At 73.5% G+C, this 56,711-nt stretch carries 51 protein-coding genes and 1 tRNA gene (2 of these 52 only partly in view); 23 read left to right on the top strand and 29 right to left on the bottom strand.

What is annotated here, in order from left to right:
- Positions 1-726 carry the 5' portion of a DUF6801 domain-containing protein gene (locus tag B0I33_RS30100; RefSeq protein WP_181193484.1) on the bottom strand. The gene continues 240 nt to the left of window position 1, outside the view, so 726 of the gene's 966 nt are visible here — the first part of the coding sequence; it begins with the start codon at positions 724-726; its stop codon lies beyond the left edge, outside the window.
- Positions 727-1,268: 542 nt separating this feature from the next.
- Between B0I33_RS30100 and B0I33_RS28400 the strand changes: the two genes are divergently transcribed.
- Entirely contained in the window at positions 1,269-2,660 is a 1,392-nt protein-coding gene (locus B0I33_RS28400) for a PucR family transcriptional regulator (RefSeq protein ID WP_106182233.1), read from the top strand.
- A gap of 32 nt (positions 2,661-2,692) precedes the next feature.
- On the opposite strand, the gene B0I33_RS28395 is transcribed toward B0I33_RS28400, so the two are convergent.
- Positions 2,693-8,203 (bottom strand): ATP-binding protein, encoded by a 5,511-nt coding sequence (locus tag B0I33_RS28395; protein ID WP_106182231.1) that lies wholly within the window; start codon positions 8,201-8,203, stop codon positions 2,693-2,695.
- A 247-nt stretch (positions 8,204-8,450) separates the two neighbouring features.
- Positions 8,451-8,891, bottom strand: coding sequence for an SRPBCC family protein (locus B0I33_RS28390; RefSeq protein ID WP_106182229.1), 441 nt, complete (start codon positions 8,889-8,891; stop codon positions 8,451-8,453).
- A 168-nt stretch (positions 8,892-9,059) separates the two neighbouring features.
- On the opposite strand from B0I33_RS28390, the gene B0I33_RS28385 reads away from it, so the two are divergent.
- Positions 9,060-10,394: a cellulose binding domain-containing protein gene (locus tag B0I33_RS28385; RefSeq protein ID WP_106182228.1), complete on the top strand. Its 1,335-nt coding sequence runs from the start codon at positions 9,060-9,062 to the stop codon at positions 10,392-10,394.
- Here B0I33_RS28385 and B0I33_RS28380 read toward each other — a convergent pair.
- Complete coding sequence (locus B0I33_RS28380) at positions 10,378-11,844, bottom strand: MFS transporter (protein WP_106182226.1); 1,467 nt, start codon at positions 11,842-11,844, stop codon at positions 10,378-10,380. The two genes, B0I33_RS28385 and B0I33_RS28380, sit on opposite strands and share 17 nt — an antisense overlap.
- Before the next feature lie 83 nt (positions 11,845-11,927).
- Here B0I33_RS28380 and B0I33_RS28375 point away from each other — a divergent pair, with 83 nt between their 5' ends.
- Positions 11,928-12,554, top strand: a complete 627-nt coding sequence (locus B0I33_RS28375; protein ID WP_106182225.1) for a TetR/AcrR family transcriptional regulator — start codon at positions 11,928-11,930, stop codon at positions 12,552-12,554.
- Positions 12,555-12,581: 27 nt separating this feature from the next.
- Complete coding sequence (locus B0I33_RS28370; RefSeq protein WP_106182223.1) at positions 12,582-13,607, top strand: saccharopine dehydrogenase family protein; 1,026 nt, start codon at positions 12,582-12,584, stop codon at positions 13,605-13,607.
- Here the strand turns inward: B0I33_RS28370 and B0I33_RS28365 are convergent.
- From B0I33_RS28365 to B0I33_RS28350, 4 genes are all read right to left on the bottom strand, one after another.
- Complete coding sequence (locus B0I33_RS28365; RefSeq protein ID WP_106182221.1) at positions 13,594-14,460, bottom strand: HTD2 family dehydratase; 867 nt, start codon at positions 14,458-14,460, stop codon at positions 13,594-13,596. The genes B0I33_RS28370 and B0I33_RS28365 overlap by 14 nt on opposite strands.
- A 2-nt stretch (positions 14,461-14,462) precedes the next feature.
- Positions 14,463-15,437, bottom strand: coding sequence for a bile acid:sodium symporter family protein (locus tag B0I33_RS28360; RefSeq protein ID WP_106182219.1), 975 nt, complete (start codon positions 15,435-15,437; stop codon positions 14,463-14,465).
- An 85-nt stretch (positions 15,438-15,522) separates the two neighbouring features.
- Positions 15,523-15,825 carry a hypothetical protein gene (locus tag B0I33_RS28355; RefSeq protein ID WP_106182218.1) on the bottom strand — a complete coding sequence of 101 codons (303 nt, stop codon included), beginning with the start codon at positions 15,823-15,825 and terminating at the stop codon, positions 15,523-15,525.
- A 265-nt stretch (positions 15,826-16,090) separates the two neighbouring features.
- Positions 16,091-17,365 carry an MFS transporter gene (locus B0I33_RS28350; RefSeq protein WP_219927277.1) on the bottom strand — a complete coding sequence of 425 codons (1,275 nt, stop codon included), beginning with the start codon at positions 17,363-17,365 and terminating at the stop codon, positions 16,091-16,093.
- An 87-nt stretch (positions 17,366-17,452) separates the two neighbouring features.
- Here B0I33_RS28350 and B0I33_RS28345 point away from each other — a divergent pair, with 87 nt between their 5' ends.
- The 3 genes from B0I33_RS28345 to B0I33_RS28335 all read left to right on the top strand — a co-directional run bounded on the left by B0I33_RS28345 (position 17,453) and on the right by B0I33_RS28335 (position 19,763).
- Entirely contained in the window at positions 17,453-18,037 is a 585-nt protein-coding gene (locus B0I33_RS28345; RefSeq protein ID WP_106182216.1) for a TetR/AcrR family transcriptional regulator, read from the top strand.
- Between the two features lie 189 nt (positions 18,038-18,226).
- On the top strand, positions 18,227-19,057 hold the full coding sequence (locus tag B0I33_RS28340; protein ID WP_106182214.1) for an SAM-dependent methyltransferase: 831 nt from the start codon (positions 18,227-18,229) through the stop codon (positions 19,055-19,057).
- 85 nt (positions 19,058-19,142) lie between these two features.
- Positions 19,143-19,763 carry an L-threonylcarbamoyladenylate synthase gene (locus tag B0I33_RS28335; protein WP_106182213.1) on the top strand — a complete coding sequence of 207 codons (621 nt, stop codon included), beginning with the start codon at positions 19,143-19,145 and terminating at the stop codon, positions 19,761-19,763.
- Here the strand turns inward: B0I33_RS28335 and B0I33_RS28330 are convergent.
- The 3 genes from B0I33_RS28330 to B0I33_RS28320 form a co-directional block, all read right to left on the bottom strand.
- On the bottom strand, positions 19,723-21,036 hold the full coding sequence (locus B0I33_RS28330; RefSeq protein ID WP_106182211.1) for an MFS transporter: 1,314 nt from the start codon (positions 21,034-21,036) through the stop codon (positions 19,723-19,725). The two genes, B0I33_RS28335 and B0I33_RS28330, sit on opposite strands and share 41 nt — an antisense overlap.
- The gene (locus tag B0I33_RS28325; protein ID WP_106182210.1) at positions 21,011-22,051 is read right to left on the bottom strand and encodes a YihY/virulence factor BrkB family protein; all 1,041 of its coding nucleotides are present in this window, start codon (positions 22,049-22,051) and stop codon (positions 21,011-21,013) included. The genes B0I33_RS28330 and B0I33_RS28325 overlap by 26 nt, the downstream gene beginning before the upstream one ends.
- A gap of 403 nt (positions 22,052-22,454) precedes the next feature.
- Positions 22,455-25,457, bottom strand: a complete 3,003-nt coding sequence (locus B0I33_RS28320) for an ATP-binding protein (RefSeq protein ID WP_106182208.1) — start codon at positions 25,455-25,457, stop codon at positions 22,455-22,457.
- Between the two features lie 190 nt (positions 25,458-25,647).
- Between B0I33_RS28320 and B0I33_RS28315 the strand changes: the two genes are divergently transcribed.
- Together B0I33_RS28315 and B0I33_RS28310 are read left to right on the top strand one after the other, a co-directional pair.
- Positions 25,648-25,998: a hypothetical protein gene (locus B0I33_RS28315; RefSeq protein ID WP_106182206.1), complete on the top strand. Its 351-nt coding sequence runs from the start codon at positions 25,648-25,650 to the stop codon at positions 25,996-25,998.
- Positions 25,999-26,118: 120 nt separating this feature from the next.
- Positions 26,119-28,257: a tetratricopeptide repeat protein gene (locus tag B0I33_RS28310; protein ID WP_106182204.1), complete on the top strand. Its 2,139-nt coding sequence runs from the start codon at positions 26,119-26,121 to the stop codon at positions 28,255-28,257.
- On the opposite strand, the gene B0I33_RS28305 is transcribed toward B0I33_RS28310, so the two are convergent.
- Together B0I33_RS28305 and B0I33_RS28300 are read right to left on the bottom strand one after the other, a co-directional pair.
- Positions 28,170-28,574, bottom strand: coding sequence for a hypothetical protein (locus B0I33_RS28305; RefSeq protein ID WP_106182203.1), 405 nt, complete (start codon positions 28,572-28,574; stop codon positions 28,170-28,172). The two genes, B0I33_RS28310 and B0I33_RS28305, sit on opposite strands and share 88 nt — an antisense overlap.
- The gene (locus tag B0I33_RS28300; protein ID WP_106182201.1) at positions 28,564-29,772 is read right to left on the bottom strand and encodes a UDP-N-acetyl glucosamine 2-epimerase; all 1,209 of its coding nucleotides are present in this window, start codon (positions 29,770-29,772) and stop codon (positions 28,564-28,566) included. Before B0I33_RS28300 ends, B0I33_RS28305 begins: the two co-directional genes overlap by 11 nt.
- A gap of 195 nt (positions 29,773-29,967) precedes the next feature.
- Between B0I33_RS28300 and B0I33_RS28295 the strand changes: the two genes are divergently transcribed.
- Positions 29,968-30,801 carry an SAM-dependent methyltransferase gene (locus B0I33_RS28295; protein WP_106182199.1) on the top strand — a complete coding sequence of 278 codons (834 nt, stop codon included), beginning with the start codon at positions 29,968-29,970 and terminating at the stop codon, positions 30,799-30,801.
- A gap of 75 nt (positions 30,802-30,876) precedes the next feature.
- Here B0I33_RS28295 and B0I33_RS28290 read toward each other — a convergent pair whose 3' ends face one another.
- The gene (locus tag B0I33_RS28290) at positions 30,877-32,082 is read right to left on the bottom strand and encodes an endo-1,4-beta-xylanase (protein ID WP_245901152.1); all 1,206 of its coding nucleotides are present in this window, start codon (positions 32,080-32,082) and stop codon (positions 30,877-30,879) included.
- A gap of 113 nt (positions 32,083-32,195) precedes the next feature.
- Here B0I33_RS28290 and B0I33_RS28285 point away from each other — a divergent pair, with 113 nt between their 5' ends.
- The 3 genes from B0I33_RS28285 (at position 32,196) to B0I33_RS28275 (ending at position 34,791) form a co-directional block, all read left to right on the top strand.
- Positions 32,196-33,221 carry a LacI family DNA-binding transcriptional regulator gene (locus tag B0I33_RS28285; protein WP_106182198.1) on the top strand — a complete coding sequence of 342 codons (1,026 nt, stop codon included), beginning with the start codon at positions 32,196-32,198 and terminating at the stop codon, positions 33,219-33,221.
- Positions 33,222-33,284: 63 nt separating this feature from the next.
- Positions 33,285-33,989, top strand: a complete 705-nt coding sequence (locus B0I33_RS28280) for a polysaccharide deacetylase family protein (protein ID WP_106182196.1) — start codon at positions 33,285-33,287, stop codon at positions 33,987-33,989.
- A 64-nt stretch (positions 33,990-34,053) separates the two neighbouring features.
- Entirely contained in the window at positions 34,054-34,791 is a 738-nt protein-coding gene (locus B0I33_RS28275) for an acetate uptake transporter family protein (RefSeq protein ID WP_106182195.1), read from the top strand.
- A gap of 8 nt (positions 34,792-34,799) precedes the next feature.
- On the opposite strand, the gene B0I33_RS28270 is transcribed toward B0I33_RS28275, so the two are convergent.
- Complete coding sequence (locus B0I33_RS28270) at positions 34,800-35,072, bottom strand: GlsB/YeaQ/YmgE family stress response membrane protein (protein WP_106182193.1); 273 nt, start codon at positions 35,070-35,072, stop codon at positions 34,800-34,802.
- Positions 35,073-35,087: 15 nt separating this feature from the next.
- Positions 35,088-37,070, bottom strand: coding sequence for a serine/threonine-protein kinase (locus tag B0I33_RS30615; protein WP_146147575.1), 1,983 nt, complete (start codon positions 37,068-37,070; stop codon positions 35,088-35,090).
- A gap of 170 nt (positions 37,071-37,240) precedes the next feature.
- Here B0I33_RS30615 and B0I33_RS28260 point away from each other — a divergent pair, with 170 nt between their 5' ends.
- From B0I33_RS28260 to B0I33_RS28235, 6 genes are all read left to right on the top strand, one after another.
- Positions 37,241-37,591 carry a PadR family transcriptional regulator gene (locus tag B0I33_RS28260; RefSeq protein ID WP_106182360.1) on the top strand — a complete coding sequence of 117 codons (351 nt, stop codon included), beginning with the start codon at positions 37,241-37,243 and terminating at the stop codon, positions 37,589-37,591.
- Positions 37,588-38,202, top strand: coding sequence for a hypothetical protein (locus B0I33_RS28255; protein WP_106182190.1), 615 nt, complete (start codon positions 37,588-37,590; stop codon positions 38,200-38,202). Before B0I33_RS28260 ends, B0I33_RS28255 begins: the two co-directional genes overlap by 4 nt.
- Positions 38,203-38,253: 51 nt before the next feature.
- A complete protein-coding gene (locus tag B0I33_RS28250) occupies positions 38,254-39,387 on the top strand; it encodes a sensor histidine kinase (RefSeq protein ID WP_106182188.1) in 1,134 nt (377 codons plus the stop codon).
- The gene (locus B0I33_RS28245) at positions 39,384-40,046 is read left to right on the top strand and encodes a response regulator (RefSeq protein WP_106182187.1); all 663 of its coding nucleotides are present in this window, start codon (positions 39,384-39,386) and stop codon (positions 40,044-40,046) included. The genes B0I33_RS28250 and B0I33_RS28245 overlap by 4 nt, the downstream gene beginning before the upstream one ends.
- A 206-nt stretch (positions 40,047-40,252) precedes the next feature.
- Positions 40,253-40,900, top strand: a complete 648-nt coding sequence (locus B0I33_RS28240; protein WP_106182185.1) for a DUF2306 domain-containing protein — start codon at positions 40,253-40,255, stop codon at positions 40,898-40,900.
- The gene (locus B0I33_RS28235) at positions 40,897-41,883 is read left to right on the top strand and encodes an NAD(P)-dependent alcohol dehydrogenase (protein ID WP_106182183.1); all 987 of its coding nucleotides are present in this window, start codon (positions 40,897-40,899) and stop codon (positions 41,881-41,883) included. The genes B0I33_RS28240 and B0I33_RS28235 overlap by 4 nt, the downstream gene beginning before the upstream one ends.
- Before the next feature lie 2 nt (positions 41,884-41,885).
- Here B0I33_RS28235 and B0I33_RS28230 read toward each other — a convergent pair whose 3' ends face one another.
- The 9 genes from B0I33_RS28230 to B0I33_RS28190 all read right to left on the bottom strand — a co-directional run bounded on the left by B0I33_RS28230 (position 41,886) and on the right by B0I33_RS28190 (position 47,164).
- Entirely contained in the window at positions 41,886-42,509 is a 624-nt protein-coding gene (locus B0I33_RS28230) for a GyrI-like domain-containing protein (protein WP_106182182.1), read from the bottom strand.
- Complete coding sequence (locus B0I33_RS28225; protein ID WP_106182180.1) at positions 42,506-43,027, bottom strand: PadR family transcriptional regulator; 522 nt, start codon at positions 43,025-43,027, stop codon at positions 42,506-42,508. The genes B0I33_RS28230 and B0I33_RS28225 overlap by 4 nt, the downstream gene beginning before the upstream one ends.
- Positions 43,028-43,258: 231 nt before the next feature.
- Positions 43,259-43,334, bottom strand: a tRNA-Ala gene (locus B0I33_RS28220).
- A gap of 70 nt (positions 43,335-43,404) precedes the next feature.
- The gene (locus tag B0I33_RS28215; RefSeq protein ID WP_106182178.1) at positions 43,405-43,914 is read right to left on the bottom strand and encodes a YbaB/EbfC family nucleoid-associated protein; all 510 of its coding nucleotides are present in this window, start codon (positions 43,912-43,914) and stop codon (positions 43,405-43,407) included.
- A 2-nt stretch (positions 43,915-43,916) separates the two neighbouring features.
- Positions 43,917-44,312 (bottom strand): YbaB/EbfC family nucleoid-associated protein, encoded by a 396-nt coding sequence (locus B0I33_RS28210; protein ID WP_106182177.1) that lies wholly within the window; start codon positions 44,310-44,312, stop codon positions 43,917-43,919.
- 10 nt (positions 44,313-44,322) lie between these two features.
- Positions 44,323-45,441, bottom strand: a complete 1,119-nt coding sequence (locus B0I33_RS28205; RefSeq protein ID WP_245901150.1) for a C40 family peptidase — start codon at positions 45,439-45,441, stop codon at positions 44,323-44,325.
- Positions 45,438-45,779 carry a hypothetical protein gene (locus tag B0I33_RS28200; protein ID WP_106182175.1) on the bottom strand — a complete coding sequence of 114 codons (342 nt, stop codon included), beginning with the start codon at positions 45,777-45,779 and terminating at the stop codon, positions 45,438-45,440. The genes B0I33_RS28205 and B0I33_RS28200 overlap by 4 nt, the downstream gene beginning before the upstream one ends.
- Before the next feature lie 70 nt (positions 45,780-45,849).
- Positions 45,850-46,656, bottom strand: coding sequence for a DsbA family protein (locus B0I33_RS28195; protein WP_106182173.1), 807 nt, complete (start codon positions 46,654-46,656; stop codon positions 45,850-45,852).
- Complete coding sequence (locus B0I33_RS28190; RefSeq protein WP_106182172.1) at positions 46,628-47,164, bottom strand: MauE/DoxX family redox-associated membrane protein; 537 nt, start codon at positions 47,162-47,164, stop codon at positions 46,628-46,630. Before B0I33_RS28190 ends, B0I33_RS28195 begins: the two co-directional genes overlap by 29 nt.
- A gap of 47 nt (positions 47,165-47,211) precedes the next feature.
- Between B0I33_RS28190 and B0I33_RS28185 the strand changes: the two genes are divergently transcribed.
- Both B0I33_RS28185 and hrpB read left to right on the top strand, forming a co-directional pair.
- Positions 47,212-48,048, top strand: coding sequence for a glutamate ABC transporter substrate-binding protein (locus tag B0I33_RS28185; RefSeq protein WP_181193483.1), 837 nt, complete (start codon positions 47,212-47,214; stop codon positions 48,046-48,048).
- Positions 48,045-50,471, top strand: a complete 2,427-nt coding sequence (gene hrpB, locus B0I33_RS28180) for an ATP-dependent helicase HrpB (RefSeq protein ID WP_106182170.1) — start codon at positions 48,045-48,047, stop codon at positions 50,469-50,471. The genes B0I33_RS28185 and hrpB overlap by 4 nt, the downstream gene beginning before the upstream one ends.
- Positions 50,472-50,548: 77 nt before the next feature.
- On the opposite strand, the gene B0I33_RS28175 is transcribed toward hrpB, so the two are convergent.
- Positions 50,549-51,355 (bottom strand): hypothetical protein, encoded by an 807-nt coding sequence (locus tag B0I33_RS28175; protein ID WP_106182168.1) that lies wholly within the window; start codon positions 51,353-51,355, stop codon positions 50,549-50,551.
- Positions 51,356-51,468: 113 nt separating this feature from the next.
- On the opposite strand from B0I33_RS28175, the gene B0I33_RS28170 reads away from it, so the two are divergent.
- Positions 51,469-52,398, top strand: a complete 930-nt coding sequence (locus B0I33_RS28170; protein WP_106182167.1) for an ATP-binding cassette domain-containing protein — start codon at positions 51,469-51,471, stop codon at positions 52,396-52,398.
- Positions 52,395-53,207, top strand: coding sequence for an ABC transporter permease subunit (locus tag B0I33_RS28165; protein ID WP_106182165.1), 813 nt, complete (start codon positions 52,395-52,397; stop codon positions 53,205-53,207). The genes B0I33_RS28170 and B0I33_RS28165 overlap by 4 nt, the downstream gene beginning before the upstream one ends.
- Before the next feature lie 50 nt (positions 53,208-53,257).
- Here B0I33_RS28165 and B0I33_RS28160 read toward each other — a convergent pair whose 3' ends face one another.
- The 3 genes from B0I33_RS28160 to B0I33_RS28150 form a co-directional block, all read right to left on the bottom strand.
- The gene (locus tag B0I33_RS28160) at positions 53,258-54,442 is read right to left on the bottom strand and encodes a Cmx/CmrA family chloramphenicol efflux MFS transporter (protein ID WP_106182163.1); all 1,185 of its coding nucleotides are present in this window, start codon (positions 54,440-54,442) and stop codon (positions 53,258-53,260) included.
- Positions 54,443-54,661: 219 nt separating this feature from the next.
- A complete protein-coding gene (locus tag B0I33_RS28155) occupies positions 54,662-55,327 on the bottom strand; it encodes a response regulator (RefSeq protein WP_106182161.1) in 666 nt (221 codons plus the stop codon).
- Positions 55,324-56,711 carry the 3' portion of a sensor histidine kinase gene (locus B0I33_RS28150; RefSeq protein WP_106182160.1) on the bottom strand. The gene runs 178 nt beyond the window's last position, so 1,388 of the gene's 1,566 nt are visible here — the last part of the coding sequence; the start codon falls outside the window, past its right edge; its stop codon occupies positions 55,324-55,326. Before B0I33_RS28150 ends, B0I33_RS28155 begins: the two co-directional genes overlap by 4 nt.

Below are 56,711 nucleotides of genomic sequence, written 5' to 3'. Positions count from 1 at the left end.
GCCGGTCGGGTCGGTGGACTGCGTCGGCTCGGTCGGCTCCGTGGGCTCCGTCGGCTCGGTCGGCTCGGTGGGGTCCGTGGGGTCCGTCGGCTCGGTGGGCTCGGTCGGCTCGGTGGTGCTGCCCTCCCCGACGATCTCGAACGTCGCCAGCGTGTTGTCCTGCCCCGGGTCCTGCACGCACTGCGAGTCGAACGTGCCCAGCCCGGTCTCGCCGCCGTCGGCCGTCCGCGGCGTGAGGGTCAGGAGGATGTCCCCCACGCTGATCGTGCCCTGGCCCGGCTGCGTGAACGTCAGCGCGGGCGCGTTGCCGGTCGCCGTCACGTCGAACGAACCCGATGCGGGCACGGGGGTCGACGGGATCGACGCCGGAACCTCGACCGTCAGATCCCCCTGCGGCACGGACACCGTCGACTCCGCCAGTGCCGATCCCTCGACGGTGGTGGCGCCCACCAGCGTGAGCCCCTGGGTGGCCGTCGGTGGCACCGTGGACACCGCGGTCACTTCGAACTCCGGCGTCGGCTCGCCGACCTCGACGGTCGACGGGACGTCCGTGGAGATCACCACGGTGATCGGCTGCGTCCCGATCAGCGGAAACGGGCACTGGTAGGACAGGGTCAGCGATGCCGGCTCGGCCGCGACCGGCCCGGCTCCGAGCACCATGGCGCCGGTCACCAGGCTCGTCGCCCCGGCCGCGGCCACCGCCGCGATCAGCTTCTGCGGTCTCATACGTCCCCTTCGTCTTCGGTTCCCCGACCCTGAAATACACGTTCCGAAATTGCGGCCAGGTCCGCGGGGCGACCGGCCGGAATCAACACGAGAATTGCCTCCACCAATAGGGCGAGGCGAACGTACCGACCGGTAACGACGGTGGCAAGATGCCGCCCGGGGCCAATCCGGAAATCGCGCGACAGGACGAAGAGCCGGGCAGCGGACTAGCGGGAATCGACAAAGTCCGGCGGACGGACGGGCGGGCGCGGGAAGCGGCGCGGGCCGGCACGATGCCGGGAAACGACGGCACGTGCCGCCGCGCGCGGGCTGGTCACCGCGCCGATGGCGGGCGGTTTTGTCGATCGGTGATGAAGTGCCGCCGAGAATTTGACAGCATCGGACAACGAACAAGTTCGCCGCTCTAACGAAAAGAATGGGACCCGGAGCGCCCTGGTTCCGACGTTTGACATGCCGTGGTGGGCGAAATTATCGTTCGTCGATCGAAATCGACCGGGACCGGTAGTTACAAGGGCCGCTTTTTTGTCACATCGAGGTGGCGGATGACTGCAGATTTCCACGGCTCGGTGGCCGTGAACGCATCGGCGCGGGCCTCCTGCCCGCCGCCGCGAACGGGCGGGCAGAACGCCGCGGAGGGCGCCGCCGTCCGGCCGGGAGCGCCGCGGCCACGGCAGGCCGCGGGAACCGGACCACGTCCGGCCGCGGGCGACACCGCGCGACAACTGTGGGCGGCGATACCCGCCGAACTGGCCGAGAAGCTGCGGCCGCTGGCCGGCCTCCTGGTGGCCGACGCCATCCGCGAGGTGCAGCGCGCGGTGCCCACCTACAACCGGCCGCTGACCGGCAAGTTCCGCGAGGTCCTCGTCGGCGCGATCGAGGCCGCCGTCTACAAGTGCTTCGACAACATCTGCAACCCCGGCACGCCGCAGACCGACTGGAAGCGCGTGTTCCGGTACGCCGGCAAGGTCGAGTACCTGGAGGGCCGGACGCTGGACGCGCTCCAGACCGCGGTGCGGGTCGGGGCCAGGGTGGTGTGGCGGCACATCAGCGTGAAGGGGCGGGAGATCGGCATTCCCGCCGACACCCTGTTCGCCACCGCCGACGCGATCTTCGCCTGGGTGGACGAGCTGTGCACCGTGGCGATCGAGGGCTACACCGAGGCGCAGCTGCACGCGATGGGCGCGCTGGAACGGCGGCGCAGGCAGCTGCTGAAGCTCGTGCTCTCCGAGAAGCCGGTGTCCCAGCAGTCGCTCACCGACCTGGCGAGCACCACGGACTGGCCGCTGCCCGCGACTGTCGCGGTGGTCGCGCTGGAGTACCGGGACGACCAGCACCAGCTGCCCGGCATCTCCCTCGGCCCGGAGGCCCTGATCGACCTGGAGAGCAGCAAGCCCTGCATCGTCGTCGCCGACCCCGCGCGGCACCTGCGGGCCCTGCAGCGTGAGCTGGGCGACCGCAGGGCCGCGGTCGGGCCCGCCGTGCCGCTGGCGGACGCCCACCGCTCACTGGCCTGCGCCCGCAGCGCCCTCACCCTCGTCCGGCGTGGCATCCTGCCGCCGGAGCAGGTGACCTGGTGCGCCGACCACCTGCCGACACTCGTCCTGCTCGCGGACGAGTTCCTCGTCGGCCAGCTGGCCGAACGGGCCCTGCGGCCGTTCGCCGACCTCACCACCAAGCAGCGCGAGCGGCTCACCGCGACGCTGCTGGCGTGGCTGGAGACGCCGGGGAGCATCAACGACGTCGCCGCCCGCCTCGACGTGCACCCGCAGACCGTCCGCTACCGGATGCACCAGCTGCAGGAGCTGCTCGGCGACCAGCTACGCGACCCGGACAGCAGGCTGGCACTGGAGATCGCGCTGCGCACCCGCACGCTGCTGGCGGGCGAGGCACTAGCGAACCGAAGACGCACCCGCCGCCAGCAGCCCGCCTCGTGAGTGGGGAACGTTGTTCTTACCACGTTCTTCACTCACGAGTCGTGCGCTGCGGCGACGCCCCTTTCCACGGCCGCGATCAGCTCCGGGCGCAGTTCCTCCGGCCGGATGATCGCGTCCACCGAGCCGACCTGCACGGCGCGCTGGACGCTGTGCACACCGTCGAACTCGGCGGCCACCTCACCGAGCTTCTCCGCGCGCACGGCCGCGCGGACGTCCGTGAGCTGAGTGCTCAGCGCGGCCCGTTCGGCGCCGGTCGTCTCGGCGATCCGCGCCTCCAGCTCGCGCACCCTCGGGTCCCGCGCCGTCCGCGCGTCCACGTCCCCGGCGAACACCACCGCCGCCGCGGGCGCCCCGCCGATCACCGACGCGAACGACCCGTCCACGGCGAGCACGGTCAGGTTCGGGTTGAGCGCCTTGGAGAACACCACGAACGCGCCGCCGTGGTACCGCGACACGACGCAGAACACGATGGGGCCCGCGAAGTTGACGATCGCCCTGCCGATCTCGGCACCGTACTCCAGCTGCAGCTTCCGCATCGACTCCGGGGAGCCGTCGAAGCCGGAGAGGTTCGCCAGCACCACCAGCGGGCGGTTGCCGCTGGCCGCGTTGATGGCCCGCGCCACCTTCTTCGACGAGCGGGGGAACAGCGTGCCCGCGGTGTAGGTGTCCGGCCCGTCGGTGGGCGGGAACCCGCGCCGCGGCACCGAGCGCGACTCGATGCCGACGAGGCACACCGGCCTGCCGCCGAGATGCACGTCCTGGACCACGGCGGTGTCGGCGTCCGCCATGCCCGCCCAGCGCTCCAGGATCGGGTGGTCGGCATCGGACACGGCCCGCATCAGCGTCCGGATGTCGAACGCCTTCTTGCGGTCCGGGTTCGCCTCGGCGGAGAAGATCTCCCCCACCGTCGCGAAGTCGCTGTCGACCACCGCGTGCGGATAGGTGGTGACGTCCCGGTCGACCGGGTCCGCCGTGCGCGCGACCCGGGGACCACGCTCCCCCGGCGCGACGTAGGCGTGGTCGTAGTGCGCCATCAGCACGTCCCGGGCCCCGGCGAGGTCGGGAGCCCAGTACTGCGCCTGCCCGTTCGGCCCCATCACGCGGTCGTAGCCGCCGATGCCGAAGTTGTCCTCCGCCGAGACCCCACCGGAGAAGTCCAGTGACTGCTTCCCGGTGAGCACCATGGCCGAGTCGGGCGTCATCACGAGGATGCCCTTGGTGTGCATGAGCATCGTGGCCTCGGCGTTCCAGTACGGCTGCGCGCCGACGTTGATCCCCGCCACCACGATGTTGATCTCACCGCCGGCCTGGGTGAACTCGACGATCCGCTTGAGCGCGGCGGCGACCCAGTCCATGTTCTCGGTGCCGGAGTCCATCGAGATCCGCGCGCCCGCGGACAGGGCGAACCACTCGACGGGCACCCGCATGCGCTCGGCGAGGTCGAGCGCGGCGATGACCCGCGAGCACTCCGGTTCGGACAGCGCGCCGAGCGCCTTGGTCGGGTCGCCGAGCAGCACGACCCGGGTGACGCCCTCGGGGAACCGCTCGGTGGGCGTGCTGACGACGCCCGCGACGATCGCGGCCTTGTTGTGGCCCTTCGGCCGGTCGACGGGCACGAGCTCGCCCTTGTCGTCCAGGTCGTGCTCGACGAAGGAACCGTCCCGGCCCGCGAGCATCTCGGTGAGCTCGTACGGGTACACGGTGCCGCGCCTGCGGGCCCGCAGCACCTTCTGGCCGTAGTCGTCCAGCGGCTGGATCAGCTCGGACGTCGGCTCGGTCACCCGCACCCGCACGCCGGAGCCGACGTCGTAGGAGATCTTCACGGCCACGTCGTGCAGCTGTCCGGTCTCCGGGTCGCGCTGGCGGCCGAGGAAGAGCACCTCCTCCACGCCCGCGCCCGCCGTGGTGGGCACCACGCGCTCGGCGATCGTGTTCAGCTCCTCCACGGTCAGCTCGCTCGGCGGCCAGACGTAGAGGAAGACCCGGTTGGTGTCGAACCGCTTCTTGGCCGGGCGGGTGGCCTGGACCTTGCGGATCGCGTCGAGGCACGCCGACAGCGTGCCCTCGACGGCGGGCAGGGCGACGAGCCTGCCCTCGGAGTCCCGCAACGGCGTCAGGTCCCGCACCTGTGCCATCGCCACCAGCCGCTCGTCCGCCGGGTTCTTCGGCGCCACGCAGCGGAACAGGTAGACGTCCTCGTCCGCCGACGGCAGCCGGGTCAGGTCGAAGTTGCGCAGCCGCTGCAGCTCGAGCCGCTGGGCGATGAGCGGGTGCAGGCCGCGGATCAGCCGCTCCTCGGAGAAGCCGGTGGACGACGGCCGGAACGTGAAGTGGTGGTGCATGGCCGTGCCGCTGCGCCCGGCCACCGTGGTCGTCACCCGGCGGACGCGGCCGGGCAGCGGGGCCGCCGCGATGATCTCCCGCAGTTCGGCGGCCATCGCGTTGGCCTCGGCGGGCTGGTCGGGCCAGGTCAGGTACACGTCGGCCACCAGTTCGGCGTCGCGCGTGCCGCCGTCCGCGACCTCGCCCAGCGCGGCGAGCGCCTGGGGCAGCTCGGCGAAGTCGGTGGCCGTGGCCACGAGCAGCAGCCGCTGCCCCTCCAGGTCGTACTCGGCGGTGAAGAACGAGCGGCCGTCCGAGCGCAGCGTGCGGATGTCCGCCAGGTCGCGGGTGCGGTAGTAGCGCCTGCTCATCACCTCCAGCAGCGGCCGCAGGTCGCTGCCGTCGCGCCCGATGCGCTGGCCGAGCAGCCGGACCAGCGGCTCCGGGCTGGCGACCATCGCGGCGATGCGCTCGGCGCGGTCGGGTGCGTCGGGGTCGCGCTCCAGGTGCCGCAGGTGCCCGCGCACGGTGGCGTACACCTCGGCGCGGGTGCGCCGCAGCATCGGCTGGGCGAACCAGCGGAACACCACGCTGCGGGCGAGGTCACCGACCACGGGGAAGCGCAGCTGGGTGGCCGTGATCAGGTGCTCCAGCGCGTAGCCGACCGGCTCCCGCAGCTCACCGGGAGGCGGCGGCTCCTCCAGCCACTGCTGGAGCAGCGTGGTCGCCACGACGACGTCGGACGAGGCCCGCTGCTGCGCGACGAAGATCCGGAAGACGGCCTCTTCCAGCTCGGGCGTCCGCTCGAAGTCGTCGACGCCGTAGTGCGCCAGCACGCGCGCCAGCCGCTGCTGGAAGTTCTCCGACAGCCCGGCGCGCTCGACGTCGAGGCTCTGCAGGTAGGTGTGGAAGTACTCGCGCGGGCTGTGCACCCGCGTGTCGGCCTTGGTCTCCTCGCCCGCGGGCCGGTTGCGGCTGAGCTCGGAGAGGTCGGCGAATACCCGCAGCAGCTCGACCTCCTCGGTGAGCGGGCGGCCGCCCCGCGCCACCAGCTCCGCGCGGGCGTCGAGGTAGGCGGTGAGCGCGCGGCCCTCGTCGTGCGGGTCGACGTCGTAGCCGAGCAGCAGGCTGCGCAGGTCCTCCAGGCCGCGGGCGGCGCGGGCCTCCGCCGACACCCCGTCCGGCTCGCCGGGCAACGCCAGGTCCACCACCTCGGCGGCGCCGTCGGCCGCGTCGGTTCCGGCGTCCCCGACCGGCTCCAGCCGCAGCAGCGGCGCGCCGGTCTCGACCTGGCTGCCCACCGACACGAGGGATTCCTTGAGCCGGGCGCGGAACGGCGCGCGCAGCACCGTCTCCATCTTCATGCTCTCCAGCACGATGACGGGCGCCCCGGCCTCGACCTCGGAGTCGACGTCCAGCGGGGTGGCCACGACGAGCGCGGGGGCGGGCGAGCGCACGACACCGCCCTCGTCGCGGCTGATCCGGTGGGTGACACCGTCGACCTCGACGAGGTGGATGGGGCCGTGCGTGCCGGTGACCAGCCGGAACCGCGTGCCGTTGACGGTGAGCTGGCCCGACTCGCGGTCGTGGCGTTCGAGCTCGACGTCGACCGTCCGCTCCTGCGTGCCCCCGCTGATGCCCACGCGGTAGCGGCCGCGTCCCACCCTCGCCACGGTGACCCGGTAGGCGGCGCCGCGCAGCTTGAGGTCGATCGGACGGCCCCCGTCGTGCTGCGCCTGCGGCCGACCGCCGTGCGCGGTGGCCAGGAACCGCTGCCGCTCGATCCGCTCCTCGTCCTCGTAGGCCTCGATCGCGGCGGCGGCGAGCGCGATGCCCGAGTGCTTGTGGGACACCAGCCCGCCGCCGGCGCGGACGCGGTCGATCCAGCCGGTGTCCGCCGAGGCGTCGATCACCTCGGGCGCGTCGAGCAGGTCGAGCACGAAGCTCTTGTTGGTGGCTCCGCCCTCGATGAGCACGGTGGTACCGGCGACGGCGCGGCGCAGCCGGGCCAGCGCCTCGTGCCGGTCCCGGCCGTAGGCGATGATCTTGGCGATCATCGAGTCGAAGTCGGCGGGGATGACGTCGCCCTCGCTGACCCCGGTGTCGATGCGGATGCCGGGGCCCGCGGGCAGGTCGAGGCGCGCGATCCGGCCCGGCGCGGGCGCGAAGTCGCGGTCGGGATCCTCGGCGTTGAGCCTGGCCTCCACGGCGTGCCCCAGCTCGGCGGGCTGCTCCCCGTCCAGCGTGCCGCCCGCGGCGACGTGAATCTGCGCCTTCACCAGGTCCATGCCGGTGGTGGCCTCGGTGATGGGGTGCTCCACCTGCAGCCGGGTGTTGACCTCCAGGAACGCGAACAGCCGCTCGCCGGGGTGGTAGAGGAACTCGACGGTGCCCGCGCCGCGGTACCCCACGGCGAGCGCCAGCCGCTCGGCCGACGCCTTGAGCTCGGCCGCCTGGTCGGCGGAGAGCACCGGCGAGGCGGACTCCTCGATGATCTTCTGGTTGCGCCGCTGCACCGAGCAGTCACGGACGCCGAGCGCCCACGCGGTGCCCTGGCCGTCGGCGATGACCTGCACCTCGACGTGCCGCGCGCCGGTGACCAGCCGCTCGAGGAAGACCACGCCGCTGCCGAACGCGCGCTCGGCCTCCAGCGTGGTCCGCTCGAAGGCGTCGGCCAGCTCCTCGTCGGAGCGGATCACACGGATGCCGCGGCCGCCGCCGCCCGCCGTGGCCTTGAGCATCAGCGGGTAACCGATCTCCTTCGCGGCGGTCAGCGCCGCGTCCAGGTGCTCGACCGGGCCCCGGCTCCACGGGGCCACGGGGACGCCGACCTCCTCGGCGATGAGCTTGGCACCGATCTTGTCGCCCAGCTTGCGCATGGCGTCGGGGCCGGGCCCGATGAACGTCACCCCGAGCCGCTCGCACAGCTCGGCGAACGCCGGATCCTCGGCGACGAACCCCCAGCCGACCCACGCGGCGTCCGCTCCCGTCTCCGTCAGCGCCCGTTCCAGCACGGCGAAGTCGAGGTACGGCCGGGCCGAGGCGGGACCGAGGCAGTACGCGTGGTCGGCCTCCCTGACGAAGGTGGCGCCCCGGTCGGCCTCGGTGTAGAGGGCGACCGTCTCGATCGGCCCCGCCCCCTCGGCGTTGAGCTCGCGGACAGCGTGGATCAGCCGCATCGCAGCCTCTCCCCGGTTGACGATGGCGATACGACTGAACACCGACTCAAGCCCTCACAGGTTGCGACAAACACACGAAAGGCGACGCCCGGGTCGCGGACCGTCGCCTACACCGTGCCCCACCCTGGTCGTTACCGCCGGGTACGGAAACCGCTGGAGTCACCACAGGTGAGCGCCGCCGTTTGTGGAGTGTCGCCAAACGCGCGCCCGGCTCGTGAGTGCGGAGCGTGGTTCTCACCACGTTCCGCACTCACGACCACGCCGCGTCCGGTCAGCCTGCCCGGCTTGGTCACCGGGTCTCGACGATGCGCTTGAACTCCTCCGCCGCACGCTCGACCTTGGCCTGCGGGTCGGCGAACAGCGTCGCGACCACCTCGCCCGCCTTGCCCGCGGGCGGGTCGTACTTGAGGCTGATCTCGACGCCGGTCACGCTGTGCCCCTTGTCGTCGAACCGCACGGCACCCGCGTGCCGCACGTCCGGGTCGGCCGCGTCGTCGGTCGCCCACGAGATGGTGCGCGGGGCCGAGTCCTCGACGATCCGCGCCTCCCAGTCGACGGAGACGCCCGCCGGTCCGCGCACCGTCCACCTCGTACGGTTCCCGGTGTCGTCCAGTGCCTCCACCCGCTCCACGTCGGAGAAGATCTCCGGCAGCCGGGTCAGCCCGCGCCACCAGTCGTAGCAGGCCTGCACGGGCGCGTCGACCTCGACGTAGTGCGCTGCGGCTCCCATGGCTCTCCTTCCCTCGCGCACGGCACGGGTCGTGACCGGGCTTCCCACCTTCGTCGTGCGCGAAACCGGCGAATATTGGTTCAGACCTTGCCGTGGCGATGTGGTCTAGACCACAATGCGCGGGGTGTGACCGGAATTCTCCCCCTGCTACCCGACGTGAGGATGCCGATGTCCAGATCACGATGGCGCCCCCTGACCCTGCTTCTCGCCCTCGCGGCCGCCACGCTCGGCCTCGCCGGCCCGCAGGCGGCCGCCGCCGAAGGCCCGACCGCGACGTTCACCACGGTGTCCGACTGGGGCACCGGCTTCGAAGCCAAGATCACCGTCACCAACGGCGGCTCCGCCGCGCTGAACGGCTGGACCGTGGAGTTCGACCTGCCGTCCGGGTACTCGATCGCCAGCGCCTGGGACGCGCGGCACACCAGCAGCGGCACCCACCACACGTTCCGCAACCCCAGCTGGGCACCGACGCTCGCCGCGGGCGCGAGCGCGTCGTTCGGCTTCACCGGCAGCCCTGGCGGGCTCCCGGGGATCGAGAACTGCCTGCTCAACGGCAACCCCTGCGACGGAGGCCCCGGCGATCCCGGTGACCCCGGCGATCCGGGTGACCCCGGTGACCCGGGCACGCCCGCGGGCGGGCACGGCGCGCCGTACCTCTACCTCGGCTGGGGCAACCCGCCGTCGGCCACGACCGTCATGAACGCCACCGGCATCCGCTGGTTCACGATGGCGTTCGTGCTCTCCAGCGGCGGCTGCAACCCCGCCTGGGACGGGACCCGGCCCCTGCTCGGCGGCGTCGACGCGCAGGTCATCGCCCAGATCCGGGCCAACGGCGGGGACGTCGTGCCCTCGTTCGGCGGCTGGAGCGGCAACAAGCTCGGCCCCAACTGCGCCAGCGCCGAGGCCCTCGCCGGTGCCTACCAGAAGGTGATCGACGCCTACGGGCTCAAGGCGATCGACATCGACATCGAGAACACCGACGAGTTCGAGAACGAGGTCGTGCAGGACCGCATCCTCGGCGCCCTGAAGATCATCGAGCGGAACAACCCGGGCATCGAGACGATCATCACCTTCGGCACGACGACCACCGGCCCCAACTGGTGGGGCAACCGGCTGATCGAGCGCGCGCACGCCCTCGACGTGGGCATCGACGTGTTCACGATCATGCCGTTCAACTTCGGCGCCTCCGACATGTACCAGGCCACGGTCAGCGCGGCCGAGGGCCTGAAGAACAAGCTGAAGTCGACCTTCGGCTGGTCGGACGCCACCGCCTACGCGCACCTGGGCATCTCCGGCATGAACGGGCTGTCCGACCAGCGCGAGGTCACGGACACGGGCACCTGGACCCAGATCCGCGACTGGGCGAAGGCGCGTGACCTGGGCAGGTTCTCGTTCTGGTCGGTGAACCGGGACCGCGGCTGCGCGGGCGGCGGCGTCGCGGCGCACTGCAGCGGCATCGCCCAGCCCGACTGGGAGTTCACCCGCATCACGGCCGGGTTCTGACCCGGTCGTCCTCCGGGGGCGGGGTGGCCTGGTCACGACCGGGTCCCCCGTCCCCGCGCGCGCGGCGGGGCAGGGTGAGCGCCAGCGCGCCACCCGCGGCCGCGAGCAGCGCGGCGGCCGCGAACCCGGACCGCAGACCGTCCACCCGGGCCGCGGGACCGCCACCCGCCGTCTCGGCGACGGTCGCGGCCAGCAGCAGCACCGCCGTGACGCCGAGCCCGGAGCCGACCCGCTGGGCGGTGTTCACGATCCCCGCCGCGACGCCGGTGTCCGTCTCGGCGACCGCGGTGACGGCGGGCACGGTCACCCCGACGAACGCGGCGGGCAGGCCGATCCCGAACACGAGGGTGCCGGGCAGCACGTCGGCGAGGTAGCCGCTCTCGACGGGCAGCCGGGCGAACCACGCCAGCGCCACGGCCTGCAGGGCCAGCCCGGCGGCGAGGGTGCCCCGCGCGCCGAGCCGCTCCAGCGCGGCGGGGATCACGGTCCGCGACGCGGCGATGCTCACGAGTGCGACAGGCAGCACCGCCAGCCCCGACTCGGTCGGGGAATAGCCCTGGGTGTCCTGCAGGTACAACGCCAGCAGCGCGAACGCGGGCACGTGGGCGGCGCCGACCAGCGCGTTCACCGCGGTGGACACCGACACCTCGCGGATGCGGAACAGCCGCAGCGGCAGCAGCGGCTCGGCCGCCCTCGCCTCGATCGCCACGAAGCCCGCGAGACCGGCGGCACCCGCGCCGAGCAGGATCCAGGCGAGCGTCCGGGTTCCCGGGTCGGCCAGCGCGCCGACGGCGTAGCCGACCAGTAGCAGCGCGATCGTGCCGGTCACGGCGCCCGCCAGGTCGAAGTGCCGGGCGGACGGCCGCGGCCGGGCCGCGTCGGCGGGCAGCAGCCGGGTCACGAACGCGAGGGCGACGGCGCCGACCGGCACGTTGACCAGGAAGATGGCGGGCCAGCCGAGGCCCTGGGTGAGCAGGCCACCCGCGGCCGTCCCGATCGCCGCGCCCGCCGCGCCCATCGCACTCCACACCCCGAACGCGCGCCGGTGCGCGGCGGGTTCGGGGAACGTCACCCGCAGCAGCGCCAGTTGCGCGGGCACGACGACCGCCGCGCCGAGCCCCTGCAGGGCGCGCGCCCCGACCAGCAGCCACGCCTGGGTCGCCAGGCCCGCCACCGCGGAGGCGACCGTGAACACGATCAGTCCCGCGGCGAACGCCCGGCGCGGGCCGAACAGGTCGCTCGCCCGCCCGCCCGCGACGAGGAAGCCGCCGAACGCGAGCAGGTAGGCGTTGGTCACCCAGCCCAGCTCGCCCTCCCGCAGCGCCAGGTCGGCCCCGATGGCGGGCAACGCGATGTTGACGACCGTGGTGTCCAGGAACACCACCAGCTCCACGGCGGTGATCAGCAGCAGCGCCGCGGTCCGGCCGCGGAGCACCCCTCGTTCCGGCATGATCCCTCTCCATCTCACTAGAGCGTTACTCTAGTCAAAAATCCACTAGAGTGGTGCTTCAGTCAAGTGCGGATCGGAGGCTCATGGCGGAGAGCGGGACACGGGCACGGAAGGCGGCCGAGACACGGGCGCGCATGCTGGCCGCGGCGCGGCGGCTGTTCGTGGAGCACGGCTACGCGGCGACGTCGATGCAGGCCGTCGCGAAGGAGGCCGGGGTGGCGGTGCAGACCCTCTACTTCACGTTCGCCACCAAACGCGCCCTGCTCAGCGAGCTCGTGGACGTCGAGGTGGCCGGGGACATGGAGCCGGTGGCCACGCTCGACCGGCCCTGGGTGGCCGAGGCGCTGGCCGCGCCGCCGGAGCGCCTGCTGCGCCTGGTCGTCGAGGGCACCGGGCGGATCCACACCAGGGTGGCGCCGGTACTGGAGGTGGTGCGCTCGGCCGCCGCGGCCGACCCGGAGATCGCGGCACTGTGGCGGGCCAACATCGAGCAGCGGCACACGGTGCTGACGACGTTCGCCGGGGCACTCGCGGCGCGCTCGGCGCTGCGCCCCGGGGTCGGCACCGGCCGGGTGGCCGACATGATGCTGGCGACGCTGTCGCCCGAGACCTACCTCCTGCTCGTTTCGCGGCGCGGGTGGAGCCACGAGGAGTGGGCGGACTGGGCGACCGGCACGCTGCGCTGCCAGCTACTGGCCGACGTTGACTAGAGACACACTCTAGTGTTTGCTGGAGGCATGAGCGAAGCGGATGAGCGGCCGGTCCTGGTGGCGGGCGGGTACGGCGCCGTCGGCGCGACGGTGACGAGGACGCTGGCCGGCCCGCTGGCGGGGCGGGTCGTCGCCGCGGGCCGGGACCTGGCGCGCGCCACCGCACTGGCCGCCGAGGTGGGCGGCGCCGCGGCGCGGATCGACGTGCACGATCCGGCGGGCTTCGGCCGGGTCCTCGACGAGCACGGCATCGGCACGGTGGTGCTCTGCGTCGAGCCGCCCGGCCCCGCGCTCGCGCGCACCTGCCTCGAACGCGGTGTCCACCTCGTCGACGTGGGCGCCTCGGCGGATCTGCTGGAGCAGGTGGAAGCGCTGGCCGGCACGGCGGTCGCGCACGGCGCCACGGCCGTGCTCAGCGTCGGCGTCGCGCCCGGGCTCACCAACCTGCTGGCCCGCAGGGCGCGCGACGACCTCGGCTCGGCCGACCGGGTGGACGTCACCGTGCTGCTCGGGGCGGGCGAGCGGCACGGCGCCGACGCCGTCCGGTGGACGGTCGGGCAGCTCGCCAGGCCCGCCCCGCCCGGCGGCCCGCTGCGCACCACGCTGCCCGGGTACGGTCGCCGCACCGCGCACCCGTTCCCGTTCTCCGACCAGTACTCGCTGCGCCGCACCCTCGACGTCGGCGAGGTCACCACGCGGCTGTGCCTCGACTCGGCACCGCTGACCGCGCTGCTGTTCGCGCTGCGCCGCTCGGGGCTGGTGCGCCGCTCCCTCGCCAGGAGGCTGCTCGTGGCCGCGTCGACACGCGTGCACCTCGGCGCCGACGGCTTCGCGGTGCGCGCCGACGCCCGCCTCGGCGGCAGGCACGCCGCCTACGCGCTCACCGGGCGGCGGCAGAGCCACGTCACGGGCCTGGTCGCGGCGCACGTCACGCGGGCGCTGCGCACCGGGACCCTGCCCGCCGGTGTGCACCACCTGGACACGCTGCCCGCGCTGGCCGGGCTGCCGCAGGAACTGCCCGGGACCACGCTGCGGCGGCTCAGCGAAGGCTGACCCGCCCCTCGGCGACGACCCGCTCCCCCGCCGTGGTCACGGCCAGCCGCACCGCGTCCGTCCCTTCCGGACCGCCGGAGACGAGGAACTCGTCACCGAGGAAAACCGGGTGCCGCAGGCGGTAGGTGAACTCGGTCACCGTCGCGTCCGGACGGTGCTCGCGCACCAGCTCCAGCATCAGCAGCGCCAGCAGCGGCCCGTGCACCACCAGTCCGGGATAGCCCTCCACGCGCCGCACGTAGGGCTCGTCGTAGTGGATGCGGTGCGGATTCGCCGTGAGCGCGCTGAACCGGAACAGCAGCGTCTCGGACAGGGCGGGCCGGGCCTGCCACGGCGCGGCCGTCGGCTCCGGCGGGCCCGACGGCCGTTCGAACGCACGGTGCGGCGCCTCGCCCGCGCGGTAGACGAGGTCCTGCTCCTCCACCAGCCGCGGTGCGCCGCCCTGCCGGTACTCCGAGCGCACGGTGACGAAGGCGAGCTCGCCCGTGCGGCCCCGCCTGACCCGCGCGGCGGCCAGCGCGGAGGTGCACGTCGCGGCCGCACCGATCTCCAGCGGCCGCCGCACGGTGAGCCTGCCGCCCGCGAACATGCGGCGGCGACCGGGGATGGGCGGGATGAACCGGCCCTCGGCCAGATGGCCGTCGGCGGCCAGCGCGCGCTGCGGCGGCCAGTCCGGGAAGTGGAACCAGTGCCACAGCGGCGGCAGCGGCTCACCGGCGCCGGGCGCGTCCTCCCGGTCGAGCAGGGCCGCGAACGCGGCGACGGGACGGGCGGCGAGCACGTCCTCCTCGGTCACCGGGGCAGGCGACCAGTCCGCGAGGTACCCGCTGAGACCGGGTGGCCGCGCCGCCATGGTCAGGAGGCCACGGTCCGCGGCGCGGCGGCGGGCCGGGCGGGGCGGCGCGCCCAGTAGGTGGCGAGCGCGGAGCCGGACACGTTGTGCCACACGGAGAACAGCGCGGCGGGCAGCGCGGCCATGGGGACGAGGTGGGTCGTGGCCAGGCTCGCGGACAACCCGGAGTTCTGCATGCCGACCTCGATGCTGATCGCGCGGCGCGCCGACTCGTCCAGCCGGGCGAGCCGGGCGGCGGAGTAGCCGAGCAGCAGGCCGACGCCGTTGTGCAGGATCACCGCGAGCACCAGCAGCGCGCCGCTGGAGGCGATGACGTCGCTGTTGACGCCGACGATCGCGGCGACCACCACCACGATCCCGGTGACCGAGACCAGCGGGAGGTAGTCGAGCACCCGCTCGACCAGCCGCCCGGCGAGGGCGCGCACGAGCAGCCCCGCCACGACGGGCACGAGCACGATCTGCACGATCGACGAGAACAGCGCCCAGAACCCGACCGGCAGGTCCGATCCGGCGAGCCAGAGCACGAGTGCCGGGGTCAGCAGCGGGGCGAGCAACGTCGCCACGGAGGTGAGCGTCACCGACAGCGCCACGTCGCCCTTGGCGAGGTAGACGATGACGTTGGACGCCGTTCCGCCCGGAGCGGCGCCGACCAGCACCATCCCGGCGAGCAGGGCGCCGGTGAGCCCGAGCGCCCAGCCGATGCTCCAGGCCGCGAGCGGCATCACCAGGAACTGCGCGGCCAGCCCGAGGAGCACCGCGCGCGGGCGGCTGAGCACCAGGCGGAAGTCGGCGGGCCGCAACGTGAGCCCCATCCCGAACATGATCACGCCCAGCAGTTGCGGGATGTAGCCGGCCACGGCCGTCGCGGCCCGCTCCGGGAGCAGCAGCCCCGCGGCACCGCCGAGGAGCACGAGAACGGCGAACCAGCGGCCCACGAACCCGGCGAGCCTGCGCAACGCACCACGCTGTTCGGACACCGCGACACCCTAAGCGAACCGGTCGTGATTTCTCCACCGGATGGGCGTACGGATTCACTCCCGGGTGCCGGCGCGGGCAGCCGCGTCACGCCCGCGCGGGCGGGGGCAGCGAGGAGACGCCCGCGAAACCAGGCGGCAGGTCGTCCCGGCCGACGGTCAGCAGCACCGGCGTGGTGACCCCGTGCTCGGCGGCGGCGCCGGTCAGCACGGCGGCCAGCAGGCCGACCGCGTCCAGGGACCACTCGGCGATCGTGCCGCGGAACGTGACTCCGTGGCGGGGCGGACCGTTCCAGTGCCACTCGGGCAGCGGCGTGTGCCGCGCCAGGGGCGGGTGGTCGGTCGCCGACGAGGAGCCGCACCTGAACAGCGGCGGCCCGTCGCGCCGCATCCGGTCGAGCAGCCGGGGCGCGGCCGCCGGGACGGACGGCTCCCGGCCGCTGTCGAGCGTCGCCCACAGCCCGGCACGCGAGCGCGGGTCGCTCTCGGCGAACCAGCCGGAACCGTGTCGCGTGCTCGGCGCGACCCTCCGAGGTGTGGTGCGGAGCTGGTGCAGAGGCTGGCCGCCGGCAACGGTGTCGCCGGTGGTGGCGGTAGTGGATGTTCCCGACCGCGAGGTGTCGGTGGCCTTCGATGCCGAGTGGAGCGTTCACGTGTCATCGAGCCTCGACTGCCTCGACTGCCTCGACTGTTCCGGTTGCGGGCGGCACGGTCTCCTTCAGCGAGCGGGTTGTCGCCACCAACAGCGCAGCGGCCAACGCCAGGGCAGCGGCGATCCAGACGGTGGACTCCAGCGAGAGTGTGTGGATGACGACGCCACCCGCCAGCGCGCCGAGCCCGATGGAGAGGTTCCACACTCCCACCCACAGCGAGGTTGCCCCTTCGACGGCCGTGGGCGCGGCCTTGATCATCCAGGTCTGCATGCTGACCGACAGCCCGCCGAAGAACAGACCCCACAGGAAGAGCAGCAACACACCGGAGACCGGCTGGAGGCCGACCGCCGGGAGCAGACCCAGTGCGACGGTGGTCACCGCGAGGATCGAGAACACCACTGCGGGAACGCCGCGCCCCAGCAGCGCTCCGGCCGCGAAGTTCCCTCCCAGACCGAGGAGTCCGTAGATCAGGAGAACAGGGCCGACCGCGGAAGCGGACAGGCCTGCGATGTCGCGAAGGATCGGACCTACGAAGGTGAACGCGGCAAAGTGTCCGGTGACGGAAAGCAAGGTCGCGATGAGCCCGAGTGCCACGCCCTTGTTCCTGAGCTGACTGGCCAGCATCCGCGGGCGGACCGGGGTCTGCGCCGACAACGGAGGCAGCAACCCGATCAGCCACAGCAGAGCGACGAGCGCGGCCACTCCGAGCGCGGCGAACGCCAACCGCCACCCCAGACCCGTTCCCAGGATCGTCCCGAGCGGGACGCCGAGGACGTTGGCTGCGGCGACACCGGCGAAGATGATCGAGGTCGCCTTGGGCACATTCGCCGCCGACACCAGGCGAACAGCGATGCCGCCTCCGATCGCCCAGAATCCGCCGATCGCGACACCGACGAACACGCGTGACAGCAGGAGAACCTCGAACGTCGGAGCCAGCCAGGAAGCCGCGTTCGCGGCGGTCATGAGGGCCATCAACGCGACCAGGAGGACCCGCCGGTCCAACTTCCCGACCACCAACGGCACCAGCAGCGCTGCGACACCGGCGACGATGCTGGGGACGGTGACGCTCAGCCCGGCGGTTCCTTCCGTGACGCCCAAGTCGGGGCTGATCTGGATCAGCAGCCCGATCGGCAATTGCTCCGCGACCACCAGGACGAACACGCCGAACATCGCCGCCCAGGCCGCGCCCCAGCGTTCGCCGCCGGTACCTCGCGCGTTCTGGGCCTGCCTGCCAGGGGCGACGCCGCCGAAGCCACCGTCGCTGTGCGTTCCAGCCACTGTGTGTTCCTCTCTCGTTCGGGAGCGATCGCTCCCGAACGAGACGCTAGCATTGGGAGCATCCGCTCCACAACACAGGGAGGATCGATGGCCAGGCCGCGCGGATTCGACGAGGAGACAGCCGTCCACCGGGCGACCGATGTCTTCTGGCGCAAGGGCTTCCACGCCACCAGCACGCGGGACCTGGGTGAGGCGCTCGAGCTCAACCCGAGCAGCCTCTACCGCACCTTCGGCGACAAGCGCCGGCTCTTCCTGCGCACCCTCGATCACTATCGGGCAACGGAGAGTTCCGACGGATGTCAGCGGTTCCGAAATGCCAACCCGACCATGGACGGGTTGACCGACGCGGTGGCCGCGGTCGCGCTGGGAAGCGATGCGCAGGCGCCTGATCCAGCAGGGTGTTTCGTTGTCAACACCGCCGCAGAGATGGGCGGCACGGACCCGGACATCGCTCGACGGACCGAAACGGCGTTCGATCTCACCCGGGCCGGCCTCGCAGACCTACTCACCCGGATGCGCGACAGCGGAGAGATTCCAGTCGAGGCCGATCCCCACAAACTGACCGACCTGCTGTTCACCCTCATCCTCGGGTGGCGGCTTCGAGCCCGTGCGGGGCATGCCCCCAGGGACATCCGGAGCTCCATCGAGCACGCGATCGGCCTCCTCGGCTGAAGGCCCGCCGAGCGGGCCGGTGTTCGTCCCCATGGCTGCCGCTGACCTGCCGCGGCCACGTCACCAACGTCCTGCCCCGCGACGGCGAGTACCCGACGACGGTCCGGCGCACCGGCCCCCGTGCACGCACCGGTGCGCACCGGGCACACTGGGCAAGGGATCGCCCGGACGAGTGACAGGGGGTTGTCGATGGGGGACAGATCGATCGACGCGTTCGCCGCGTCCGTGGACCGGCCGAGCTCGGCCCGGGTCTACGACTACCTCCTCGGCGGTACCCACCACTACGCGATCGACCGCGAGTTCGCCGACCAGCAGCTGGCCACGGTGCCGGACATGCGGGAGGCGTTGCGGTCGAACCGGGCGTTCGTGGGCCGCGCGGTCCGGTGCGCCCTCGGGCGCGGCGTCCGGCAGTTCGTCGACATCGGCGCCGGCCTGCCCAGCCAGGGGCAGGCGCACCAGGTGGCGGACGAGACCGATCCGGAGGCGCGAGCCAGGGTGGTCTACGTCGACAACGAGGAGATCGCCCACGCCCACGCGTCGATCCTGCTGGCCGACGAGGCCGACCCCGAGCGGCACAAGGCGGTGTGCGCGGACTTCTTCGACCGTGACCTGCTGTGGGAGCAGGTGCTCGCGACGGGCGTCATCGATCAGGCCGAGCCGGTCTGCCTGCTGGTGACCGCGCTGCTGCACTTCGTGCCCGACGAGCGTGAGCCGGGCAAGGTGCTCGCCTTCTACCGTGACCAGCTGGCGGCGGGCAGCCTGCTCGTGCTCTCGCACGGCTGCGACGAGCTCGACGACGAGGACGTCCGGCGGGTCGCCGGGAACTACGCCAGAACGTCCAGCCCGGCCGTCCTGCGCGACCGGGACGGCATCGCTGGCTTCTTCGACGGCTGGGAGCTGCTCGACCCCGGCCTGACGTGGACGGTCGAGTGGCGGCCGGACGGCACCGAGACGGAGTGGTGGGAGGGCGTCCCGGCGCGCGCCCGGTGCCTCGCCGGAGTCGCCGTCAAACCGGCCTGACCCGTTCCCCGGCCCGCGTCCCCACACCGGGGGCGGCCCCGTCCGGCTGGCTCGCGTCGCGGCGGCCCGGGACTAGGCTCAGCCCATGGCCAAGTACTTCGACGTGCACCCGGACAACCCGCAGCCCCGCACCATCCGCAAGGTGGCCGAGATCCTGGGCGCCGACGGCCTGATCGCCTACCCCACCGACTCCTGCTTCGCCCTCGGCTGCCTGCCGGGCAACCAGTCGGGCGTCGACCGGATCAAGACGATCCGCGACCTCGACGACCGGCACCACTTCACGCTGGTCTGCCAGGACTTCGCGCAGCTCGGCCAGTTCGTGCACGTCAGCAACGCGGTGTTCCGCGCGGTCAAAGCCGCCACCCCGGGCAGCTACACCTTCATCCTGCCCGCGACCAAGGAGGTGCCGCGCCGGCTGCTGCACCCGAAGAAGAAGACGGTCGGCGTGCGGATCCCCGCGCACGTCACCACGCAGGCGCTACTGGCCGAGCTCGGCGGTCCGCTGCTGTCCAGCACGCTGCTGCTGCCGGGCGAGGAGGACCCGCTGACCCAGGGCTGGGAGATCAAGGAGCGCCTGGACAACGTGGTCGACGCGGTGATCGACTCGGGCGACTGCGGCGTGCGGCCGACCACCGTGGTGGACTTCTCCGAAGGCGAGGCCGAGATCATCCGGCACGGCGCGGGGGACCCGTCCCGGTTCGAGTAGCGGTCCGCCCCTGGAACCACACGCCGGCCAGCAGGAACACGGCGGCGACGGCGAAGATCGCCGAGTAGCCTTCGGTGGCGGCGAAGCTGAGCACCGGCACCCCGCGCAGCGCGTCGATCGCCTGCCCGGCCAGCAACGGCCCGGCGAGCAGCCCGACCCCGCGGCTGAAGCCGAACAGGCCAGCCCCGACCCCGTGCCTGGTGCGCTCCGGCAGCAGGCTCATCAGCTGGGAGTAGGGCAGGGTCAGCAGGACCACGGCCGCGAAGGCGACCGGCAGGATGGCCGCGACGAACGTGGTGTCGGTGGTGACCACGGCGGGGGTGACGCCGACGGCGAACAGCAGGGCGGCGGCGATCATCACCCGCCGCACGCCGTAGCGGTCGCCGAGCTTGCCCGCCAGCGGGGCGGCGACCACCGCCGCGACGCCGACGAGCGCCAGCGCACCCGACGTGCCGCTGAGGGAGAAGCCGAGCCCGGCGGTGAAGTAGAGCACGACGAACGTCCGCAGGGCGCCGAGCGCGGCCTCCCAGCAGGCGTTGGCGACCGCCCAGTTCCGGATGCGGCGGTCCGCGCGCAGGATGGCCAGTGCCGCGGCGGCTCCGTTTCCCCGCTCGCCGTCCGCCACGTCGGTGGACCGCCCCCGGACGGCGGCGACCAGGCTCGCCGGGAGCAGGAGCAGCACGGCGGCGGCGAGCACGAACGGCAGTGGCCGCCACAGCGCCAGCAGCACACCGCCCCCGGCCAGCGCCAGCAGCAGCCCGGCGGCGCGCAGCCCGCCCTGGAAGCCCTGGGAGCGGCCCTCCATGCCCTCGGGCACGAGGTCCGGGTAGAGGGCGTAGTAGGGCGCGTAGTAGGTGAAGTACGCCGCGAAGAACAGCAGCAGGGCGGGCACCACCAGGTACGGGGAACCACCGGCCAGCGGCAGCAGCACGAGCGCCACGGCCGCCACCACGGCCGCGGCCAGCACGAACGGCAGCCTGCCGCCCACCCGGGTGCGCAGCCGGTCCGACCAGCCGCCGACCAGCAGCGGAATCACGAGCGCGAGAACGCCCTCGCTGCCGATCAGGATGCCGATCGTGGACGGTCCCGCGAACCGGCCGAGCAGCACCGGGCCGTAGGTGGTCACGACCGTGTAGGCGAAGGCGATCCCGAACGCGGGCAGCGCCAGCAGAAGCAGGAACCGGCGTTGCGGCCAGGTGAGCGCCGTGTGGCGGCTGCCCGGCGCGCCCGCCATGGTGCCCCGCAGCTCAGCGCCGGTGCGAGGCTCGCTCACGCCCCGTGCCCTCGGCCTGCGCGGCCTCCCTGGCCTCGGCCGCCTGGGTGTCGGCACTGTGCGCGCCGCGTTCGCCCCTCGGCTGCGGCCGCCCCGTGGTGGTGTCCCGCACCGTCTGCCGCTCGGACTCGGCGTTGATCTCGGCGCCGAGCAGCACCAGGTAGCTGGTGAGGAAGAGCCACAGCATCAGCACGACGACCCCGGCGATCGCGCCGTAGGTGGCGCTGTAGTTGCCGAAGTTGCTGACGTAGAAGCTGAACCCGACGCTGACGATGATCCACAGCACCGTCGCGATCACCGCGCCGGGGCTGACCCACTGCCAGCGCGGGGTGCTGCGGTCGGGAGCCACCCGGTAGATCACCGCGAGCGCCACCAGGAACACGCCCACCAGCAGCACCCAGCGGCCCACCTGCGCGAACACGTTGCCGACGACGCCGAGCTGCAGGTTGGCGATCACCGGCGGGAACACCGCGACCAGCGCGAGGGCCACGAGCGCGACGACGATCAGCGCCAGGGTCAGCGCGAGGGCGATGGCCCTGAGCTTGACGAAGCCGCGCTCGTCCTCCTCGTCGTAGGCGATGTTCACCGCGGTCATCAGGTTGCTCACGCCGCCGGACGCGCTCCACAGCGCGACGAGCAGAGAGACGGCGAGCCCGACCGTCAGTGCCGCGCCGCCCGCGCTCGCCGAGGCGGCCAGCTGGTCGGTGAGGAGCGATTGCGCCGACTGCGGCAGCGCCGACGCGAACTGCGACGTCTGCTGCGCGACCTGCGCCGGATCCGCGATCAGCCCGTACAGCGTGAGCGCCGCGATGATGGTCGGGAAGAGGGCGAGGAAGCCGAAGAAGGCCACCCCGCCCGCGAGGATCGGGACGTTGTCCGCCTGCGCGGCCTTGACCCCCCTGCGCAGTACCTGCCACCAGCCGCGGGGCGGGATCTGGGCCGGGGCGTCCGCGCGCTCCCCACGCGGCCCGGCCCCGTCCGGGCGCCGTTGCTCGTCCTTGTTGCCGCCGTTCATGCCGCGAGGGTTCCCTTCGCGGCGGCTTTCACACCGGCGGCCCGAGCCCGGTCAGCAGATCCACCAGAGGACGTGCATGGCGGCGGCGTGCACCTCCGGGTGACCGGTGATGGCCGCGGCAGCGGCGACAAGGCCGAGACCGACGAACGCGACTTGCTTGACAACCTTCAAGAAAGCTCCTCGGAGTTCCGCCGATGGTGACGACGAGATCGACAACATCGAGAAACCTATTGGGCTAATCGAGGCGAGAGCATCCGAGAAGCGGCGTGACGCACGGTGACGCGGCTAGCGCGAATAGGTCACGTCACCTGCGAGGAAGGAAAATGGAGACAAATCATCTCTACTCAAAGTAGAGTATTTGCTATCCAGACACGGGGGCCAGATTCACCCTTTCGAGTGGCTGTCACGCGTCACCCGGCACCTGTGAGGCCGGATCCGCCACCCCGGTTCGGCCGAGATCCCTCGCGTGTGGAAGCACGAGATCGGTCTCGACCGCGGCGATCTCCGCCAGGCGGCGCTCGACCTCGCGCGCCTTTCCTGACCTGCCCCGCCCGTGGTGGATCTCGGCGCACCGGTGCCAGGCCGCGGCGGCCCGGTCGCGCTCCCCCAGCTTCGCCTCGACCCTGCCCAGCGCGTCGAGCGCCTCGGCTTCGGCGTCGGCCTGTCCGGCCGGCCGGGCGGTCTCGGCCGCCCTGCGTGCGTACTCGGCCGCCTCGCCCAGCTCCCCGGCGTCCTCCCGGAGCTCCGCCGCGATCACGAACAGCCGGGCCCTCGCCGCCACGTTCTCGCCCCGTTCCAGGAGGGCCAGGGCGCGCCGGGCGGACGACTCGGCCCGTTCGCGGCGGCCGTGCGCACGCAGGACGGCGGCGAGCTCCGCCAGCGTCTCCACCTGCCCGCCCGCGTCACCGAGTTCCTCGCGGATCCGGAGCGCCCGCGCGAAGTGCCCGATCGCGTCGTCCCGGCGGCCCCGTTCGTGGCAGATCCCGCCGAGTCGATGCTCCACCGTGGCGACACGCTCCGGGTTCTCCAGGCGCTGGGCCTTCCGCAGGCACTCCCGGTAGAGCCGCTCCGCCTCGTCGAGATCGCCAGACCGATGGTGCGTGGCGGCGACATTGACCAGCACGGTCAGCTCCCCCAGCGGGTGCCCGCACCGGTCGAGGATCGCCAGCGCGTCGCGGAAGCGCGTAGTCGCGGCGGTGACCTCACCGAGGTCGAGCAGGTAGTAGCCGAGGTCGTTGAGCGACGCCGCCTCGGCGAGGTCGTCACCGTCGGCCTTCGCCGCCTCCCGCGCGACCTCCAGACCGGCGGCCGCCGCCGCGGAGTAGCCGCAGCGTCCGAAGATCTCGGCGGTGGCGTGCGGCAGCCGCCAGGCGATGCCGTACCACCGCTGCCGGAACGCGCAGTCGGTGGCGGCCTCCAGGTTGGCCCGCTCCCGCAGGCACCACTGCACGGCCCGCCGTTCGTCGGCGAACGTCATCGGCTCGCTCCCCGGCACGGGCTCCGGCAGTGGCAGCGGATCGGTGTGCGGCAGTACGGCCCCGCGGGCATTGCTCGCGCACCGCAGGTAGAAGTCGAACATGCGGCTCATCGCCGCACGCCGCTCGGGATCGGCGGCGGCGAGCGAGGCCGCGTAGGCGTGCACGAGGTCGTGCATCCGATAGCGATCGATCTCCGCGGGTTGCTCGATCAGGTGCGCGCTCACGAGCTCGTCGAGCCGGGCCCGGGCCGCCGCCCTGTCCTCACCCGCGAGCGCGGCGACCACCTCCACCCCGAACTCAGCACCGGGATGCGCGCCGAGCAGCGTGAAAACGCGACCTGCCTCCACGGTCAGCGCCTCGAAGGAGAGCGCGAAGACCGCTTCCAGGCTGCGATGCGGGCCGTCTCCTTCGGTTCCGATACCGAGCAGCGTTCGCCGGTCGCGCAGCTGCCCGGCGAGGTCGGCCAGGCGCACGTTGGCGCGGGCGGCGGCCCGCTCGGCCGCGAGCCCGAGCGCGAGCGGCATCCCACCGCACATCCGGACGAGCTCGGCGACGGCCGCCGGCTCCCGCGCACAGCGGGCGCCGATGCGCTCGGCCAGCAGCGCCTCGGCCTGCGGATCCGAGAGCGGACCGACGGTCAGCGACCGGATCCCGTGCTCGACGGCGAGCTCGCTGAACCGCCGTCTGCTGGTGACGAGCACGACGCAGCGGTCGAGCAGGGGCAGCAGGGGGCGCACGTGCGCGGAGTTGCGCGCGTTGTCCAGCACCACCAGCACCGTGCGGTCCGCCAGCAGCGCTCGAAGGTGCCGCGCGCGGCGGACGGGACCGGCCACGTGCTCCGCCGGACTGCCCAACGACGCCAGCAGGGTGTCCACCACCTCCGTCGGCGGAGCGGGACCGCGCTCGGCGAAGCCGTGCAGATCGGCGAAGACCGCACCCGCCGGGAACTGCCGTGCGACCCGGTGTGCCCACTGGACCACGGCGGCGGTCTTGCCGAATCCAGCCGCGCCCACCAGCGCGACGACGGTCGGTTGCGGAGCCCCGGAACCGATGCCGACCAGGTGGTCGAGTTCGGCGAAGAGTTCCTCCCTCCCGGTGAAGTCGGACACCGCGCGCGGCAGCTGCCGGGGCGGCTCCGGCGCCGGAACGCTCCTGGCGGGCACCGCGTTCCGGGGGCGGTGATCGTCGTGGAACCGGCGAAGGTCGTCGGCGCCGTCGTGATCGCCTTCTTCCCGCAAGGTCCGGTGCAACGCGAGGTAGTACTCGTCGGCCTCGCCGTGGCGGTGCGCCGCCCGCAGCACCGCGATCCGCTTCTTGCCGAGCTCGCGCAGCGGACCGTGCTCGCGCAGAAGCTCGTCGAGCCTGCGCAGCGCGTCGTCGTACCGGCGCAGGCGCACTTCCTGCTCCACGAGCAACGTGTTCGCGGGAAGCCAGTCGTGGCGGATGACCTCCTGCCGCCAGTCCCGGGCCGGTTCGGTGTCGAGTTCCGCGAGCGGTTCGTCCGCCCACAGGCCGATCGCCTCCAGAAGGCCGGCGTGGGCCCGCTCGTGCTCTCCTCGTGCGCTCGCTTCCTTGGCCTCGGCGACGAGCCGCCGGAAGACGTGGTGGTCGATCCTCTCCCGGTCGACGCGCAACCGGATCCGACCGTCCACAATGTCCAGTTGAACCGCGAGACCGCAGTCGCGCAGTGCGGCCCGGACCCGGCCGCCATGGGTGCTCAGCGTGGCGGCCGGATCCTGGGGGGCCTTCTCCCGCTCTCCCCACACCCAGTCGACCACGGTGTCGAACGGCACCAGCCGCCCAGGCCTGGTGAGCAGCGCGGCCAGCAGTTGCCGTTCCCTGCGCCGCCCGGTCCACTGCACGGACAGATTCCCGTGCAGCCGCACTCGCATCGAACCGAGAATGCCGAAGTCGATTTCTTCGTGCACAGGGGCACCACCTCCCCCGGCCGCCGAAAAACCACCGGTGCCCGCGAACTCGGTGTCCTCAGTGTGTCAGGAGCGGAAAACCGGGACCAGGGGCACTTTTACCGGCACAACAGCACGTGCGATGCCACCCTGCTGCTATTTTCGGATAACGGGTGGCCGGCACCGACCACCACGCGGAAAGGGGATTCCGATGCCCGAACCCATTCTCGTTTCCATCGCGGCGGCGCTCGCCGGCAAGGCGGCGACCGGACTCTACGACCTCGTCCGCCGCAGGTTCGCGCACGACGAGCAGGCCCTCGCGGAACTCGAGGCCGCCACCGACTCGCCCGGGGAACCCCGGTTCGTGCACGCGGTCGCCGAGCGGATCGCGCAGGCGGAAGAGGACGACCCGGAATTCCGGCGAGAATTGCGCGCCCACTGGGAGGCGGTTTCCGGGGGCCAGGCAGCCGGTGACGGCAGCGTCGCCAATCACGTGTCCGGCACGGTGTCCGGACGGGTGGTTCAGGCCGGCGAGATCCACGGCGACGTCCGGCTCGGCTGACCACGGGACGCGAAAAAGGTTCCCCGCATCGGGAAAGTCACAGAACTTCCGCACTCAGGCGGTACCTCGGTCGCACCGCGGCAGGAAGACTGCCGGTACCACAGAAACGAGGGCGGGCTCATGAACACCGGCACGGACAAGGACATGGGGATCTCGGGCGGCGTCTCGGGATGGGCGGTCCAGGCCGGTTCCGTGCGGGGTGGAGTGCACCTGCATCCACCCTCGTCGCCGGTGCCGGTACCCCGACAACTGCCTCCCGTCCCGGCGTCGTTCGCGGGCCGGGAAACGGAGATCACCGAACTGGACCGGCTGCTCTCCCCGGACGGGAGGCGCCGGGGGCCGGGGCTCGTCGTGCTCGTCGGGCCGGGCGGGGTGGGCAAGTCCGCGCTCGCGGTGCGCTGGCTCCAGGGCGCCGCCGACCGGTTTCCCGACGGACAGCTCGTCGCCGACCTGTGCGCGTTCGGGGACGGCCCCCCGGCCGGTCCCGGCGACGTGCTCGCCGGGTTCCTCCGCGCACTGGGAATCCCGTCCGGCGACCTGCCCGCGGCGCTCGCCGAGCAGGTCGCGCTGTACCGGTCGCTGACCGCGGGCAAGGCGATCGCCATCCTCGCCGACGACGCCGGGTCCGCGGCCCAGGTCCGCCCGCTGCTCCCCGCGTCGCCGCACAGCGTCGTCATCGTGACCAGCCGGTGGCGGCTCGGCGGCCTCGCCCTCGACGGCGCACAGGTCGTCGACGTGGACCCCCTCGACACCCCCGGCGCGTTGCGGCTGCTGTCCCGCACCGTCGGCGAGGCCCGGGTCACCACCGAACTTCCCGCCGCCCGTGCCCTCGCCGAGCTGTGCGGAGGGCTGCCCATCGCGTTGTGCGTCGCGGCCGGACGGTTGTCGACGCGACCACGCTGGCCGATCGCCAGGATGGTGCGTTCCCTTTCCGACGAGCGGCAACGGCTGGCGGCACTGGCGGTCGCCGACAGTGCCGTGGTGCAGGCCGGTTTCGACGCGTCCTGCGCCGAATTGGGGCCGGCGACGGCCCGGGTCTACCGGCTGCTGGGTCTGCACCCGGGCCGCGATCTGTCCGCCGCCGCGGCCGCGGCACTGCTCGCCCTCCCGCGAGCGGAGGCAGAGGACCGGCTGGAGGAGCTGGTCGAGGCGAGCCTGCTCATGGATGCCGCGCCGGACCACTACCGCTTCCACGACCTCGCCCGGTTGCACGCGCGGCAGTGGGCCGAGCGGGCGGAGACCGGAGCCGACCGGGAAGCCGCCGAGCGCCGGATGGTCGGCTGGTACCTGGACCACGCCGTCGCGGCCGACCACGTGGTGCTGCCCGCCCGTCCCCACATCGGCCCGCGCTATGCGCGCGTGCTGGACTGCGCTCCCCGGTTCGGTGGCGCGCGTCCGGCGCTGGACTGGCTCGAACGGGAGCTGGGCAACCTCTGCGCCATCGTGGACCTCGCCGCCGACCGGCGGTGGTGGGACGAAGCCTGGCAGCTGTGCGAGGCGCTGTGGGGCCTGCTGGTCTTCCGCAGGCATCGGGGGCCGTGGGTTCGCACCCACGAGCGCGGCATCGACGCGGCCCGGCAGGCGGGCAACCCCCGGGCCGAAGCCCGGTTGCGCGTACAGCTCGGCTACGCCCACCTCAGCACCGGGCAGCCCGAGCGGGCCCGGCCCTTCTTCGCCGGCGCGCTCGGCCTCGCCAGGGCCACCGGAGACCGCGCGATGGAGGCCACGGCGCTGGAGCATCTGGGGCTCGCCTGCCGGGCTTCGGGAGAGGCGGCCTCGGCCATGCGCTGCTTCACGGACGCCCTGGCCATCGCCGAGGCGCTCGGCCAGCCGCGCGCCGCGGCACTCCACCTCCGCCGTCTCGGGGAGGCGCTGTGCGACCAGGGCCGGGACCGGGAGGCACTGCCTGCCTACGAACGCGCCGCCGCACTGGCGCTCGAAGTCGGCGACACCGTGCTGCACGCCAGGGCGCTGACCCGGCTCGGTGCGGCGCGTGGGCGGCTCGGCGACCGGGAACCGGCCGTGGACGTGCTGCACCGGGTGATCGCCGTGCTCGGCGAGCATGGCGCGGACCACTACCGGGCGGAAGCGCTCGAAGCGCTCGCGGACGTGCACGACCGCGCGGGGGACACCGCCGGGACACGCACACTGTTGCGGCAGGCACTGGCCACCTACGAGTTCTCCGGCGGGCGGGACGCCGAGCGGGTCCGCTCCCGCCTGAGCGCCCTGGGCGAGTCATCCCCCGCGCCGACCGAGTGATAACGACGCCAGGCGTGCTCGCGCGTGGTGGCCCGGTGATGGTCGCTCGGCTCGCCGCCGCGGACCGCGACCACGCATCGCCCCGGTGCCCACTCCACGGCGGCCACGGTGGCTCCGGGCAGCAGGACCAGCAGGTCCCGGGCACGGCACCGCGCGGCGTCCCGGCTGCCGGGCAGGCAGTCCAGAACGATGTCCGCCCGCTCGGCCACCACCCGTCCCGCGTCGGGAACGCGGGCCGCGAGAGCCCGGTCGGGCAGCCCGCCTTCCATCCACATGCGGGTCTCCACCACCGGATCGCGGCCGGGATCATCGGCCATCCGGCACCTCCGCGGGGAGCGGCACCGGTGACACGGGCGCCGGGTGCGCGGGTTCCGCCAGCCCCAGCAACCGATACATCGCTCGCCGGAGAGACGGTCCCGCCTGCCCTCGATTCGACGTCAGGCGCGCCGCCACCATCGCGGACCGCTGACGTGCCCAGCCCAGGCGCGCCTCGCGCACCAGCGCGCGCGGGCACGCGGCGGGCCGGAGCACCGGAGCCGTGCGGTGCAGCAACGCCGCGACGCTACCCGGCCGGACATCGGCCGCGGAGCCGGGAGCCACCAGGACGGGCACTCCGATGCCCGCCGCGTACTGGGTGACCGAGCCGTGGTCGCCGAGCACCACGTCCGCGGCCACCAGTGCCGCCCGCCAGCCCTCTTCCGGAGGCAACAGGGCCACACCGGACCGGAGGTGTGCCGACAGCCACGCCCGGACCTGCCAGCCGCCGTGGACGGCCCAGATGTTCGGGTGCAGTGCGGCGACGATGCGGTACCGCGAGCGCGGCAGCGCGTCCAGAACGCGGTCGAGGAGACGGCCGTCGCCACCGAACAACGAACGCCGCGACCACGTCGAGCTCACCACGACGAGGCACTGACCCGGTCGCACGCCCAGTGCCCGCCGGTACAACGGGCGCAGTGGCAGGCTGGCCTCGATGCGGTCGAGGCAGGGATCCCCTGCCACGAACGTCCGCGGGGCGGCCTCCGGGCAGCACCGCCGCACCTGGCGAGCCTCGCGCTCGTGCGCCACGGCGACGGCCGCGGGCACCACCCTGCCGTCCCGGACCAGCAGGTCCCGCAGGCCGAGGTCCGCGTCCCACGGGGTCCGCCGCGACCTCGACCCGACCCCGTGCGGTACCACCAGCACCGGGCCGTCGACCTGGTCGATCTGGCTGTGACTGGCCGCGAGCACCAGGTCGAAACGCATCCGGAGCACCTGGTGCCAGGGCAGCACGAGGCCGCCCCACGACCGCAGGTACTCCTCGGCGCCGTGCCAGCCGTCGGCCATCGCCGGCACCGTGAACACCACCTGGATCCGGTGATCGGCCTCGAGCAGCGGAAGCAGGTCGGTCAACCGCGTTCCCGCCGTCATGTGCGGCACCATCACCAGCACGGTGCGGCACCCCGTTCTGGTCAGCCAGCGAGCCGCCGCCGGACTGCCGGGCGCCTTCACCCAGGTCGCGTGTGGTGCGTCGGTCATGATCCCGTTCCCCTCTCCACGGTCGGATCACCCTGGCGTGGAGCGTGCGGGACCGCCAGGTCAACGCGATGTCACCGGGAACGCACCGGGCCGTCAGCCCGCCCCCTGCCGTGACAGGGCCCTGTGTTCACCCGGAATGGTGAACAAGGCACACTGATCCCGGCTTCCACGGGAGGAACGCACGGGAGGATCGCGATGGCGGGCGGCGACGCGGACCGGCTCGGCGAGTCGGTGAACAAGGTCTCCGCGGGGCGTGTCTACGACTACCTGCTGGGCGGCGTGCACCACTACGCGGTGGACCAGCGGTTCGCCGAGGAGCAACTGAAGAAGCTGCCGGAGATGCGTGACTTCGCCCGGTCCAACCGCGCCTTCCTTGGCCGCGCGGTGAGGTACGCGGTGAGCCAGGGCATCCGGCAGTTCGTCGACATCGGCTCCGGCCTGCCGACGCAGGGCAACGTGCACGAGGTCGCGGAGGAGGCCGCCCCCGGCGAGTGCCGTGTCGTCTACATCGACAACGAGCCCATCGCGCAGGCGCACGCCGAGATCCTGCTGGAGCGCACCGCCGACCCGGCGCGGCACCGCGCGCTCGACGCGGACTTCTTCGACGGCCCGCGGTTGTGGCAGCTGGTGCTGGACACCGGGGTCATCGCCGAGCGCGAGCCGATCGCGCTGCTCGCCGTCGCCCTGCTGCACTTCATGCCGCCGGAGACCCGGCCGGAGCGCATGCTCGCGTTCTACCGCGACCAGCTGGCTCCCGGCAGCCTCGTGGCGCTGTCGCACATCCACGTCCCGCCCGAGGACACCGCGACCCTCGCCGCGTCGCGGGAGGTGATCGAGTCCTACCGCAAACAGGCCAACAGCGTCGCCCAGCCGAGGTCGAGGGAGGACATCGCCGCCTTCTTCGACGGTCTCGACCTGGTGGAGCCGGGCCTGGTCTGGATATCCGAATGGCGCCCCGAGGGCGCCGATCCGTACCGGGACGACCCAGCGGGCTCCCGCGGCCTGGCCGGGGTCGGCCGGAAACACTGACCGGCAGCCGGACGAGAACGACCCCGCCCTGCCCCCGGCGCGGAGGGGCGGAGCGGGGTCGTCCACAGGGGACGGTCAGCGGCGGGACCAGCCCCCGTGCCGCGGGTGCGGGCAGTCGCGGTGGCCACGCGAGGCCTCCGCGAGCGTCTCCCGCAGCGCGTGGTAGGCGGGCTTGCGGGTGAAGTCGTCCCACATCACCGTCGCCGCGCCCTGCCCTTCGAAGAACACCGGGACCCACGAGTACTTGTCGGTGAAGCCCCAGATGGTGAACGAGTCGCAGCCCTCGACGGCGAGGCAGGCCTCGAGGGTCCGCTGGTAGTAGTCGGCCTGCTGCGCCAGCTGCTCCGCCGTCGGCGTGCCACTCTCCGGCAGGTCCATCCGGACGTCGAGCTCCGTGATGGCCGTGGCGAGGCCGAGTTCGTCGAACCTCCGCAGGTTCTGCTCCAGGTCACCGGGAAACCCGTAGCGGGTGCTCAGGTGCGCCTGCGCGGAGAAGCCGTGCACGGGAACGCCCTGGGCCAGCAGCTGCTTGGTCAGCTCGTAGTAGGCATCGCTCTTGGCGTTGACGCTCTCCACGTTGTAGTCGTTGAAGAACAGCTCCGCCTTCGGGTCGGCCTGGTGCGCCCAGCGGAACGCGTCCGCGATGATGCCCGGACCCAGCTCCCTGAGCCAGATGTTGTCCTCGGTCCGCAGGTTGCCCGCGTCGTCGAAGATCTCGTTGGCGACGTCCCACTGCTGGATCCGGCCCGCGTAGCGGCCGACGACCGTCATGATGTGCTCGCGCAGGATCGAGCGCAGCTCGGCCGCGGAGAAGTCGCCCTCCTCGAGCCAGGCCGGATTCTGGCTGTGCCACAGCAGTGTGTGCCCGCGCACGGCCTGCCGGTTGCGCTCGGCGAAGGCGACGATGGCATCGGCCATGGCGAAGTCGTACCGGTGCCGTTCCGGGTGGATGTACTCCCACTTCATCTGGTTCTCCGGCGACACCGAGTTGAACTCCCGCGCGAGGATGCGCCGGTACGGCCGGTCGGAGGTGAACGGGTCGGGGTACGGCTGTTCCAGGTGGTGGCCGCCACCCGCGACGGCCGTCCCGATGTGGAAGCCCTTGGGCGCCGCCCAGCGCAGGGTGTCGTGCTTGCCGTGCCCGTGTCCCGGGGGGACGCGGGGCGACTCGGCGAGGGCGGGCGCGGCCAGCGAGACGGACATCGCGGCGGCGGCGAGTGCGGCGGTGACGAGACGGGCGAGGCGGAGCTTCTTCATCGAGGTCTCCCACTTCTCGGACATGACCGGCAATACTTTCGGAAAATTCCGGAAGTTTGCGTGACGACGCACCCTAAGCTGATCCGCACAGGCCGTCAAGACGCTCGTAAGCTGGACCGGTGCCAAGGAGGACCCCCGTGACCGCCACCCCGGCTCGCACCGTGACCATCTCCGCCATCGCCGCGGAAGCGGGGGTGTCCGCACCGACGGTGTCCCGCGTGCTCAACGGCCGCGGCGACGTCGCGCCCGCCACCAGGGAGCGGATCGAACAGCTCCTGCGCGCGCACGGCTACCGGCGCCGCGGCACACCGCCCCGCGAGCGGCGGAGCGGCCTGCTCGACCTCGTCTTCAACGACCTCGACAGCCCGTGGGCGGTGGAGATCATCCGCGGGGTCGAGGACGCCGCCCACGCGGCCGGGACGGGCACCGTCGTCTCGGCCATCCACCGGCAGGCCGACTCCACCCGGCGGTGGCTGGCCAACATCCGCTCGCGCGACAGCGACGGCGCCATCCTCGTCACCACCGACCTCGACCCCGGCCTGCACGCCGAGCTGCGGGAACTGCACGTGCCCGCGGTGGTGATCGACCCCGCGGGGGTGCCCGCCCTCGACGTGCCCACGATCGGCGCGACCAACTGGGCAGGCGGGCTCAGCGCCACCGAGCACCTCATCGGCCTGGGACACCGGCGGATCGGGTTCGTCGCGGGCCGCCCGGAACTGTGGTGCAGCCGCGCCCGGCTCGACGGCTACCGGGCCGGGCTGGAGACCGCGGGGCTCGCGGTCGACCCGGACCTCATCGTCGAGGGCCGGTTCGACTACGAGTCCGGATTCCGCGGCGGTGAGCGCCTCGTCGACCTCGCGCACCCCCCGACGGCCGTGTTCGCCGCGAGCGACCAGATGGCGCTCGGGGTGCACGAGGCGCTGCGGCGCCGCGGCCTGCGCGTGCCCGAGGACGTCAGCGTGGTGGGCTTCGACGACCTGCCGGAGGCCCGCTGGGCCGCGCCGCCGCTGACCACCGTGCGGCAGCCGATGGCCGACATGGGCAGGCTCGCGGTCCGCACCGTGCAGCGGCTGGTGCGGGGCGAGGAGATCGAGAGCCCCCGGGTCGAGCTGGCCACCGAGCTCGTGGTGCGGGACAGCACCGCTGCGCCGAACGGGCGTTGACACCGGCGGCGCCGGGCCGCAGAGTGTTCCGGAAACTTCCGGAACACAGCGTGGAGGCGCCGGATGTCCGCGACCGCCCGGTTGCTGCTCGCCGCCCTGGCCACCGCTCTGCTGCTCGGCGGCACCGCGCCCGCCGCGGCCACCCCGCCGAGGGGACCGGCGACACCGGACATCGTGGACACCACCCGGCACGGCGGCCGGGCCGTCGCACTCACCTTCGACGACGGGCCCGACCCGCGCAACACCCCCCGGCTGCTGGACGTGCTGCGGGCGCACCACGTGAAGGCGGTGTTCTGCCTGTGGGGCGACCACGTCCGCGAGCACCCCTGGCTGGTCCGGCGGATCGTCGCCGAGGGGCACACGCTGTGCAACCACTCCCTGCACCACGACGACCTGAGCACGGCGTCGCCGCACGCGATCAGGGCGGACCTGCTGGCGACATCGGCGGCCATCCGGGCGGCCGTGCCGCACGCCCGCATCCCGTACTTCCGCGCGCCCTACGGCGCGTGGGGGCAGACGCCCGAGGTGGCGGCGTCGCTGGGAATGCAGCCGCTGGGCTGGCGGCTCGCGGTCGGCGACTGGGACCCACCCGGCACGGACGTGCTCGTGGAGCGGCTGCTGTCCGGTCTCGAACCCCGTGCGGTCGTGCTGCTGCACGACGGCGGCGGTGACCGGGCACAGACCGTCGACGCCGTCGCCCGCGTCGTCCCGCGGCTGCGCGCCGAGGGCTGGCACTTCGGACTTCCGTCCCCGCCCGGCCGGGGATGAGCGGCGCCGGATCGGGGCACCCTGCCCGAGGCGGCCGTCCACGACCGCCAGGGAGGGAACGACGATGGCCCGATCCGCCGACCGGAACGCCGAGCACGAGGGCGGGTTCTGGCGGGATCGCACGCGGATCGTGCTCACGCCGGTCGCGGCACCGTCGATCCTCGGGCTCTTCGGGTTCGCGGCGAGCGCCTTCGCCGTGTCGGCGAACGTCGTCGGCTGGTACGGCGTCCGGTCGGTCACGCCGCTGGTCCTCGCCGCGTTCGTGCTCACCTTCGGCGGTGTCGCGCAGGTGCTGGCGGCGATGTGGGCCTACCGCGCCCGCGACGCGGTGGCCACCGCCATGCACGGGGCCTGGGGTTCCTACTGGATCGGCTACGGCCTCTATCACCTGCTCATCGCGGCCGCCGTGCTGCCCGCCCCGACGGCCGACGCCGTGGCGCGCACGGCGTTCGGCTTCTGGTTCGTCGGCCTGGCGGCGATCACCGTCATCGGTTCGGCCGCCGCCGCGGCGGAGAACCTCGGGATCGCGCTGGAACTCCTGGGCCGCACCTGCGGGGCGACGCTGCTGGCGATCGGCCTGATCGCCGGTGTGCCCGCGGCGCGGACGGCCGGGGGCTACGCCCTGATCGTCGCGGCCGTGCTCGCCTGCTACACGGCGTCCGGCCTGCTGCTGGAGGCGGCCACCCAGCGAGTGGTCCTGCCGGTGGGCAAACGGGGCGCCGAACCCGACACCCCGGGTGCCCGACCGCGCCGGATCGTGCAGTACCCCGCCGGGGAGCCGGGCGTGCGGTACGGCCAGTGACGCGGCTCCTACTCCCGCCTTCGCCCGGGGGAGCCGATGACGATCCGGTAGAGAGCGAGGATCACCATCGAGCCGAGGATCGCGAGACCCCACGTGCGCGCCTCGAAGAACCGTCCGATGTCGACGGAGAACAGCGTCCTTCCCAGCCAGCCGCCGAGCAGCGCGCCGCCGATCCCGAGCAGGATGGTCAGGAAGCAGCCACCCGGGTCGCGGCCCGGCATCAGCAGTTTCGCGATGCCGCCGGCCAGCAGCCCGAGGATGACCCAGCCGAGAATACCCATGGGCCCACCCTACGATCACCGTTTCGCGGCGAACTCGACCACCGCGACCTCGCCGGGCTCGCCGAGCGGGACGTAGGCACGGCGGCCGCCGGGGGCCAGCACCACGTCGCGGGGGTCGGCGCCCACGGGTACGACGCCGGTGACCTGGTTCGCCGCCGCGTCGATCACGCTCAGGGTGCCGGGCCCGGCGCTGACCACATAGACGCTCTCGCCGTCGGGCGCGACCGCGACACCCTGCGGCTGCGCGCCCACGTCGATCCGCGCGACCACCGAGCGGGACCGGGTGTCGATCACGGCGACGGTGCCGTCCGACTCGTTCGGGATGTAGGCGCGGCGGCCGTCCGGCGAGAACGCGGAGTCCTGTGGCCTGGTGCCCACCGGGATGGTGCCGGTGACGGTGCCGCCTGCCGTGTCGACCACCGTGACGGAGTCGTCGGTGAAGTCGGTGACGTAGAGCTGGCCGCCGCCGGGCGACACCATCACCTCGAACGGCTTCGCGCCGACGTCGACGGTGCCGACGATCGTGTCGTTCCGGAGGTCGAGCACGGAGACGGCGCCGGCGACGGCGTTGGTCACGTACCCGCGGTCGCTGCCTTCCGGCCCGAAGGCGACCCGGTCCGGGCCGCGTCCGGCGGGGATCGTCGCGGTCACCGTGTTGTTTCCGGTCTCGATCACAGAGATGGTGTCCGTGCGGAAGTTGGCCACGTAGACCTTCGTGCCGTCCGGCGACACGGCGATGCCACCGGGATCGTCGCCGACCGGCACCGTGGCGACGACCTCGTTCCGCCGCGTGTCGAGCACGGACACCGTGTCGTCAGCGGCATTGGCCACGTAGGCCCGGCGACCGTCCGGGGTCAGCGCGACGCTCTCCGGCAGCGCACCCACGGGCACCACCGGACCGGCCTCGGCCACCAGGTCCAGCGACGACCCCGGCTCGCCCGTGCCGGGCGGCGGCGAGGTGCCGCCGCCCGACGAGGGCAGGTTCAGCAGCACCACGCCCGCGGTGACCGCGACGGCGACCAGCGCGCCGGACACGGCGAGCGGCACCCGCCCCCGTCGCCGCCGCGGCGCCGCGCCGACGGGCTCGGTGCGCGCCTCCCCCGCGGTGGCCGCCGCGCCGGGCAGGGTCGCCGTGGTGGCGGGGGCGTCGCCGAGCTCGACGGTCGCGGCGGTCCCCGGCGCCAGCGCCGCCCTGGCCGCCGCGGCGAGCTCACCGGCGCGGGCGTAGCGCTCGTCCGGCTTCTTCGCCATGCCGCGGGCCACGACCGCGTCCAGGCCCGCGGGCACGCCCCGGCGCGCCCGCGCGGGCGCGGGCGGATTGTGATGCAGGTGCGCGTACATCTGCGCGGGCATCCCCTCGCCGCGGAACGGGCGCTGCGCGGTCAGCGCCTCGTACAGCACGCAGCTGAGCGAGTACACGTCCGCCCGGAGATCCACCTCGCCACCGGTGAACCGCTCGGGCGCCATGTAGTGCGGGGTGCCCACGGTGTCGCCGGTGCCGGTCAGCCGGGTGTCCGTGGCCGCGCTGGCGATGCCGAAGTCCACGAGGTAGACGTGGTCCGTTTCGCCGTCCCCGTGGCTGACCAGCACGTTCGACGGTTTGACGTCCCGGTGGACGAGCCCGTCGGCGTGCGCGGCGTCCAGCGCACCGGCCACCTGCGCGATGATCCGCACCGCGCGGGCGGGTTCCAGCGCGCCCTCCCTGGCCAGCAGCTCCCCCAGGTCGACGCCCTCGACCAGCCGCATGTCGAGGAACGGCTGCCCGTCGATCTCGCCGTAGTCGTGGATCGGGATCACGTGCGGTTCCCGCAGCCGCGCCGCCACCCGGGACTCGCGGCGGAAGCGGGCCTGGAATCCCGGGTCGGCCGCGAACGCCGCGGGCAGCCGCTTCACCGCCACGACCCGGTCCTTGGTGGTGTCGACGGCACGGTAGACCTCGCCCATCCCGCCCCGGCCGATGAGCGACTCCAGCCGGTAGGGGCCGAACTGCTCGGTCACCGCACCCTCCACCCTCGACACCGAACCGGGCGTGCCGGACGGACCGGCCGCCGGACCGCGCACTCACCTTAACCGGCGAACGGTGCCAGGCCGGTCTTTCCGGACACCGCGGTTACTGACGACGACCCACTAGTTTGCGAGACCTACTAGTTGGCGTTACCGTGGTGCTGGTGAGAGCGGAACCCAGGGGCAGGCGGACGCAGTGGTTGCGGGGGGTGCTCGACCTCGCGGTGCTGGCGCTGCTCGCCGAGACGGGCGAGGACTACGGCTACACGCTGTTGCAGCGGCTGGCGAAGGCCGGCCTGCCGGACGTCCAGGCCGGAACCCTGTACCCGCTGCTCAACCGACTGGCCGCGGACGGCCTGGTGCGCGCGGAATGGCGGGCGGGAGCGGGCGGCCCCGGGCGCAAGTTCTTCGCGCTGACCGACGAGGGCAGGACGGCGCTCACCGAGCGGGGTGCGGAGTGGACGGATTTCGCGCGGAACGCGGTCGCACTGGTGGAACGGGGGATGCGGGCATGACCGATGTGGACGGAAAGTATCGCGAGGAACTGATCCTCGCCCTGCGGCGGCACGGCCTTTCGGGCAGGCAGGTCGGCGAGGTGGTCGCCGAGGTGGAGGCGCACCTCGGCGAGACCGGTGCGGATCCGGTCGACGCGTTCGGTGCGCCGCGGGACTACGCGGCCCAGGTCGCGGCGCAGCTCGGCCCGGGGAGAGGGAGCCGGCCGGCACCGGCGGACGTGGGCGCCGTGCTGGCGGCGTGCGCCCTCGCACTGGCCGGCACCAGCCTGCTGATCGACGGGCTGACGGCGGGCGGGCAGGCCGTGACGGTCACCGCCGCGGACGTGGCCTCCCTGCTCGTCCTGCTCACGGTGCTCACCGCGGGTGCCTTCGGCCTGGTCCGCGTGGTCGCCGCCACCACGAGCCGCGCCGTCCTGGCCGCCGTCGTTGCCGGTGTCGTGCTCGCGCAGATCGGCGCCATCCTGCTCACCCGGTTGCTGCCCGGCGACGACGTCGGCCTCGTCACGCTTCCGCCGTGGGCCGGGATCACGCTGGGCGCCGCGCTCCTGGTGGCCATGGCCGCGCTGCTCGGCCTCATCCGGCGCGACCGGATCACCGGCCCCTGGGACTGACTCGTACTTCGGACCGATCCGCGCGCCGTCCCGCGCTCGTACGATGACCGGGTGAACCGCCTGCTGCGGCCGGTCCGGGACGAGCCCCGGCCGCCCGACGTCCCGCCGCTGCGGTGGACCGACTGGGCGCTGGTCGCGGCGATCGTGGTCATCGCCGTGGTCGAAGGACTGGTGCGCGCCGACTACGAGATGCGGACGTTGTCCGTCGGGGTGGCCGCCGGGCTGGCGCCGACACTGCTGTGGCGGCGGCGCAGGCCGCTGCTCGCCCTGATGGTGGCGTTCGGGGTCGGGACGGTGGTCGACCTGGTGGCCGGGGCCGAGGTGACCGCGCACACGCTGATCTACCTGTTGCTGCTGCCGTTCTCACTGGTCCGGTGGGGATCCGGCCGGGAGATCGTGGCCGGGGCCGCGATCGTGCCCGCGCGGATCGGCCTGTCCCTGGCGATGGGGCACAGCACGCTGGGCGACGCCGTCGGCGGGCTGGCCGTCGTGTCCGCGGCCTGCGCGGTGGGGGCGGCGCTGCGGTACCGGTCCCGGGCCCGGACGCGGGAGCTGGACCAGGTCCGGCTGCTGGAGCGGGAACGGCTGGCACGCGAGTTGCACGACACCGTCGCCCACCACGTGTCGGCGATGGCGATCCGGGCGCAGGCGGGACTGGCCACCGCGGAGGTGAACCCGGAGGCGGCCGCCGACGCGCTGCGGCTGATCGAGTCCGAGGCGTCCCGGACGCTGGCGGAGATGCGGGCGATGGTCCGCGTGCTGCGCGACGCCGGGCCCGCCGACCTGGAACCGCGGCCGGGGGTGCGGGACCTGGCGCGGCTGGCCGGGCCGTCGCGGTCGGGGCCGCTGGTCGACGTGCGGATCGACGCCGACCTTGACGACCTCGACGACCTGCCGCTCCCGGTGGGGACCGCGATCTACCGGCTGGCCCAGGAATCGATCACCAACGCACGCCGCCACGCCCGCAACGCCACCCGGATCGACGTGCGGGTCGCCGCCGACGACACGACGGTGTCCCTGCTGGTCAGCGACGACGGTGAGCCCGGCCCGCCGGACGGGAGTCCCGGGTACGGAATGATCGGCATGATCGAACGCGCCGATCTGCTGGGTGGCACGGTCGAGGCGGGACCGAACCCCGGTCGCGGGTGGACCGTACGTGCCGTGCTGCCGAGGACGGGTGGATGACCATTCGGGTGATCGTCGCCGACGATCAGGAGATCGTGCGCACGGGACTGGCCATGATCCTGGACGCCGAGCCGGACATCGAGGTGGTGGGCCGGGCCGCGGACGGGCGGGAAGCCGTGGAGATGGCCAGGCGGCTGCGGCCGGACGTGTGCCTGATGGACATCCGGATGCGCGGGGTCGACGGGATCGAGGCCACGCGCAGGCTCGCCGGGCCCGAGGTGGCCGACCCGGTCGCGGTCGTGGTCATCACCACCTTCGACCTCGACGAGTACGTCTACGCCGCGCTGCGGGCCGGCGCGAAGGGATTCCTGCTCAAGGACTCGGGCCGGGAGCTGCTGGCCCAGGCGATGCACGCCGCCGCGGCCGGGGACGCGCTGATCGCGCCCAGCATCACCACCCGGCTGCTGCGCGCGTTCGCCGAAGCCGGGCCCGCCGGGCCGCCGCGGCAGCCGGTCGAGGCCCTGACCGAGCGGGAGGAGCAGGTGCTCGCGGCGGTCGCGCGGGGGCGGACCAACAGCGAGATCGCCACCGAGCTCTACATCACCCTGAGCACGGTGAAGACCCACATCGCGAGCCTGATGAGCAAGCTCGGTGCGCGCAACCGGGTGGAGATCGCCATCTGGGCGCACGAGACCGGGCGGGTCGCCCGGCGCGGCTGACCCGGCGGCCCGCGCCCTTCCGAACGGCGCCCGGCGAAGGTCATGAGTGGCCTTTTGCGGACGAAACCGTCAGTGACGAGCCACTCAGGACAGTTCCGAGACCCCGGCGGCGGCCGGAAGCACGACCCCGGTCTCACCCTTTCGGCCGGTCGGGCCGCGGCCGCAGGTCCGATGATTCGCGTCCTGCCGCCGACCACGATTCAGGCATGAGCAAGCAGGATCATCTCGTGCCCGCCGGGCTGCTCGCGCTGTCCCTGGTGCCGGTCGCGGCGAGCGGTTTCCGGGTGACCGAACTGGCCACGGGCGCCGACATCACCGAGGCGAATGCCCGGTTCTTCGACGCACCCGTGCCCATCCTGGTGCACGTCGTGGCCGCCAGCGTGTTCTGCGTCGCCGGGGCGTTCCAGTTCTCCCCCGCCCTGCGCCGGAAACGGCCGCGGTGGCACCGCGCGTCGGGTCGCGTGCTCGTCCTCTGTGGACTCGCCACGGCGTTGTCCGCGCTGTGGATGACGTTGTTCTCCGCCATTCCCGAGGATGACCGCGGGCTGCTGACGGTGTTCCGGCTGCTGTTCGCGTCGGCGATGGCGGCGGCCATCGTCCTGGCCTTCCTCGCGATCCGCCGGGGGAACGTCGCGCGGCACCGGGCCTGGATGATCCGCGGCTACGCGCTCGGGCTGGGTGCGGGAACCCAGGTGTTCACCGCCCTGGCCGCGGTGGCGTTCCTGGGCACCGTCAGCCCGCGGGCCCACGCGCTGGCGATGGGCGCCGCCTGGGTGATCAATCTTGCGGTGGCCGAGTGGGCCATCCGCGGCCGAGGGGTCCGGCCGGCCCCCGCACTCAAGGAGGCACTGTGAGGGCCATCGTCCAGCACGAGTACGGATCCCCCGACGTCCTGCGGTTCGCGGAGGTCGATCGGCCCCGGCCCGGTGACGGCGAGGTGCTGGTGCGGGTGCGGGCCGCCTCGGTCAACGCCCGTGACTGGCACCTCATGCGCGGCGACCCGGCGGTGGCGAGGCTGCTGTCGCCGTCGGTCTTCGGCCTCCGCGGGCCGAGGTCGCCGATCCGCGGCAGCGACTTCGCCGGGACCGTCGAGGAGACCGGGCCGGGGGTGTCCGGGCTGCGCCCCGGTGACGAGGTGTACGGCTACGCCGACGGCAGCTTCGCCGAGTACGTGTGCGCACCGGCCGGGTCGGTGTGCCCCAAGCCGGTCACACTGTCCTTTGCGGAGGCGGCCGCGGTGCCGCTCGCGGCGAGCACGGCGCTGGTGGCCCTGCGGGACGTCGGCAGGGCCGGGGCGGGCGACCGGGTGCTGGTCAACGGAGCGTCCGGCGGGGTGGGCACCTTCGCCGTCCAGATCGGCAAGATCCTCGGTTCGGAGGTGACCGGGGTGTGCGGCGCCCGCAACGTCGAGCTGGTCGGCTCGGCCGGGGCGGATCACGTCATCGACTACCGCCGCGACGACTTCACCCGCGGCGGCCTGCGCTACGACGTCGTGCTGGACCTCGTGGCCAACCGTTCGGTGACCGCACTGCGGCGTGCCGTGAAGCGGGACGGGACCGCGGTGCTCGCCGGTGGCGGGGTGTCCGAGGGAGGTTCGCTGTTCCGGCCGTTCGGCCTGATCGTGCGCAGCCGGCTGGTGGCGCCGTTCGTCCCGCAACGGCTGGCGCTGGTCGACGCCCCGCCCACCCAGGAGACGCTGACCGGCCTGCGCGACCTCGTCGAGGCCGGGCGGCTGCGCCCGGTGATCGACCGGACGTACCCGCTGAGCAAGGCGGCGGAGGCGATCCGCTACCTGGAGGACGAGCACGCCAGGGCGAAGGTCGTCCTCGTCGTGTGAGGTCAGGTGGCCGAGGTGACCGGCTGCCGGAGAATCGTCCTGCGCCTCCCGGGCGCGACCTTGCGGAAGTCGCTGAGGTAGATCTCGTGGTGCTTGCCGGCCATCCGCAGTCCGTGGCCGGGAACGAACTCGTGGTGCAGCCGCGCGAGCACGTCGGCCTCGTCGTCGAAGGAACCGACGTGCAGGGTCTGCACACACCGTCCCTCGGACAGGGTCTCCAGGCGGACCTCGTCCAGCCGCGCCGGGCGGTTCCTCGCCCCGGCCCGCTCGACGGCGGCGGTGACCATGCTCCGGTCGATCCAGTCCGGGACCATGATCATCAGGGTCCAGTCCCATCGCGACTTGTCGCGCGCGGTGGTGAAGGCGGTCGGGTCGTCCGCCCACCACAGGCCTTCCAGGGGCGGGACGACGTAGTCGCGCCCCAGCTCCCGTTTGCTGGCGAACTTCAGCGTGTAGGCCACCGGGTAGAGCGTCTCGACGGCCTCGGCGAAGGCAGGCGACGTGTTGGGGTCGCCGTGGCCGTCGAGCATGAGATACCGCAGGTCGGGCACGTCGACGACGCGGAAACCGGTCCGCGGCGCCCGGTAGGCGTCGAAGGTCTTCTTGAAGTCGGTCTTGTCCGTCATCGGGCCACCTGGGCTCGGTCCGCGAGCCACTGCCTTTCCGCCTCCAGGAGGCTCAGCGAGTACGAAAACACCTCACGCGCCGGTGCAGGCAGGGAAGCCTGCGCCCGCCGCGCCGCGCGGACGGCGGCGATCCGCTCCTCGATCCGCCCCAGCCGGGCGCGCAACGCCCGCGCGTAGGCCTCATCGGACAGCAAGGAGAGGTTGGCGACGCCGACCAGCAGCGGGTTCGGCACCGGACGCGGCTCGGCGATGACGTCCAGCGCGGCGCGCGCCGCGACCGCACGGCCCCGCGCGGTCGCGTGGAAGACGCGGCGGGACTTCGCGGCCTCCGGCGCTCGCGGCACATGCAGCAGGCCGCGCTTCTCCAGCTTGGTGAGCAGGTAGTAGATGGAGGAGAACCCGATGTCGGTCCACTGCCGGACACCACGCTGCTCGATCACCTGCTCCAGGTCGTAGCCGTGCTGCGGCCGTTCGACGATCAGCCCGAGCACGGTCAGCTCGGCCGGAGTCAGCTCCACGGCGCTATTCTAGCGCTGGAATAGCGTGGAAGAAGGCCGTGGCGACGTCGAGGCAGCACGGCGGCATGGAAGGCGGCGTCCGGCCGAGCCACGCCCGGCCTCGCCCGGCACGGCGATCAGACGAGCGCGGGCTGCCCAGGCAGAACAACAAACAGGCCACCCGCCCGGCGGGTGGCCTCTCGCCCTCGTACTCAGGGTTACCACACAGTCAGGGTCATCCTGAACATTCTTTGGTGGAGCTAAGGGGACTCGAACCCCTGACCCCCTCACTGCCAGTGAGGTGCGCTACCAGCTGCGCCATAGCCCCGGGCGCGGAGCGAACTCCGCATCTCGTGGGGACCACTGTACCCGACCGCACCGTGCGCCCACGGAGGGGGTCAGCGGTCGGAGCGGAGGGTCGCCGGGTCGAACGAGTCCAGGTCGTCGTCGGCGGGGTCCGGTGGCCGGCGCGAGGCGGCGGGCCTGCCGAGGCGCTGCTCGCGCCTGCGCTGGAACTCCTCGACGGTGAGGCCGGTGTCGGCGTGCGGGTCACGCGCCGGTGCCGGCATGCCGGAGAGCTGCTCGACCAGGTAGGTCATGTCCTCGCCGAGCAGCAACGCCACCCGGTTGTAGCTTTCCTGCGTCGCCTCGCGGAAGGCGACCTGCGCCACCTCGACGATCAGGGCGCCGAGCCGGTCCGGACCGTAGTTCAGGGCGGCGGGCGCGAGCCACAGGCGCAGCAGCTTGCCGCGCGCGTCGACGGTCAGCTCCATCGTGCCGTCCACGTCGTGGGCCGTCCCGGTCGCCTGCGCCATCAGCTCGTCGACGCGGGCGAGCGCGTCCTGGCGTGCGCGGGCCTCCTCGATGAGCTGTCGGGTGCTCCGTTCGAGCGGTACCTCGTCGACCACCGTCAGCGACCTCCGAGCCGGAACGGCGCCACGTCGTCCTCGTCGTCGTCCGGCAGCGGTTCGTAACCCAGCCGGGTGAGGTGCGTCTCGCCTTCCGGGCCGAGCACCGGGGCCAGCGCCCGGTACATCCGGTCGCCCGCCCGCCGGGTCGCCCGGTCCGCGAGCTCCACGATCTGCCGCGCGACGGCCTCGGAGCCGCCGCGCAGCGCCGCGGAGGTCAACCGCACGTCGGTGAGCAGGCCACCGGGTGCCACCTCCACCCGGATCGCGCCGTCCGCGGACTCCGCGCGGCCGGTGACGCTCCCGGCCCTGGCGAACCGCTCGCGCGCCTGCTCGGCCGTCCGGTCCACCTGCTCGCGGACTCTGCCGGCCTCCTGGTCGACGTCGAACTCGGTCACGGTGCCTCCGCTAACCCGTCGGACGGTAGAAGCCGATGAACTGCTGGCCCGCGTTGCTGGTGCGGATGGGCCCGATCTGCACCGGGTCGCCCGCCTCGATCATCAGCCCGTCGCCGATCACCATCGCGACGTGTCCCGACCACACCACCAGGTCGCCGGGCAGCAGCTGGTCCATCGACGGCACCTCCGCGCCGACCGTCTGTGTCTTGGCGATCCGCGGGATCTCCAGGCCCGCCTCCCCGTACGAGGTCATGGTGAGCCCGCTGCAGTCGAGCCCCACCCCGCGCTGCGTGCCGCCCCACACATACGGCACGCCGAGCTGCGAGATCGCGGCCCGCACCGCCTTCGCCGCGACCTCGTTGGGCGCCTCGACGGTCTTGCCGTTGGGCAGGTTGATCTGCACGCCGGTGCCGGGCTGCGGCGGGATGGCGACCGGGAGCCTCGGCTTCGTCACGGCACCGCCGCCGCCGTACCCGCCCGGCGCTCCCCCGCCACCGCCACCGGAGCCGCCCGAACCCTGGCTGTTGAACGACGTCGCGACGTGCGTGCCGCCGCCCGCGGCGCTCGCGGTGGTCGCCTCCGAGCCACCGAGCCGTCCCGCGATGTCGGTCAGCGTCCCCAGGGTGCGGGCGCTGAGGTCGGCGGCCTGCCCGGTGAGCTCGGCGATCCGCCGCTGCAGCGCCACCATCAGCTCGCGCACGGCGGCCTGCCCGCCGGAGGGCACCGGCGGGGTCATCCGCGCCGCGGCGACGGCCTTCATCGTCGAGGTGATCTCGCGGATGATCTCCTCGCGGACCCGGTCGTTCTCGATGCGGCCGACCCGCAGCGCCTCGGCCGCGTCCGCGACCGCGGTCTCGATCTGGCTGCTCTCCTCCAGCAGTGCCCTGATCTCGCGTTCCAGGCTCTCGGAGGTGGTGGTCGCGAGGTCGGTGGCGTTGCCGGACGACCGTGCCGCGAGCGCCTGCCGCTGAGCCCCCGCCCCCGCCCCGGCGCCGTCGAGGGACGTCCGCAGCGCGGCCTGGCCGCGCACGGCGCCGTCGATGGCGGCGTCGTCGGTGCGCATCTTGTCGGCGAACCGGTTGGGCAGGTCGAGCCCGCTGCGCAGCACCTGCTCGGTCTCCACGGTCACCGCAGGCCCTCCCCGAGCCGGTGGACGGTCGTCTGCTGATCGGCCTCGACCGCGGCGTAGTTGGCGCTGGTGCGCCGGGCCGCGTCGGCCATCTGCCGCCAGTCGCCGCCCAGCCTGCCGAGCCGCTCGGACAGGGCGCGCATCCGGGTCGCGTACGCGCCGGCGAACCCGGACTCCGTGCCCATCGCGGAGAAGCCGTCGCCCGCGAGCTCGGCGTGCGGTGCGACGTGCGCCGCACCCGCCGCGCCGAGGTCGTCGCCCACCGGGTCGATGGCCCGCGCGTAGCTGTCGTAGGCGCCCTCGTCGACCCAGAATCCGCGGTGCGGTGTCCCGTCCACGTGCCCCCTCCTCGTAGCCGGAGGCCAGACTAGAACAGCGGGTCACCTCTCGTGAGTGAAAACCGTCGTTCTAACCACGGTTTTCACTCACGAGCTTGTCGAGCCACTGCGGGTCGGAGAAGTCGACGATCCGCCCGTCCGCCACCACGGTGGGGGTGCCGAAGCCCCGCTGGCCGTTGCCGAAGTCCTGCTGCAGCGCCGGGTCCTGCGCGACGCGCTCCATCTCCGCGGTCAGCTCGTCGTCGAACCTGCCCTCGCGCACCCCGTCGGCGAACTCCTGGCTCTCGATCCCCAGGTCCCGGCCGAGCTGGATGAGCTGCTCCTTGTCGTACCCGCGCTTGCCCTCCTCGGGCTGGTGGGCGAAGAGGCTGTCGTGGTAGGCGGTGAACTCGCCCGCGTCGGCGGCGAGCAGCGCCGCGTTGGCCGCGTCGAGCGAGTAGCCCGGCGGGTCCGACTTCTCCACCAGCAACGGCACCATGTGCGTGCGCAGCCGCAGCTCCCCCGCGGCCACCTTCCGCTCGATCTCGTCGCCGTAGCTGTGCTCGAACTGGGCGCACACGGGGCACAGGAAGTCGGCGTAGACATCGATGGTGGTGGGCGCGTCGGCGCTGCCGGACACCACCACCAGCCCGTCCCGGCGCACCTCGTAGTCCGTGCTCGCGGGCTGGACGGTCGGGATGGTCTGGCCCTCGGTGGCGTTCTTCGACGCGTTGGTCCACAGCACCCCGCCGATCACGACGGCCGCGACCAGCAGCACCACGCCGATGACGGCGGCGGTCTTCTTCCGGTCGGGACCACCCCGCGCCCTGGCGACGGCCTGCTTGCCCGTCAACTGCTGTTGGCGCCGCTTACGCGCGGTCCGCTCCGCTCCACCCACCGGCGGATCCTTCCTCGATCGTCGTGACGTCCTGCCGGTCCCGGCCGAGCCAGCTGTCCACCGAGAACGGCGTGCGCGGCCGCACCAGCAACCACCCGGCCAGCACCAGGAAGCCGAGGTCCCGCGCGATCTCCTGCGGGTACGCCGTCTCGCCGGGAGCCACCTGGCCACCCCCGCCGAAGCAACCGCAGTCGATGCTCAGCCCGCGCGCCCAGGACTGCGCCACCGCGGCGACGAACGCCAGCAGGACCAGCACCGACACCGCCGCGACCGCCCTGGTGGCCACACCGAGCAGCAGGAGCAGGCCGAGGGCGACCTCCAGCAGCGGCATCGCGGTGGCGACCACTCCGACCAGTCCGTGCGGAAGCACGTCGTAGGCCTGCACCGCGACATACGTCTGCCCCGGGTCGGCGAGCTTCATCCCGCCGGACACGAGCCACACCGCCGCCAGGCCGAACCTGGCCAGCGTGCCCGCGCCGGCGAGCAGCACTCGGCGCGAACGCGACACGCACCTAGGCTATCGGCCGACCCTGAGAACTCGGTGAGGAGACGCCCGTGCGACTCGCGACGCTCGTCACAGCCGTCGCCACCGCCGCGGCGGCCTGCCTGAGCGCGGCCTGCTCCGCACCGGACGCCGCCGAGGACTCCGTGGTCACCAGGGCGTACGAGACCGGCACGCTGACCATCGGCATCCGGTTCGACCAGCCCGGGCTGTCCGAGCGCACCATCGACGGCCGCTTCGTGGGGTTCGACGTGGACGTCGCCGAGTTCGTCGCCGACGAGCTGGGCGTGGCAGCCGACGACATCACCTGGCGCGAGACCACCCCGGCGCAGCGGGAGTCGGACCTGTCCTCGGGTGCGGTCGACCTGGTGGTGGCCGCGTACTCGATCACCGAGGAACGCAAGGAGACGGTGTCGTTCGCCGGCCCCTACTTCGTGACCGGACAGGACCTGCTGGTCCGTGCGTCGGCCACCGAGATCGACGGCCCGGAGGCGCTCAGCGGCAAGCGGCTGTGCTCGGTGACCGGCTCGACGTCGGCCGCGCAGGTCAAGGAGCGCTTCGCGCGGACCCTCGAGCTGGTCGAGTACCCGCGCAACTCCGACTGCGTCACCGCGCTGCTCGCGGGCCAGGTGGACGCCGTCACCACCGACGCCGCCATCCTCGCCGGGTTCGCGGCGCAGAACCCGGAGCTGCTGCGCCTGGTCGGCGAGCCGTTCTCCACCGAGCGCTACGGCGTCGGCCTGCGCAAGGGCGACACCGACGGCCAGGCCGCCGTCGCCGCGGCGATCGAGCGGATGATCGAATCGGGCAGGTGGCGCGAGTCCCTCGAACGCAACCTCGGTCCCTCCGGGTACCCGCTGCCGGAGCCGCCGGAGGTCACGGAGCGGTGACCCGGCCCGAGCTGCCCGACCTGCCGGTCCGCGCGGTGCTCGGCGACGTCGCCCGCGCCCTGGCCGGCCACGGCACCGCCGTGCTGCACGCCCCGCCCGGCACCGGCAAGACCACCCTCGTCCCCCTGGCTCTGGCGGAGGAGTTCCCCGGCCGGATCGTGGTGGCCGAGCCCCGCCGCCTCGCGGCCAGGGCCGCGGCGGCCCGCATGGCCGGCCTGCTCGGCGAGCCGGTCGGCGGCACCGTCGGCTACTCGGTGCGGGGCGAGTCGGTGGTCTCCGCGCGCACCCGCATCGAGGTGGTCACGTCCGGGCTGCTGGTCCGCAGGCTGCAGGGCGATCCGGAGCTGCCCGGCGTGTCCGTGGTGCTGCTCGACGAGTGCCACGAACGGCAGCTGGACGCCGATCTCCTGCTGGCGCTGCTGCTCGACGTGCGCGGTGGGTTGCGGGACGACCTGCGCGTGCTGGCGGCCTCGGCGACGGTGGCCGCCGAACGGCTCGCCACGCTGCTCGGCGACGGCGGTCCCGCACCGGTCGTCACCGCGCATGCCAGGACCCACCCGGTGGACGTCGTGCACGTCGCTCCCGCGCGTGCCGAGCGGATCGAGTCCTGCGTCACCAGGGCCATCCACACCGCACTGTCCGAGACGGACGGTGACGTGCTCGCGTTCCTGCCCGGCGCGGGGGAGATCGCCCGGGTGGCCGAGCGGCTCGGCGAACCCGGCGTGGACGTGCTGCCGTTGCACGGCAGGCTCCCGGCCGCGCGGCAGGACGCCGCGCTGAACCCGGGCCCGCGCCGGCGGGTGGTGCTGGCGACGGCGGTGGCCGAGTCGAGCCTGACGGTGCCCGGCGTGCGCGCCGTCGTGGACTCCGGACTGGCCAGGGTGCCGAGGGTCGACCACCGGCGCGGGCTGCCGGGCCTGGCGACGGTGCGGGTGTCGGCGGCCGTCGCCGAGCAGCGCGCGGGCCGGGCCGGGCGCGAGGGCCCCGGACGGGCCTACCGCTGCTGGCCGCGGCACGAGCACGCGAGCCTGCCCGCCTACCCGGAGCCGGAGATCCGCACCGCCGAGCTGGCGCGGCTCGCGCTGGAGCTGGCCTGCTGGTCGACACCGGACGGCAGTGGCCTGACCTGGTGGGACCCGCCGCCCGAGGGGACGCTGGCGGCGGGCAGGACACTGCTGCGGACGCTCGGGGCCGTCGACGACACGGGCCGGGTCACCGAACGAGGCGCGCGCATGGCGGCGCTGGGCCTGCATCCGCGGCTGGCGCGGGCGCTGCTGGACGGCGCGGCCGAGACCGGCGCCCCGGCGGCGGCCGAGGTGGTGGCGCTGCTCGACTCGGGCGGGGCGAGCGGCGACCTGGAGGCGGAGCTGCGCCGGATGCGCGCCGCGACCGGCCCGGAAGCACGCCGGTGGCGGCGCGAGGCCGACCGGCTGGCGCGGCTGGTGACCGGCGCGGGAACCCCGGACCCGGCCCTGGTGGTGGCGCTCGCGCAGCCGGAGCGGCTCGCGCGGCGCCGCGCGCCGGGCACGCCGGTGTACCTGCTGGCGGGTGGCACGGCCGCGGAGCTGCCGCCGGGCAGTGGGCTCGGCGACGCCGAGTGGCTGGCCGTGGCGGAGGTGACGCGCGAGCCGGGCCGCGCCCACGGCATGATCCGGCTGGCCGCGCGGGCCGACGCGGAACTCGCGACGCGGGCCGCGCCCGAACTGCTGGCCGAGGACGAGGAGGTGGCCTGGTCGGACGGCGACGTCGTGGCGCGTTCGGTGCGCAGGCTCGGGGCGATCACGCTCGCGGAGCGGCCGTTGCGCGATCCCGGTCCGGCGCGGGTGCGGGCGGCGCTGCGGACGGGGCTGCGCCGGGACGGGCTGGGGCTGCTGGAGTGGCCGGATGCGGCGCGGCGGCTGCGGGAGCGGGTCGCGTTCCTGCACCGGCGGCTCGGGCCACCGTGGCCGGACGTCACCGACGACGCGTTGCTGTCCAGGGTGGACGACTGGCTGGAGCCGGAACTGTCCTCGGCGCGGCGCCGCGCGGACCTGGCGCGCGTCGACACGGCGGCGGCGCTGCGGCGGCTGCTGCCGTGGCCCGAGGCCGCCCGGCTGGACGACCTGGCTCCCGACCGGATCGAGGTGCCCACCGGCTCCCGGATCCGCGTGGACTACTCGGGCCCGGAACCGGTGCTCGCGGTGAAGCTGCAGGAGACGTTCGGCTGGCGGGCGACGCCGCGGGTGGCAGGCGGCCGGGTGCCGGTGGTGCTGCATCTGCTGTCGCCCGCCGGGCGGCCCGCCGCGGTGACCTCCGATCTGGAGTCGTTCTGGCGCAACGGGTATCCCGGGGTGCGGGCCGAGCTGCGCGGCCGCTATCCCAAGCACCCGTGGCCGGAGGACCCGCTGACCGCCGAGCCCGTGCGGGGTACCCGGCGCCGCTGACCACCGTGTCCGCCGACCGCGACACCGTGTCCGCGAGCTGTGACGCCGTGTCCGCGCCGTGCGGCGCGGACACGGCGTCACAGCTGGCGGACACGGCCGCCGGGCAGCGGTGGTACGGGAAGCTCGGCGGCCGTCCGGTCGGTGTCGCGGTCCTCCTCGTGCAGGCCCTCCTGCACGGCCGCCCTGATCTGCTCCCGGTTCTCCCGCACCACGTGGGCGAAGAACTCGTCGATGCGCGGATCGGTGAGCACGTCGAGGATGACGCGGATCGTGGTGTCCACCATGGACTTGACGACCTCGTCGTGGAACGGCAGCCGGGACAGCCTGCCCGCCTGCCGGTCGTTCTTCAGCTTCTCGGTGACGATCTCCCGCAGCATCTCCCGGTTCTCGTCCAGCGAGTACGCCAGGTTCCGGGGGTAGTTGCCGGTCTCCAGCACCTTCACGACCTCGTCCAGCACGGCGATCGTGATGGGTTTCTTGATGGCGAGCACGATCGGGCGGGAGAACCGCGCCACCAGCCGCTCGGTGAACCGCTCGCCGAAGGCCCGGTTCGCCGTCCTGGTCAGGCGTACCACCAGCACCACCACCCGCAGCAGCCGGAAGCCGCGCAGCGCGGGGTGCGCGATCGGGATCATGCCGAGGATCTCGTACCAGTTGCGCAGCGGGAAGCGCCGCTCCCAGCGGTCGGCGCGCCAGCGCCACAGGAACTCGAGCAGGAAGACGCCGCAGATCGACGTGTCGATGGCGAACACCGTGTACGCGGTGCGCTCGCTGTGCGGGAAGAACGTGATGTAGAGCAGCAGGCCCAGGGAGAACACGGCGAGGAGCACCATCACCACGTCCACCAGCGTCCGGCGCCGCAGCTCCCGCCTGCCCTCGACCATGGGCGGCATTCTGCCTGACGAACGGCAGGGGCCTCCGGTGGCCATCGTCGGCTGTGCCGACGCCCTCACGCTCCCTACGTTCGTGGCCCTGAGGAACACCACGGAGGGACCACATGATCACACTGCGGGGGCTGACGAAGCACTACGGCAGGAAACGGGTGGTGGACGAGCTGACGTTCGACGTCGCGCCCGGCCGGGTCACCGGCTTCCTCGGCCCCAACGGCGCGGGCAAGTCCACCACGATGCGGATGGTGCTCGGCCTGGACCGGCCGACGTCCGGGGAGGCGCTGGTGGACGGGCGCCGGTACGCCGAGCTGCGGCATCCGCTGCGCGAGGTCGGCGCGGTGCTCGACGCCAGGTCGGTCCACCCGGGCCGCGACGCGCGCAGGCACCTGCTCGCGATGGCCCGCAGCAACGGCATCCCCGACGCGCGGGTGGACGAGGTGCTGGGCACGGTCGGCCTGGCCGACGTCGCCGGGAAGCGCGCCGGTGCCTTCTCGCTGGGCATGGGCCAGCGGCTCGGCATCGCTGGCGCCCTGCTCGGCGACCCGGGCACGCTGCTGTTCGACGAACCGGTGAACGGCCTCGACCCAGACGGGGTGCGCTGGATCCGGCAGCTCATGCGCTCGCTGGCCACGGAGGGCCGCACGGTCCTCGTCTCCAGCCACCTGATGAGCGAGATGCAGCTCACCGCCGATCAGCTCGTGGTGATCGGTCGCGGCAGGCTGCTCGCCGACGCGCCGGTGACCGAGTTCGTCGCCGACGACCGCGCGGTGCACGTGCGGCTCCCCGATCCCGGGGAGAGGCAAACGCTTGCGCACCACCTGACCGGAGAGGGCCTCGCCGTCGAGGAGCGCGGCGGCGGCGAGCTCGTCGTGACAGGCGGGACGGTGGAGGGCGTCGGCGACCTGGCGCACGCGCTCGGGTTGCGCCTGCACGGGCTGACGGCCGACGCGGTGTCGCTGGAGCAGGCCTACCTGCGGCTGACCGCGAACGAGGTGGAGTACGCCGCGCCCGCGGCGGGACGGAGGGCCGGACGGTGACGGCGACGATCGGCCCACCGCGGGGCGGCGGCCTGCCCGGCGCGGTGCACAGCGAGTGGACGAAGCTCTGGTCGGTGCGGTCGAGCTGGTGGACGGTGCTGGCCGCGGCGGTGCTCATGCTCGGCTACACGGCGCTGGCCGCGACGGCGGTGCCGGTCATGGCCGAGCACGGCGATCCGGAGGCGGCCACGGTCTCGGCGCCGGGCCTCGCGGTGAACGCGGTGTTCTTCCTCGCCCAGTTCCCCGTGCTCGCCCTGGCGACCCTGTTCATCGCGGGCGAGTACGGCACCGGCGCCATCCGCTCGACGCTGCAGTGGGTGCCCGTCCGCGGCCGGGTGCTCACCGCGAAGTGCGCGGCGCTGCTGCCCGCGCTGTGCGGGCTCGGCGTCGTGCTCACCGGCGCGGCGCTCGCGCTCGCCGTTCCGCTGATGGGCGGCGCCGGGGTGCCGCTCACGGCGGGCGAGGCGGTGCGCACGGCACTGGCGATCGGCGGGTACTTCGTGCTGCTCGGCGCGTTCGCGCTGGGGGTGGGCACCGCGCTGCGCAGTGTCGCGGGCGCGCTGACCGTCAGCTTCGTGGCGCTGCTGGCGCTGCCGATGCTGTGCTCGGCGCTGGGCCTGACCGCGGTGCTCGACTACCTGCCCGGCGTCGCCGGGGTGAACCTCATGCTGGGCGAGGGCACCCTGAACGACCTCACCGGGCAGCCGGTGCCGTACGCCAGGTGGGTCGCCGCGCTCGTGCTGGGCTGCTGGTCGGCCGCCGCGCTCGGCGCGGGCGCCGCGGTGCTGCGGAGCCGGGACGCGGGATAGCCGTCGGGAGCGGGGACCGGCGTTCCCACCGCGGTCCCCGCTCCCGGAACCTACGCCGGAGGCGGCGATGGCGTGCCCGTGGGCGCGGGCACCACGGTGCGCCGGAGGGGGTACGCGATGAGGAGCGTGACCGCGACCAGCAGGCCGCTGGCCCACAGCGGCCCGAGGTTCCCCGCGGCGCCGAGAGCGGCCGCGGCGATGAGGGGACCGGTGGCGGCGCCCACGTTGAGTGCCGCGGTCGCGTACGCGCCGGCCAGGACGGGGGCTCCCGCGGCCTCGTAGAGGACCCGGGTGATCAGGGTGCTGCCGAGCGCGAACGACAGCGCACCCTGCACGAACACGAGCGGGAACAGGGCCGCCGGCGCGTCGGCCAGCACCGCCAGCGCCGGCCACCCGGCAAGCAGCAGCGGACCACCGGCCGCGATCACCAGCTGGGGACGCCGGTCGGACAGCCTGCCCGCGACGGTGACGCCGGCGAACGAACCGGCACCGAAGAGCACCAGCACGGCGGAGACCCACAGCTCACCCAGCCCGGCGGTGCCGGTCACGACCGGGGCGAGGAAGGTGAAGCCGCCGAACGTCGCCGCGTTGACCAGTGCGCCGAGCAGCATCACCAGGGCCAGCCGCGGCCGGGTGAGCTGGGCGAGCTCCGCGCGCAACGCCGGCCTGCCTGCCGCCTCGTCCCGCACCCGCCCCGCGGGAATTCCCTTCAGGACACCGAGTGCCGCGGGCAGGCAGACAGCGGCGACCGCCCAGAACGCGGCCTGCCAGCCGAACACCGTGCCGAGTACCGCTCCGCCGGGGACACCGGCGATCGTGGCCACCGTCGTGCCCGACAGCAGCACGGCCAGCGCGCGTCCCTTCCGGCCGGGCGGGACCAGCGCGGCGGCGGCCGTCAGCGCGACGGCCAGGAACCCCGCGTTGGCCACCGCGGCGACGACCCGGGTGGCGAACAGGAGCGGGAAGCTCGTGGTGCCCGCGCCCACGACGTGCGCCGCCATGAAAGTGAGGAGGAACCCGAGGAGGCCGGAGCGCCGGGGCCAGTCACGGGCGAGCGCGGCCGCGAGCGGGGCGCCCACGACCATGCCGATCGCGTAGGCCGAGGTGAGCGCGCCCGCGGTCCCGACGGTGACGCCGAGATCCGAGGCGATGTCCGGCAGGAGGCCGGCGAGCATGAACTCCGAGGTGCCCATGGCGAAGACCGCCACGGCGAGCAGGTACAGCGGAAGGGGCATCGAGTGGCTCCGAGGTGAGGAGGGGTACGAGGACCTCGTCTCGGCACCGCGGCCAACCCGGACGCACCACGCGCCCCACCGCGGAACGCGGTGCGGCGACAGGGCTACGAGCTCAGTGGTTCAGGGGGCTGACGGCGTGGCCGAAAGCCCCCACCTCGTCTGACTCCGGACTCGACACGGTCCACACGCTACCCGACCGGCGCCCGCCGGGGCACCTCGCTACTCCCGGTCCCCGCTCACGAGGCCCGCCTCGTAGGCGGCGATGGCGGCCTGCACGCGGTTGCGGGCGCCGAGCCGCTGCAGGATCGTGCTGACATAGGCCTTCACGGTGCCCTCCACGACGTGCAGCCGGCCCGCGATGTCCGCATTGGACAGCCCGGATCCGACGAGTGCGAGCACCTCGCGCTCCCGCTCGGTGAGGGCGGCGATCCGCTCGCGTGCTCCGGCGGCCCGCGACAGCCGCCCGTCCCCGGACAGCCGGGCGATGGCCCACTTGGCGACCTGCGGGGAGAGGAACGCCGCCCCGCCGGCGACCGCCCGCACGCCCGCGATCAGCTCGCGGGGGTCTCCCGACTTGAGCAGGAACCCGTTCGCCCCCTCCCCCAGCGCCCGCTCGACGTAGGCGTCCTCGCCGAACGTGGTGAGGATCACGACCGCCGTCTCCGGTCGGACCCGGCGGATCTCGGCGGCCGCGGCCAGGCCGTCGAGCCGGGGCATGCGGATGTCCAGCAGGGCCACGTCCGGCCGGGTGCGGCGCACCTGCTCCACCGCCTCGTGGCCGTCCGCGGCCTCGGCCACCACCTCGATGTCGCCGTCGGCCGCGAGGATCGCGCCCACCCCGGCCCGCACCATCGTCTCGTCGTCGGCCAGCAGTACCCGGATCACCCTGTCTCCCCTCGTTCCCGGCGCTCGTCGAAGCTCTCCTTGGCCACCAGCCGCCCGCCCGCGAAGCACAGCCGGTAGACGACCGGGCTGCTGCCGATCAGCGTCGCGTCGGCGCCGTAGACGCGGCAGTCGGCCCCCTCGGGCGGCGTGCCCCACGCGTCGGGGTCATGCGAGAGGCGCTGCTGGCTGGGCAGCAGGGCCTCCACCTCGTCCTGGGGCTGACCCACCCGCAGCCGTGCGTACACCTCCGGCTCCAGCACCGACGACACCTGGTTGAAGCTGTAGTAGACGGTGCTGACGGCGGCCAGCACGGCCACCACGACGACGGGCACCACCAGCGCGTTCACCAGCGTCCAGCGCACCCGGCGGCGGGCAAGGGCCAGTTCCCGCGCGGAGTCGGTGCCGCCGTCGCCGCTGTCCGCCGCCACCGGGGCGGCGCCGTGCGGCAGCCACGCCACCACCTGGAAGCCGCCGTCGCACTCACCGGAGCGCAGGCTGCCACCGACGAGCCGGACACGTTCCCGCAGGCCGACGAGCCCGCGCTGGCCGGAGGTCGCGCCGGGCAGCGGTCCCGCGGGCGGCCGGGTGTTGCGGACGGTCACGCACGTCTGGTCCGCCGACCGGCGCACGTCGACGGTCACGGCGGCGCCGGGCGCGTGTTTGGCGACGTTGGTGAGCGCCTCCTGCACGACGCGGTAGGCGGCGCGTTCCACCATGGGCGGTGCGGTGCCCTGGTCGATCCGCGCGCCGACCGCGAGACCGGAGTCCGCGGCCCGCCGGACCAGGTCGGCCACCGCCGCGTCGGCCGGTTCGGTCGGCGCCGCGTCCTCCCGCAGCACCCCGATGATCTCCCGCAGCCGCTCGGTCGCCGCGGCGGCGCCCGCCCGCAGCTCACCGGCCGCGGCGCGGTGCCGCTCGCCGAGGTCGGCGGCCACCTCCAGCGCACCCGCCCGCAACGCCAGCAGGCTCAGCTCGTGCCCGAGCGAGTCGTGCATGTCGCTGGCGATCCGCGCCCGTTCCCGCAGGCGGGCGCGCTCGGCTTCGTGGCGCCGCCGCTCCTCCGCCTGCCGGGCGCGGTCCCAGCCGGTGCGCACGAGGTCGTCGCGCAGGCGCGTGTAGCGGCCGAGGTGCCACGGCACGAACACCGCGAACAGCAGGGTGAGGACGAGCGTCGCCCAGTTGCCGACGGCGTCGGCGCTCAGCGCGTACGCGACGGGCATCCCGGCGAGCGCCACCCCGGCGAACGTGAGCACGGCGGGCCGCGCGTGATCCATGCGGCGGCCCGCGAAGTAGCCCGCGGCCACCATCAGCAGCACCGGCCACACGGGGTACCGGCCGAGGTAGTTGAACAGCACCGCCAGGGCCGAGGCGGAGGCGACCGTCA

The organism is Prauserella shujinwangii, from assembly GCF_003001955.1.
Classification (GTDB): Bacteria; Actinomycetota; Actinomycetes; order Mycobacteriales; family Pseudonocardiaceae; genus Qaidamihabitans; species Qaidamihabitans shujinwangii.
Note: the sequence above shows the minus strand (reverse complement) of the source record. Positions and strands in the feature narration are given on the sequence as shown.

Coding starts and splice junctions, on each gene's coding strand:
- B0I33_RS28365 (WP_106182221.1), bottom strand. CDS start 14,460: ATGGCGGCGCGGCCACCCGGTCTCAGCGGGTACCTCGCGGACTGGTCG.
- B0I33_RS28375 (WP_106182225.1), top strand. CDS start 11,928: ATGGCGGAGAGCGGGACACGGGCACGGAAGGCGGCCGAGACACGGGCG.
- B0I33_RS28295 (WP_106182199.1), top strand. CDS start 29,968: ATGGCGGGCGGCGACGCGGACCGGCTCGGCGAGTCGGTGAACAAGGTC.
- B0I33_RS28275 (WP_106182195.1), top strand. CDS start 34,054: ATGGCCCGATCCGCCGACCGGAACGCCGAGCACGAGGGCGGGTTCTGG.
- B0I33_RS28175 (WP_106182168.1), bottom strand. CDS start 51,355: ATGGTCGAGGGCAGGCGGGAGCTGCGGCGCCGGACGCTGGTGGACGTG.
- B0I33_RS28345 (WP_106182216.1), top strand. CDS start 17,453: ATGGCCAGGCCGCGCGGATTCGACGAGGAGACAGCCGTCCACCGGGCG.
- B0I33_RS28240 (WP_106182185.1), top strand. CDS start 40,253: ATGAGCAAGCAGGATCATCTCGTGCCCGCCGGGCTGCTCGCGCTGTCC.
- B0I33_RS28340 (WP_106182214.1), top strand. CDS start 18,227: ATGGGGGACAGATCGATCGACGCGTTCGCCGCGTCCGTGGACCGGCCG.
- B0I33_RS28380 (WP_106182226.1), bottom strand. CDS start 11,844: ATGCCGGAACGAGGGGTGCTCCGCGGCCGGACCGCGGCGCTGCTGCTG.
- B0I33_RS28385 (WP_106182228.1), top strand. CDS start 9,060: ATGTCCAGATCACGATGGCGCCCCCTGACCCTGCTTCTCGCCCTCGCG.
- B0I33_RS28160 (WP_106182163.1), bottom strand. CDS start 54,442: ATGCCCCTTCCGCTGTACCTGCTCGCCGTGGCGGTCTTCGCCATGGGC.
- B0I33_RS28310 (WP_106182204.1), top strand. CDS start 26,119: ATGAACACCGGCACGGACAAGGACATGGGGATCTCGGGCGGCGTCTCG.
- B0I33_RS28400 (WP_106182233.1), top strand. CDS start 1,269: ATGACTGCAGATTTCCACGGCTCGGTGGCCGTGAACGCATCGGCGCGG.
- B0I33_RS28335 (WP_106182213.1), top strand. CDS start 19,143: ATGGCCAAGTACTTCGACGTGCACCCGGACAACCCGCAGCCCCGCACC.
- B0I33_RS28325 (WP_106182210.1), bottom strand. CDS start 22,051: ATGAACGGCGGCAACAAGGACGAGCAACGGCGCCCGGACGGGGCCGGG.
- B0I33_RS28370 (WP_106182223.1), top strand. CDS start 12,582: ATGAGCGAAGCGGATGAGCGGCCGGTCCTGGTGGCGGGCGGGTACGGC.
- B0I33_RS28355 (WP_106182218.1), bottom strand. CDS start 15,825: ATGCGGCGCGACGGGCCGCCGCTGTTCAGGTGCGGCTCCTCGTCGGCG.
- B0I33_RS28280 (WP_106182196.1), top strand. CDS start 33,285: ATGTCCGCGACCGCCCGGTTGCTGCTCGCCGCCCTGGCCACCGCTCTG.
- B0I33_RS28245 (WP_106182187.1), top strand. CDS start 39,384: ATGACCATTCGGGTGATCGTCGCCGACGATCAGGAGATCGTGCGCACG.
- B0I33_RS28290 (WP_245901152.1), bottom strand. CDS start 32,082: ATGTCCGAGAAGTGGGAGACCTCGATGAAGAAGCTCCGCCTCGCCCGT.
- B0I33_RS28270 (WP_106182193.1), bottom strand. CDS start 35,072: ATGGGTATTCTCGGCTGGGTCATCCTCGGGCTGCTGGCCGGCGGCATC.
- B0I33_RS28230 (WP_106182182.1), bottom strand. CDS start 42,509: ATGACGGACAAGACCGACTTCAAGAAGACCTTCGACGCCTACCGGGCG.
- B0I33_RS28170 (WP_106182167.1), top strand. CDS start 51,469: ATGATCACACTGCGGGGGCTGACGAAGCACTACGGCAGGAAACGGGTG.
- B0I33_RS28305 (WP_106182203.1), bottom strand. CDS start 28,574: ATGGCCGATGATCCCGGCCGCGATCCGGTGGTGGAGACCCGCATGTGG.
- B0I33_RS28390 (WP_106182229.1), bottom strand. CDS start 8,891: ATGGGAGCCGCAGCGCACTACGTCGAGGTCGACGCGCCCGTGCAGGCC.
- B0I33_RS28300 (WP_106182201.1), bottom strand. CDS start 29,772: ATGACCGACGCACCACACGCGACCTGGGTGAAGGCGCCCGGCAGTCCG.
- B0I33_RS28315 (WP_106182206.1), top strand. CDS start 25,648: ATGCCCGAACCCATTCTCGTTTCCATCGCGGCGGCGCTCGCCGGCAAG.
- B0I33_RS28255 (WP_106182190.1), top strand. CDS start 37,588: ATGACCGATGTGGACGGAAAGTATCGCGAGGAACTGATCCTCGCCCTG.